Source organism: Microbulbifer aggregans (assembly GCF_020524005.1).
Taxonomy (GTDB): Bacteria; Pseudomonadota; Gammaproteobacteria; order Pseudomonadales; family Cellvibrionaceae; genus Microbulbifer; species Microbulbifer aggregans_A.
Window position 1 is genome coordinate 173,015 of record NZ_JAIVKK010000006.1, and the last position, 57,671, is coordinate 230,685.

General features: G+C 53.0%; 35 protein-coding genes and 2 tRNA genes (2 of these 37 running past the window's edge). 9 read left to right on the forward strand and 28 right to left on the reverse strand.

The features are described 5' to 3' along the window. From dnaB to rpsF, 5 genes are all read right to left on the reverse strand, one after another. On the reverse strand, positions 1-1,348 hold the 5' portion of the coding sequence (dnaB, locus tag LC093_RS12915; RefSeq protein WP_226665357.1) for a replicative DNA helicase. Its footprint begins 95 nt before the window's first position; 1,348 of the gene's 1,443 nt are visible here — the first part of the coding sequence; its start codon is at positions 1,346-1,348; its stop codon lies beyond the left edge, outside the window. 140 nt (positions 1,349-1,488) lie between these two features. Continuing rightward, entirely contained in the window at positions 1,489-1,935 is a 447-nt protein-coding gene (gene rplI / locus LC093_RS12920; RefSeq protein WP_226665359.1) for a 50S ribosomal protein L9, read from the reverse strand. Between the two features lie 34 nt (positions 1,936-1,969). Beyond that, positions 1,970-2,809 carry a hypothetical protein gene (locus LC093_RS12925; RefSeq protein WP_226665361.1) on the reverse strand — a complete coding sequence of 280 codons (840 nt, stop codon included), beginning with the start codon at positions 2,807-2,809 and terminating at the stop codon, positions 1,970-1,972. Between the two features lie 41 nt (positions 2,810-2,850). Next, positions 2,851-3,081, reverse strand: a complete 231-nt coding sequence (gene rpsR / locus LC093_RS12930) for a 30S ribosomal protein S18 (protein ID WP_226665363.1) — start codon at positions 3,079-3,081, stop codon at positions 2,851-2,853. Positions 3,082-3,093: 12 nt separating this feature from the next. Next, a complete protein-coding gene (gene rpsF, locus LC093_RS12935; protein ID WP_226665364.1) occupies positions 3,094-3,546 on the reverse strand; it encodes a 30S ribosomal protein S6 in 453 nt (150 codons plus the stop codon). Between the two features lie 355 nt (positions 3,547-3,901). Here rpsF and LC093_RS12940 point away from each other — a divergent pair, with 355 nt between their 5' ends. Further along, complete coding sequence (locus LC093_RS12940) at positions 3,902-4,612, forward strand: 2OG-Fe(II) oxygenase family protein (protein ID WP_226665366.1); 711 nt, start codon at positions 3,902-3,904, stop codon at positions 4,610-4,612. 187 nt (positions 4,613-4,799) lie between these two features. Here LC093_RS12940 and rlmB read toward each other — a convergent pair whose 3' ends face one another. After that, entirely contained in the window at positions 4,800-5,555 is a 756-nt protein-coding gene (gene rlmB, locus LC093_RS12945) for a 23S rRNA (guanosine(2251)-2'-O)-methyltransferase RlmB (RefSeq protein WP_226665369.1), read from the reverse strand. Positions 5,556-5,558: 3 nt separating this feature from the next. Next, positions 5,559-8,441 carry a ribonuclease R gene (gene rnr / locus LC093_RS12950; RefSeq protein WP_226665370.1) on the reverse strand — a complete coding sequence of 961 codons (2,883 nt, stop codon included), beginning with the start codon at positions 8,439-8,441 and terminating at the stop codon, positions 5,559-5,561. A gap of 303 nt (positions 8,442-8,744) precedes the next feature. On the opposite strand from rnr, the gene LC093_RS12955 reads away from it, so the two are divergent. Then, positions 8,745-8,831 (forward strand) — tRNA-Leu (locus LC093_RS12955). Between the two features lie 136 nt (positions 8,832-8,967). Here LC093_RS12955 and ppc read toward each other — a convergent pair. Continuing rightward, positions 8,968-11,625 (reverse strand): phosphoenolpyruvate carboxylase, encoded by a 2,658-nt coding sequence (ppc, locus tag LC093_RS12960; protein WP_226665373.1) that lies wholly within the window; start codon positions 11,623-11,625, stop codon positions 8,968-8,970. Positions 11,626-11,803: 178 nt separating this feature from the next. Between ppc and LC093_RS12965 the strand changes: the two genes are divergently transcribed. Beyond that, positions 11,804-11,890 (forward strand) — tRNA-Leu (locus LC093_RS12965). Positions 11,891-12,000: 110 nt separating this feature from the next. Here LC093_RS12965 and LC093_RS12970 read toward each other — a convergent pair. The 3 genes from LC093_RS12970 to LC093_RS12980 form a co-directional block, all read right to left on the reverse strand. Next, complete coding sequence (locus LC093_RS12970) at positions 12,001-22,779, reverse strand: filamentous hemagglutinin N-terminal domain-containing protein (protein ID WP_226665376.1); 10,779 nt, start codon at positions 22,777-22,779, stop codon at positions 12,001-12,003. A 56-nt stretch (positions 22,780-22,835) separates the two neighbouring features. Then, positions 22,836-24,812: a ShlB/FhaC/HecB family hemolysin secretion/activation protein gene (locus LC093_RS12975; protein ID WP_226665378.1), complete on the reverse strand. Its 1,977-nt coding sequence runs from the start codon at positions 24,810-24,812 to the stop codon at positions 22,836-22,838. A 103-nt stretch (positions 24,813-24,915) separates the two neighbouring features. Next, the gene (locus LC093_RS12980) at positions 24,916-27,492 is read right to left on the reverse strand and encodes a protein kinase domain-containing protein (RefSeq protein WP_226665379.1); all 2,577 of its coding nucleotides are present in this window, start codon (positions 27,490-27,492) and stop codon (positions 24,916-24,918) included. A gap of 578 nt (positions 27,493-28,070) precedes the next feature. Between LC093_RS12980 and LC093_RS12985 the strand changes: the two genes are divergently transcribed. The 4 genes from LC093_RS12985 (at position 28,071) to LC093_RS13000 (ending at position 31,458) form a co-directional block, all read left to right on the forward strand. Continuing rightward, positions 28,071-28,559: an Hcp family type VI secretion system effector gene (locus LC093_RS12985; RefSeq protein WP_226665381.1), complete on the forward strand. Its 489-nt coding sequence runs from the start codon at positions 28,071-28,073 to the stop codon at positions 28,557-28,559. Positions 28,560-28,743: 184 nt separating this feature from the next. Further along, a complete protein-coding gene (locus tag LC093_RS12990; protein ID WP_226665382.1) occupies positions 28,744-30,570 on the forward strand; it encodes a type VI secretion system Vgr family protein in 1,827 nt (608 codons plus the stop codon). Positions 30,571-30,582: 12 nt separating this feature from the next. Then, entirely contained in the window at positions 30,583-31,161 is a 579-nt protein-coding gene (locus LC093_RS12995; protein ID WP_226665384.1) for a DUF6931 family protein, read from the forward strand. Between the two features lie 48 nt (positions 31,162-31,209). Then, positions 31,210-31,458 carry a PAAR domain-containing protein gene (locus LC093_RS13000; protein ID WP_226665586.1) on the forward strand — a complete coding sequence of 83 codons (249 nt, stop codon included), beginning with the start codon at positions 31,210-31,212 and terminating at the stop codon, positions 31,456-31,458. A 107-nt stretch (positions 31,459-31,565) separates the two neighbouring features. On the opposite strand, the gene tssH is transcribed toward LC093_RS13000, so the two are convergent. The 17 genes from tssH to LC093_RS13085 form a co-directional block, all read right to left on the reverse strand. Beyond that, positions 31,566-34,229: a type VI secretion system ATPase TssH gene (tssH, locus tag LC093_RS13005; protein WP_226665386.1), complete on the reverse strand. Its 2,664-nt coding sequence runs from the start codon at positions 34,227-34,229 to the stop codon at positions 31,566-31,568. A 47-nt stretch (positions 34,230-34,276) separates the two neighbouring features. Further along, on the reverse strand, positions 34,277-35,407 hold the full coding sequence (tssG, locus tag LC093_RS13010) for a type VI secretion system baseplate subunit TssG (protein ID WP_226665388.1): 1,131 nt from the start codon (positions 35,405-35,407) through the stop codon (positions 34,277-34,279). Further along, positions 35,371-37,200 (reverse strand): type VI secretion system baseplate subunit TssF, encoded by a 1,830-nt coding sequence (gene tssF, locus LC093_RS13015; RefSeq protein ID WP_226665390.1) that lies wholly within the window; start codon positions 37,198-37,200, stop codon positions 35,371-35,373. The genes tssG and tssF overlap by 37 nt, the downstream gene beginning before the upstream one ends. Then, complete coding sequence (gene tssE, locus LC093_RS13020; protein ID WP_226665392.1) at positions 37,200-37,673, reverse strand: type VI secretion system baseplate subunit TssE; 474 nt, start codon at positions 37,671-37,673, stop codon at positions 37,200-37,202. Before tssE ends, tssF begins: the two co-directional genes overlap by 1 nt. Positions 37,674-37,725: 52 nt before the next feature. Beyond that, on the reverse strand, positions 37,726-39,237 hold the full coding sequence (gene tssC, locus LC093_RS13025; protein WP_226665395.1) for a type VI secretion system contractile sheath large subunit: 1,512 nt from the start codon (positions 39,235-39,237) through the stop codon (positions 37,726-37,728). 95 nt (positions 39,238-39,332) lie between these two features. After that, complete coding sequence (tssC, locus tag LC093_RS13030; RefSeq protein ID WP_226665397.1) at positions 39,333-40,820, reverse strand: type VI secretion system contractile sheath large subunit; 1,488 nt, start codon at positions 40,818-40,820, stop codon at positions 39,333-39,335. Continuing rightward, positions 40,820-41,338: a type VI secretion system contractile sheath small subunit gene (gene tssB / locus LC093_RS13035; protein WP_226665399.1), complete on the reverse strand. Its 519-nt coding sequence runs from the start codon at positions 41,336-41,338 to the stop codon at positions 40,820-40,822. Before tssB ends, tssC (LC093_RS13030) begins: the two co-directional genes overlap by 1 nt. Positions 41,339-41,384: 46 nt before the next feature. After that, positions 41,385-42,665 (reverse strand): type VI secretion system protein TssA, encoded by a 1,281-nt coding sequence (gene tssA / locus LC093_RS13040; protein WP_226665401.1) that lies wholly within the window; start codon positions 42,663-42,665, stop codon positions 41,385-41,387. Positions 42,666-42,756: 91 nt separating this feature from the next. Continuing rightward, positions 42,757-43,587 (reverse strand): hypothetical protein, encoded by an 831-nt coding sequence (locus LC093_RS13045; RefSeq protein ID WP_226665403.1) that lies wholly within the window; start codon positions 43,585-43,587, stop codon positions 42,757-42,759. A gap of 395 nt (positions 43,588-43,982) precedes the next feature. Next, on the reverse strand, positions 43,983-44,645 hold the full coding sequence (gene tagF / locus LC093_RS13050; RefSeq protein ID WP_226665405.1) for a type VI secretion system-associated protein TagF: 663 nt from the start codon (positions 44,643-44,645) through the stop codon (positions 43,983-43,985). A 14-nt stretch (positions 44,646-44,659) separates the two neighbouring features. Further along, the gene (gene tssM, locus LC093_RS13055) at positions 44,660-48,199 is read right to left on the reverse strand and encodes a type VI secretion system membrane subunit TssM (protein WP_226665407.1); all 3,540 of its coding nucleotides are present in this window, start codon (positions 48,197-48,199) and stop codon (positions 44,660-44,662) included. 52 nt (positions 48,200-48,251) lie between these two features. After that, positions 48,252-49,106, reverse strand: coding sequence for a type IVB secretion system protein IcmH/DotU (icmH, locus tag LC093_RS13060; RefSeq protein WP_226665409.1), 855 nt, complete (start codon positions 49,104-49,106; stop codon positions 48,252-48,254). 2 nt (positions 49,107-49,108) lie between these two features. Then, entirely contained in the window at positions 49,109-50,446 is a 1,338-nt protein-coding gene (gene tssK / locus LC093_RS13065) for a type VI secretion system baseplate subunit TssK (RefSeq protein ID WP_226665410.1), read from the reverse strand. Between the two features lie 53 nt (positions 50,447-50,499). Next, on the reverse strand, positions 50,500-51,102 hold the full coding sequence (gene tssJ, locus LC093_RS13070; protein WP_226665413.1) for a type VI secretion system lipoprotein TssJ: 603 nt from the start codon (positions 51,100-51,102) through the stop codon (positions 50,500-50,502). Positions 51,103-51,186: 84 nt separating this feature from the next. After that, entirely contained in the window at positions 51,187-52,980 is a 1,794-nt protein-coding gene (gene tagH, locus LC093_RS13075) for a type VI secretion system-associated FHA domain protein TagH (protein ID WP_226665415.1), read from the reverse strand. Between the two features lie 102 nt (positions 52,981-53,082). Then, positions 53,083-54,582 carry a type VI secretion system contractile sheath domain-containing protein gene (locus LC093_RS13080; RefSeq protein WP_226665417.1) on the reverse strand — a complete coding sequence of 500 codons (1,500 nt, stop codon included), beginning with the start codon at positions 54,580-54,582 and terminating at the stop codon, positions 53,083-53,085. Continuing rightward, the gene (locus LC093_RS13085) at positions 54,579-55,334 is read right to left on the reverse strand and encodes a transposase (protein WP_226665419.1); all 756 of its coding nucleotides are present in this window, start codon (positions 55,332-55,334) and stop codon (positions 54,579-54,581) included. Before LC093_RS13085 ends, LC093_RS13080 begins: the two co-directional genes overlap by 4 nt. Before the next feature lie 208 nt (positions 55,335-55,542). Here LC093_RS13085 and LC093_RS13090 point away from each other — a divergent pair, with 208 nt between their 5' ends. Both LC093_RS13090 and LC093_RS13095 read left to right on the forward strand, forming a co-directional pair. Next, the gene (locus LC093_RS13090; protein ID WP_226665422.1) at positions 55,543-56,409 is read left to right on the forward strand and encodes a Stp1/IreP family PP2C-type Ser/Thr phosphatase; all 867 of its coding nucleotides are present in this window, start codon (positions 55,543-55,545) and stop codon (positions 56,407-56,409) included. 34 nt (positions 56,410-56,443) lie between these two features. Further along, positions 56,444-57,671, forward strand: the start of a protein-coding gene (locus tag LC093_RS13095; protein WP_226665424.1) for a DUF6531 domain-containing protein. The gene runs 1,928 nt beyond the window's last position; 1,228 of the gene's 3,156 nt are visible here — the first part of the coding sequence; its start codon is at positions 56,444-56,446; the stop codon falls past the right edge of the window.

Below are 57,671 nucleotides of genomic sequence, written 5' to 3' on the forward strand. Positions count from 1 at the left end.
GCTTGCCGATGATCAACTCTGCCATACCCTTGTCCGGGCTGTCTTCGTTGTAATACTCATCGCGATAAATAAACAGGATCACATCCGCGTCCTGCTCGATCGCACCGGACTCCCGCAGGTCCGAGTTCATCGGGCGCTTGTTGGGGCGCTGCTCCACGCCCCGGTTCAACTGCGACAGCGCGATGACCGGGCACTCGTATTCTTTCGCCAGCGCTTTCAGAGAGCGTGAAATCTCGGAAATTTCCTGGGTACGGCCTTCCGTACTGCCCTTCACCTGCATCAACTGCAGGTAGTCCACCATTACCATGGCCGGCAGTGCACGGCGCTCGGCCTCTTCCCGTGTCAGCTTGGGATCGGCATGCATCAGTTTATTGGTGTGGTCGCGTACGGTGCGTTTGACCCGCGCCCGCACCTCGCTGGGAGAGAGCCCCGGGGTGTCGTCGATATACATCCCCTTGCCTTTCATCTTCTGCACCGCACTGGAGAGCTTCGGCCAGTCGTCTTCCTGCAGTTTGCCGTTCCGGATACGGCCCTGATCGATACGACCAATAGACGACAGCATCCGCATGACGAGGCTGTCGGAAGGCATCTCCATACTGAAGATCAGGGTGGGCTTTTCCTGTGACAGCATGGCCGCTTCGATAAAGTTCAGAGCCAGTGCGGTCTTGCCCATGGAAGGACGAGCGGCGAGGATGATCAGCTCGCCGGGCTGCCAGCCGGATGTACGCTCATCCAGTTCCTGCAGGCCGGTACTGAGGCCAGTGATATCGCCCTCAGACTTGAACAGCTCGTCGATACGCTCGACGGTCTTCTTCAACAGGGCATCGACACCGACGAAGCCGCCCTCTTTGGCGCGCCCCTCGGCAATTTCTGCCACACGGCGCTCGGCCATCTGCAGCAGATCCAGCGAGCCCAGGCCGCCGGGATTAAAACTGGTACGGCTGATTTCACCCGCAGCCGCAATCAACTGGCGCAGCATGGAACGCTCGCGCACGATTTTGGCATAGGCAACGATATTCGCCGCCGACGGGGTATTTTCTGCCAGTTCAGCCAGGTAAGCCGGGCCGCCAATGTCCGCGAGCAATTCGCGACGGGCCAGCGCCTCGGCGAGCGTGACGATATCCAGCGGCTGCTCTTCGTTGGCAAGCTCCAGCATCACCGCAAAGATGGTGCGGTGCGCGGCAACAAAGAAATCGCCCTCGCTCAACTGCTCCGCCACCGCGTCCAGGCGGCTGGCGTCCAGCATCAGGCCGCCGAGAACCGACTGCTCCCCTTCCACAGAATGTGGCAAAGGCGAGCTGGTAGCAGCTTCCTGTAGATCGTCGTCAGGCACAGCGTAATCGTTCATGTCGCAAAGTTTACCGGGCTCAGAAACAAATCAGGCGCTGAATTCACTCAGGAATCCAGCGCCCGATTGTAGCGCGGCTCGTCCAGCAATGGGTACGAAAGACTCAGACTTGCCAGACAACCACTTGTTGCAGGCTGACCTTACTCGGCAGCAACTACAACTTTAACAGCGGCGATAACGTCGGCGTGCAGCTGCACGTCTACGTCGTACTCGCCTACTTCGCGCAGAGCGCCTTCCGGCAGCTTAACTTCAGCTTTGGCTACTTCAACGCCAGCAGCGGTGATCGCTTCAGCGATGTCACGCGTGCCGATGGAGCCGAACAGCTTGCCTTCGTCACCAGCGTTAGCGGTGATGGTAACAACCACTTCAGCCAGCTTCTCGGAGCGAGCAGTCGCTTCGGTCAGCTTGGCAGCAGCAGCCGCTTCCAGTTCAGCGCGCTTGGCTTCGAACTCAGCGATGTTCGCTGCGTTAGCCAGAATGGCCTTGCCAGTAGGCAGCAGGTAGTTGCGACCGAAGCCGGACTTAACGTCAACGCGGTCACCCACGTTGCCCAGTTTGCCTACTTTGTCGAGCAGAATAACTTCCATCTCGGAACCCTCAGTTTCAGTTCTTTTGCGGCGATCAGGCTTTATTGCCCGTCCGCGCGCGAATATCTATCCAGCTATCTATCAGTGCGAGGCCACACAGGAAGCCGGCCAGCGGCAGTGCCGCGATAACCAGCATCACATAGAGGGCGATCAAGGGACCGCGCCCCCAGCCTTTCCGGGCCACCATCCAGTGAATCAGGCCAATGCCTGCCACCAGCATGGGGAATGCGACAACCGCACCCCAGAACACAAAATGCTCGCTGACCAGGCAGAAGATCCACAGCACCATGCCAACAGCCGCAACGGGCAAAGGCATGCGCAGGTTGTGGATTTCCTGCTGTAAACCACCCGGGTTGTACAGCATGGCCTGCCACCAACGCCCCAGCACCAGGGCCAGCGTCGCCGTGATCACCGATACCCAACTCAGGTATCCAGTGGCCTGGGTCTCGCTGTTGAACACCTGGCGTAACTGCTCGGTGTCAGCACCGGCTGTGGCCTCACTTGCGGCCTCCAGCAGGCTGGTCAGTATCCCCCCGGAAATCTGCGAAGTGAGCAGGATTCCCAATGAGGTAGCAACCACCAGCGCAATCAGCGCCCAGCTCCAGGCCCGCGTGGCACGCAGTACCAATGCTCCGGCCAGCACCCCCACAAAGTGGGTGATGGCCAACCCGGACATCAGCGGTGACATATAGCCAGCGCCCGCGGCGGCGACCACCGGCAGCACCGCCCAGACCAAAACAAACAGGCCGTCGCTGCTGCCGCGGCGCAACCCCACCAGTGCAAGCACTGCGGGGCTGATCAACGGAATCCCCACCATGGTGAGGAGCACCGCCCGCACGCGCGACCGCATGGAAAATTCAGCGATAGCGCGCATTAGATAGCTTCTTCTCTTGTGAAGCGACTAAGCAACGGGGCTTAGGCTTCGTGGCTGTCCGTGTACGGCAGCAGCGCAATGTAACGCGCGCGCTTGACCGCAGTGGCCAGCTGACGCTGATACTTGGCTTTGGTGCCAGTAATACGGCTCGGTACGATTTTGCCAGTTTCAGAGATGTAGGCTTTCAGGGTATCGAGATCTTTGTAGTCGATACGCTTAACACCTTCAGCGGTGAAACGGCAGAACTTACGACGACGGAAAAAACGTGCCATCTGATAATCCCCTTACTCTTCGTCTTCGGTGTTATCGGAAGACGCGGCTTCTTGAGCGCCCTCGGAGGAGTCACTTTCGTCACGCTCAGAACGCTCACGACGCTCAGTACGCTCAGCGCGCGCAGCTTTGCGCTCGCGGGACTCTTTCTCGGCCTTCATGATCGGGCTTTCTTCAGTGATCGCTTCGTCTTCACGGATCACCAGGTTACGCAGCACCGCATCGTTGTACTTGAAGTTGGTGGTCAGTTCGGCCAGCGCTTCTTCAGTACACTCAACATTCATCAGAATGTAGTGAGCCTTGTGGATTTTGTTGATCGGGTAAGCCAGACGGCGGCGGCCCCAGTCTTCCAGACGGTGTACGCTGCCACCGCTTTCGTTGATGGTCGCAGTGTAACGCTCGACCATGCCGGCTACCTGCTCGCTCTGGTCCGGGTGAACCAGGAATACAATTTCGTAATGACGCATTTTTGCTCCTTACGGGTTGAACAGCCTCCCGGCTTGTCGTTAGTGACTGCCCGGTGAGGCAAGGAGTGCAACGGACGCAACAGATCTACTACAGACCTCGGGTCTATTGCGGGCGGCGTATTCTATGCCCCCTGCCAACTGGTTGCAAGTTGATCGATTGGCTGGCAAAGGCCCTGAAAGCGGACGTTCCGGTCACGGCGCACGCTGTCACGTGACCATTTTGAACACTCCAGTTTTACTCCCCCAGGATCCACTTCAGCACCACCAATTTCACTTCCGCCATTGAGGGGTTGCCCCAGCCCTTCGTCTAGTTATTCAAAGATGGCCAGACTCAAGATGTAGCAGGGGACAGACCATGGATCCGATGATTGTGCAGTTTGACGACGCGGTACCAGCGGATTACTGCAACCAGCTGATCCAGCGCTTCCAGGATTCGCCAGACAAAACCGCCGGGCAAATCGGCTCCGGTGTGGATAAGGCCAAGAAGGAAAGTTCCGACCTGTACCTGTCCTCATTCGATTCCTGGCGGGATGTGTGCCGCGACATTAACGGTACCGTCTACCAGGCGCTGACGTCGTATTGCCGCCGCTACCCGCACCTGCTCACCGGGGCGATATCCCCGAGCATTCGCGACGAGAGCGGCAACAGCATGCGCACTCTGGCCGCAGAGGATGTGGCAGATCTCGACGAGCAGCTGCTCAAGCAACTGGTAGCCGGCTTCTTCCGCTTCGACGGCATCAACATGCAGCACTACAGGCAAAGTAGTGGCGGATACCACCACTGGCACTCAGAGCACTACCCGCACCCGCGGGATCCGCAGCAGAAGTCTTTGCACCGGGTGCTTTTCTGGTTGCTGTACCTGAACGATGTGGAAGAAGGCGGGGAGACCGAGTTTTTCTACCAGGGCAGCAAGATAAAGCCGCGCCAGGGGCGCCTGCTGCTCTCGCCATGCAGCTTTACCCATACGCATCGGGGCAATGTGCCGGTATCGAACGACAAGTACATCCTTACGTCCTGGGTGATGTACCGACCGGCCAGCCAGCTTTACGGCAAACCGCCAGGCTGAAGCCTGGCGGCACACTCAAAATAAGAATGCAAAATAAAAACGAAGCAAAATAAAAACGAAAAAGAATAAGAACACACAAGAAGAAAAACTGACTGACACGGAACCAAGAAAAACAAACAGGATGGATCAAATCGGGGCGGCTTAGCCCCTTTTTTTTGCCCGCCGTTTCCTCACCCCGCCTCACCAGCTAACCGCCCCGCTGGCGCACAGCCTCAAACAGACATACGCCGGTCGCAACAGAGACATTCAAACTGCTGACCTCACCTGCCATCGGGATTTTGATCAGGTGGTCACAGTTTTCCCGGGTCAGCCGACGCAGACCGGGACCTTCCGCCCCCATCACCAGCGCCAGTGGCCCGGTCAGCTGGGCCTGGTAAATATTCTGCTCCGCCTCACCGGCAGCGCCATAAATCCACACACCGGCCTGCTGTAACATCTGCAGGGTGCGAGCAAGGTTCGTCACAGTGACAAACGGCAGCACTTCGGCCGCACCACATGCCACCTTTCTCGCCGTAGGCGTAAGCCCCGCAGCTTTATCCTTGGGCGCAATCACCGCGTGCACCCCGGCCGCCTCGGCGGAGCGCAGGCAGGCACCAAGGTTATGCGGATCGGTCACGCCGTCCAGCAGCAACAGAAACGGCGGCTCTCCACGATCGTCCAGTTGCTGCAGCAGCGACTTCAGAAACTGCTCGTCATACACTTTGGTGGCGGCGGCACAGATCGCCAGCACGCCCTGATGATTCCCTTCATCACCGATTTTTTCATCCAGCACCCGGCGATCAACAAAACGAATAACGATCTCGTTCTGCTCCGCCTGGCGAATGATTTTCTGCAGTTTCTGATCTTTGCGACCACGCAATAGCAGCAGCTCCTGAACCTGCTGCGGCGAGCTTTTCAGCAATGCCTGCACTGCGTGCAGGCCGTATACCAGTTCCTGTGCCACTTGCTACTTCTTCTTTCCGGGTTTCTTTTTGGCAAGCTTTTTGTTTGCCTTCTTCTGCGCCGCTTTTTTGCCGACAGCGGCCTTGGCCGCCTTGTGGGCTGCCTTGCGTGCAGCTACGGCCGGGCGTTTGCCCCCTTTGCGCGTCGGCGTACGTCTGGGGCCGCGCTTCTTGTGCGGCGCCTCGTCCGGGGAAGCTGCACCCTCATCGGCTTCAGTTACCGCTTCCCGCTCAACAGACGGCGGTACAACCTCGGCCTCACTACTCCCTACCTTGCGTTTGCGAATTGGCCGCGGCGATTCCTCGGAATCTGCGCCGACCGCTCCTGCCTTGCTTTTAATACCGCCCCAGGGACTGGCTTTTTCCGAGCCGGTACTGAAATCCGACTTACCGCGACGCTGGCGCTCATGCTGGAACTCCACGGCCATTTCCATGGCACGACCACTGACATTGGTGGCTTCAGCTCCGGTTTTTGACTTGGTTTTTTTCTGCACCGACAACTCCTGTGCATCCTCACCCTTGGCGTACTGCCCCTCAACTTTGCGCTGGGACTTATCCGCTTTCGGCTTGCGGTATTTTGGGTTTTTGTATGACGGGCGCGGGTGTAACTCCACAAAGGTAAAGTCCACCTTGCGCTCTTCCAGGTCGACCCGTGCAACCTGCACGGTAACCGAGTCACCAAGGTGATAGCGCGCCCCGCTGCGTTCACCGATCAGGCGCTGATGAGCCTGTTCGAAATGGTAAAAATCCTTGGGTAGCGCGGTGACGTGGATCAGCCCTTCCACATACAGGTCATCCAGTTCTACAAACAGGCCAAAACCGGTGACCGCGCTGATCACACCGCGATATACCTCACCCACATGATCCTGCAGGTATTCACACTTGAGCCAGCTGACCACATCGCGGGTAGCGTCATCCGCGCGCCGCTCGGTCATCGAGCAGTGCTCCCCCAGCTCCACCATGGCAGCGGTGCTGTAGGGCAGAATCTGCCCCCGTTCGATGGCGTGAGCACCGGGCGCCTGACGTACTTTTTCCGCCACTGGCGCAGGGTTCGCGCTACCATTCCTGATCAGCCAGCGCAGCCCGCGATGCAACAGCAGGTCCGGGTAGCGTCGAATCGGCGACGTGAAATGGGCGTAAGCGCGGTAATCGAGACCGAAATGGCCCCGATTTTCCGGCTGGTACACCGCCTGATTCATCGAGCGCAGCAGCATGGTCTGGATAATATGGAAATCCGGCCGCCCTTCTACCTGCTCCAGCAGAGCCTGATAATCACTGGGCTGCGGCTCACTGCCGCCCTCCAGCCTCAAGCCGAGCTCACCCAGATACGCGCGCAGGTTTTCCAGCCGCTCCTGCTTGGGCGTATCGTGCACCCGATACAGGGCGGGCAGCTCTGCCAATTCCATCAATTCCGCCGCGCAGACATTGGCGGCCAGCATGCACTCCTCGATCATCTTGTGCGCGTCATTGCGCACCACCGGCACGATACGCTCGATCTTGCGCGCCTCATCAAAAATGATGCGGGTTTCGGTGGTTTCGAAGTCGATAGCACCACGCCGGTCCCGCGCACCCCGCAAGGCCCGGTAAAGGTCGTGCAGGTTGTCCAGGTGTGGGGTCAGCGCTGCAAACTGCTTGCGCAGACCGCTGTCGCGGCTATCCCGCTCATCGACGATCTGCCCTACCTGGGTGTAGGTAAAGCGCGCGTGGCTACGCATCACCCCTTCGAGGAACTGGTAGCCGAGAATATTCCCGGACTCATCGATGCGCATCTCGCACACCATACACAGGCGATCCACGTCCGGGTTCAGCGAGCAGAGACCATTGGAGAGCTTCTCAGGCAACATCGGCACGACAAAATCGGGGAAATACACAGAGTTGCCACGCTGATGCGCTTCCACATCCAGCGCTGTACCCACCTCTACATAGTGGGAAACATCCGCAATGGCGACCAGCAGCTTCCAGGTGCCATTCGGCAACAGCTCGCAGAAAACCGCATCGTCAAAGTCCCGCGCATCTTCTCCATCGATCGTAACCAGCGGTAACTGGCGCAGGTCGATACGCGCCTTCTTATCCTCTTCCAATACCTCGTCGGCGATACCGGCCACCTGCGCCTGCACAGCAGCGGCCCAGGTGTGGGGAATGCCGTAATTGCGGATGGCAACGTCGATCTCCATCCCCGGCGCCAGATGGTCGCCAAGGATCTCGGCTACCTCGCCTTGGGGCAGGTTATTGCGGCCGGGCTGGGTAGTGATATTCACCACCACATACTGACCACTTTTGGCCTCACCGCACTTGCCCTCTGCCACCATCACATCGAGGGTCATACGGGGGTTGTCCGGACGCACAAAACAAACGCCATCCTCCCGGTACAGGCGCCCCGCCAGCTCGTGGGTATTGTGTTTGATGACCCGCACGATCGCGCCCTCACGCTTGCCGCGAAAACCGCCCGGGGTTTCGCGCACCAGCACTTCATCGCCATCGAAAACCTTGCGCATCTGGCGGTGGGACAGAAACAGATCGTCGCTGCCATCGCCGGGGGAGACGAAGCCAAAGCCATCCCGGTGACCGATCACATGACCGCGCACCAGGCTCATCTTGTCCAGCACACCGAAATCACCGGCGCGGTTACTCGCAATCTGGCCATCGCGGGACATGGCGATCAGGCGCCGGCGCACCCCCTCGCGACGATCTTCGTCGTCCAGGCTCAGCAGGTCTGCGACCGCCTCCCAGGACACCGGCCCCGACTGCTGCTCCAGCAGGTCGAGCAGGAACTCGCGGCTGGGAATGGGCTTTTCGTATTTTTCAGCCTCGCGATCGGCATGGGGATCGGCATGAACCCCGGCCTGGGAGGACGAATTTGGTTTGTCTTGATTCAAAACAGCTTCCATTGTTCTGCGATTAACCATGCTGTCTGCACGGCTCCGGAATACACCCGGCGCAGCGGGATGAGTGGGTGCAACCAGAATTGGCGAATGCCAGGGCTGCTAGCGCTGCCCGGAATGTTGCACATTGCCGGCATTATAAGCGATTTGCGCTCCAATTCCCGACCAGTTTTTACTGACTATCGTCGACCTCCAGCCAGCTGCCGCCGCAACCCCGCCGCACATGGCATAAAATTTCACAAAAAACCGTTGACACCCAAAATCCAACTCAATATAGTGCGCGTCCTCAACGGGGAACACCGTTGAATTGCCCAGGTGGCGGAATTGGTAGACGCGCTAGCTTCAGGTGCTAGTGGCCTTACGGTCGTGGAAGTTCAAGTCTTCTCCTGGGCACCATATTCGCAAAAAAGGCCGACTCGCAAGAGTCGGCCTTTTTTGTTTCCAGATACCACACCGGCCGCCAAACCACTCCCCCCGTAACAACCCGGCACCCGACCTCACTTACCGCAAAGCCGGACACCCAGTGGGCAAATCACCCGGTATTACGCATTCCCGCGGCAATCCCCGCAATGGTCACCATCAACGCACTTTCCAGCACCGGATCCTCCTCGCGATTGCGCAGGCGATCCATCAATTCCGCCTGCAGCAAATGCAGGGGGTCGGTATAAGGATCCCGCACACGGATCGACCAGCGCATCACCGGATTGTTATCCAGCAGACTTTCGCGCCCGGTCAGGTGACTCAGAGCATTGACCGTACGCGCCAGGCGGCTGCGCAGCTCAACACCGAGACGCTGCAGCTCCGGATCATCGGTCAGCCGCTCTTCATACCAGGACGCCACGCGGGTATCGGACTTCGCCAGTACCATCTCCAGCATATCCACCACCGTCTGAAAGAAGGGCCACTCCTCACTCATGGCACGCAGAGTCTCCGGAGCCCCCTCCATTCCCGTCTCCAGTGCCGCACCCGTGCCCAGCCAGGCTGGAAGCATCAGACGCATCTGGGTCCAGGCGAAGACCCACGGAATCGCCCGCAGGGTCTCAACCCCACCACCCGGCTTGCGGCGAGCCGGACGGCTCCCCAGCGCCAGGCGACTCAATTCGGTTTCCGGGGTTACCGTACGCAGGTAGGAAACCAGCGCCGGATCTTCAAACACAACTTCACGGTAAGCCTGCACCGAGGCCTCCGTCAGGCGATCCATCTGCTCACGCCACTCCGGGCGCGGCTCCGCCGGCGGCAACAGCGTCGCCTCCAGCGTGGCCGCCACATACTGCTCCAGGTTATAGGCCGCCACTGAAGGGCGCCCGTATTTGAAACGAATCATCTCACCCTGCTCGGTAACCCGGATGCGCCCGGCAACTGATCCCGGCGGCTGCGACAGCAATGCCATCCGCGTGGGCGAACCACCACGGGAAATAGAGCCGCCGCGACCGTGGAACAATGTGAGCGGGACACCATATTCGCGACAAATAGCCGTGAGCTGCTCCTGCGCGCGGAACTGCGCCCAGGCGGCACCAAGGAAGCCCGCGTCTTTCGCAGAGTCGGAATAGCCGATCATCACCTCCTGCCCACTGCGTACCCGCTCACGATAGAACGGCAACTCAAGCAGCGCACTCATGGTACCCGGCGCATTATCGAGGTCATCCAGCGTTTCAAACAGCGGCACTACGCGCATTGGCTGAGCCACGCCCGCAACCTTCTGCAGCAACATGACGGCAAGCACATCAGAAGGTCGCCGCGCCATGGAGATCACATAGGCGCCCAACCCCTCCTGCCCCTGCTCCGCGATGACCTTGCAGGTATCCAGCACTTCACGCACTTCGTCGGTACAGAATTCACTGCAATAGAAAGCACCATTGATAAGCGGGCGCCGACTCTCCAGCTCGGCCTGCAGGAACTTCTGCTTTACCGACTCCCCCCACTCCGCATAGCTACCGAGATCCAGGAAACGGGTAATTGCATCCACCGCTTCCATATGGCGCGTGGACTCCTGACGGATATCCAGGCGCAGCAGGGTAATCCCGAAACAGTTCAGCCGACGCATCGTGTCCTTCAGCTGACCGTCGGCGATAGCCGCAAGGCCAACTGCGCGCAAAGAGCGGTCGATCAGCGACAACTCTTCATACAACTGCGCACCACTGGTATAACCCTCACCCTCAGGCTCAAGACCATCGGTGACGCGCGCCTCCATTTGTGCACGGGTTGTTCGCAGGCGATCACGCACCTCGCGCAACAATAGGCGGTAAGGCTCACTACTGGGCCCGGTGCGCGCCAGCAATTCATCACTGGCCCGATGCATGGACAGGTCGGCAAGCAGGTTTTCCACATCGCGCAAGTAGAGATCTGCCGCCATCCAGCGCGCCAGCAGTAGCACTTCACGGGTAACCCTGGATGTGACGTTGGGGTTGCCGTCACGATCGCCACCCATCCACGACGCAAAGCGGATCGGCACCCAGTCCGCCGGCAACGGGCCCAGCCCGGCCAGCGCCAGCTCCGCCTCAATATCCCGCATCCCCCTGGGTACCGCCTGCCACAACGACTGCTCAATGGTGGCAAAGCCCCACTTGGCCTCATCCACCGGTGTTGGGCGCTCACGACGGATCTCATCCGTACTCCAGGCAGACAGAATTTGCTCGCGCAGCAGACGCCGCACATCTTCCTGCTCCTCGGGCGTGCGATCCGGGCGATCCAAGTCTGTCAGCAGGTTCGCGATCTGGTCGTATTTGCGAATGAGGGTGCGACGGGTAACTTCCGTCGGGTGGGCAGTGAGCACCAACTCTACGGAAAGGTCATTCAGCACTTCGCCAACAACGTCGGGAGAAACATCCGCTTTCTTCAACTCCGCCAACACCTGGCGCAGACCCCGATCCGTATCGGGGTCACCAGGGAAACGCTCATGACGACGACGCAGGCGCTCGCGGTGACGCTGTTCAGCAATGTTCGCCAGGTTGAGGAACTGACTGAACGCTCTCGCCACTTCCAATAAGGTGTTGTCGTCCAGCGGATCCAGCAGCTCCCGTAGTCTGGCTACCGGCATATCACCATGTCCACGGCTTTCTACCGCTGCCTGACGGATGGTCTCAACGGTATGGAACAGCGGCGTCCCCGCCTGTTCTTGCAGAACTTTGCCCAGTTCATCACCCAATAAGCGCACATCTTCCCGCAATGGGGCATTTTGATCCTGATCCACGGAATGCTTCTCCCTTTTGGAAATTTTGCCCATTTTACATATTTCGATCGAAAGTAAGATGTCTCACAATATATTTTTGTAACAAAACTACAAAAAACTTGTCTTTTGAGTCACAACGAACAATTGACACCCCAAAAAAAATCTCTATAGTGCGCACCTCAGCGGTGAACACCGCTATGCCCAGGTGGCGGAATTGGTAGACGCGCTAGCTTCAGGTGCTAGTGGCCTTACGGTCGTGGAAGTTCAAGTCTTCTCCTGGGCACCATATTCGCAAAAAAGGCCGACTCTCACGAGTCGGCCTTTTTTGTATCCGCTTCAGAGGCTTTGCTCACGGTCGTAGCACCAACCGCGAACAACAGCACTCTTCGCGCCCCCTTACTTGCCTCCGTTAGCCACCGCCGCGTCCTTACGACGCTTTTTCTCGCGCTCATCGAGAGGGACCAATTCCCCCGCGTGCAACTGCAGCTCGGGAGAGTTGAGCGCTTCCACGCTGAGACTGTAAGGACTTACCTCGGTGAAAATCGCCGGATCCAGCTGGGCGATATCATCCGCCGGGGATTGAACCGTGGACCGCAAACCCTGGGCCGATTGCGCGCCAGCAACGGATTCGAGACGATTACCAAATCCCTCAAATTCACCACCGCCAGTAACAAACGGATCGTAATAGCTGAGCGCATATAACTCGGCAGACCCTGTCACATACAGACCGAGTGGGATATCTGCGCTACCCACATCCCGCCAGGACCGCTCATCTGAACCCAGAGTAATATTGCCTGCGATAATGTGCTGATTATCCCGCCCCCGCCCACTGAATGCTGCAGCGGTCAGTACTCCAACACCCGCGCTCTGCAGTGACACACTACCGCCATCACCCGCATCAATTTGGCCAATCTCCAGATCCTCCTGTGCCACCACGGCAATATCGATGTTACCGCCGCTGCTGTGAACAGAAAGGCTGTCTACTTCCGTGTTGATATCCAGATCACCTGCCAGAGTCAGATCCGCATCCCGGGCTCCCAGGGTACCGGTTACCGTGGCCGTATTCTGGCTGTCGAGCACCACGTCGCCACTCGGGTCGTAACTGAGTGTCATGCCTGCAACAGCAAAGCTGACCGCAGCCCCCGTATCCGATACCGACAGTTCAAGTTGCTGGTTGGTAACCAGGTGCAACCCACCAGAGCTATCCTCCAAAGATTCAAACCCGGTAAATTGGTATTCACCCGCGAGGTTCACTGCGCTTTTGCCACCATTCACTCGCCAGGTCTGACCAGCCAAACTCATTTGCAGACGATCATCTCCACCGCCCCCGTTGAGCACAGCCGGCTGACTTCCTGATAGCACGGTTAACTCATCGTTGCCACTACCGAGGAACAGTTGATCCAGCAGCGTTCCTCGCAGCACAACGCTATCGTTACCGGCGCCGGTATCAAGAGATGCAAGTGTGCCACCTTCCAGGGTGAATGCGTCTGCGCCGCTACCGGCGACGATATTTTCAAAACCGGAGAAGTTCAGGGTCCCGTCCGCTCCAACCAAGCTGCCGCCGGCACTGCCCAGCGTCCAGCTCTGATCCGCATCAATACCATGTAGTGTGTCACTGCCGGCACCCGCAGTCAGTGTTTGCAGACCATCAAAAGTAACCCCGCCAACCTGAATGCTGTTTTGACCCAGTAGGAAATACTCCGTATCCAGGCTGGCGCCACTGTAAAGCCCGGTATTCTCAACCCGCTCCAGGTTTTCAAACAGCACACTGATGCTTTCCAGTTCAGCCATTGCAGTGCCGCTCTCCAGCGCGCTGCCAGAGACAACGGACGCCCACTCGGCCGCATCACCGCGAACAACATCTTCACCACCAGCACTATCCACTCTGGAAACACCGGTGAAATCAATTCCTGCAACAGCAACAGTACCGTCTTTCGCGAGGGCAAACTCTTCACCTGCCGCTGTAGCGGTGAGACTATCGGTTCCGCCATTGCCGGCGACCTTGCTGATGCCGGCGAACTGAATACCCGAGGCCGTCAGCCCCCCTGATGTACCAGTGAGCGCAAAATTCTCATCCGCGCTGGTGCCTGACAGATTCGCATTGTCCACAGTAACGCGATTGATCCCCGCAAATGTCACCCCATTGGCTTCGACTTGACCACTGCTGCCCACAAGCTGCCAATTCTTGGCGCCACTGACGACCTCATCGCCATTTTCACTACCGGCAGTCACCTCTGCGACATCTTTAAACAACAGCCCGAGCACAGAAACTTCCGCAGCATCAGTAGCCAATGAGAACGTCTCGGCGCCATTGTTGGCCGATGCGTCAACCCGCGCAGACGCGGTTGATACCTGTTCTATACCACTGAAATCCACACCCTGGGAAGTTGCGCTACCACTGCTATTCCCAAGCACCCATTCGGAACCGCTCACCGTGCTCACCGTATCAGCCCCGGAACCGGCAACAACAGAATTTACCGACTCGAGACGTATACCTTTGGCGTTCAGATCGCCAGCAGCCGACAGGGTAAATAGAGTATCCGCATTACTGCCACGCACAACGCCGCTGCCGCCTGTGGCAACTTCCATACCGGTAAATGCCATACCAGCGTGCTCTAGGGCCCCATTCGCAGCGCCAAGCTGCCAGTCACTCGATACCAGCCCCTGCACACTATCTTTACCCACGCCGGCAGAAACGGAACTCACTGCTTCGAAATCCATCTCAGCGAGAGTCAGTGCATTACTGCCGGTAACAATGAACTCGTCGTCACCACTCGTCGCGGTGAGCACACCCGTATTCGACACCGAAGTAACCCCGGTTACCGCTATGCCGCCACTGGTAACCGTTCCTGTGCCATTTACGGTAACACCATCCCAGGCCTCCAGCTGTGTAACCTGATCCTCGAACACCATGGACTCCACACCACTAAATGTGGAGAGCCCGGAGGCCACACTCCCATTACCGGTAACACGTGCCGAAGCCTGCCCGGTTACGGAAAGCCCGGCATTGGCCCCCGTATAAGCTTCTATACCCGAGAAGGTTATACCATCGTGAAATACCGAATGAGATGCATCCAGTGCATAGCCGAGGCCAGCGCGAGACACCACTGCATCACTCCCGCTACCTGCCCCACCGAAAACCTTGCTGACACCAGAGAATTCGATACCCAGCACCGAGAAGGCACCACTGCCGGACATACTGAAAGTCTCTGCCGAATCACTACCCACCACACTTTCGGCAGTTGCGCGATCGATTCCGGTGAAATCTATACCACCGGTATTAAATGCACCGCCAGTTCCACTTAGCGCTACCTCAGCGGTAGCGGTAACGCCATCATCCTGCCCGTTTGCATCAACCGCTGTGATTCCTGAGAACAGGGTTGTTCCGACTCTAACCGAGTTATCACCGGCTACTGAAAATTGGTGCCCACTGGTGTCGCCAATAATTTGTCCATTCTCACCAGAAACGGTCGCAATTTCACTGAAATCCACATCGGCATGTTCAAAGTCTCCGGAACTCCCGGACAACGTCCAGCTATCGTCAAACTGACTTACCAGCCGATCACTGCCGCCACCACCTTGCACTTCATTTACGCCGCTAAAGTCAAAATCGCCAACGCTTAATACACGGTTCTCACTTAGGTTAAATTCATCGTCATTCGCAGTACCGATGACCAATCCCGCTATCGCACGCTTGATACCTAGAATTTTCAAATCGCCGGCGAAAAGCTCACCGGAGATATCGCTCAAAGCTAGACCACCCGAGAATGCACTTGCATCCAGAGTATTTTCACCTTCCAGACCATCGACAAACGACATTCCGGAAAAAGACATATCTCCAAGTTTTACGCTTGAATCCGCACCCAGCACAAAATTATCGGCGCTCGCTGTACCATATACGCCAGCATTTGACACAAGAATATATTCGAAATTCAAAAATGTTAGACCACTACTTGTCGCAGTTAAACCATCGATTATGGTCCAGCTTTGTCCGTCTGCCCCCACAACAGTGTCGTCACCACTTTTACCATCAAACCCAAGAATATCAACCAGAGTCGTACTGCCGTAAGTCAAGGTTCCGTCGTCATTCACCACTACAATATCGTTATCTTTGTCTCTACCCGAAACCATTCCACCACTAAACCGGTCGATCCCGGAAAATCGAATTCCTGCAACTTCCGCATTTCCGCCATTTAAATCAGAGGCAGTAAAACCAGAAGCAAAAATTGCATCTTCGCCATCACCACCATTTACGCTCAATAGACTCCCGATTTCCATACCTGCAACGGAAATTAAATTCTCATCAATCACGGTGAAAGCATCGCTTCCAGACGAGCCAACTAAATTTTCAATATCCGCCGATTCAATATCACGAATCAACAAAGAAGCAGCCTGAAGCTCATTGTCAGATCCGGTTAATGCTATATCACCAAAGCCCAAAGCCGAGAGCTTATCACCTGAGCTATGACCACCAGCATTAAGGTGCGATAGATTTTCAAAAGTCATTCCGCTCACGGACACCCTCGGGCTACCACCTTGCCCGCTCGAGAGAACAAATACATCGTCACCTTCAGTGCCTTGAAGCCCCCCGTTCACTGCTTCAAGGCGATTAAACCCGGAAAAAGTGATATCGCTATTTTCTGCTCCGCCTGAACTATTTAACAGCCAGTCAACCCCACTTTGCCCTTCGGCAATATTCGCCGTACTACCCGCCTCGATATCCGACACGCCGGTAATCGTCATGGATTTAACATCGACAATTCCACTACCGATAACAACGAAATGATCCGCAGAAGTACTACCCGTCAATTTTGGGACCGTAACGGTGCTTAACCCGCTAAATGTCAGACCGGAAGCATCCAGGGATTTGTCTGTTCCGTTCAGGGTCAATCCTTCCGCATACCCGCTAGCATCTAGATTACCCTCCCCATTGGCAATCAGATCGCTTAGACCGGTAAAAACCGTAGAACCCAAAGTAACGCTATTGTCGGCCGCCAATTTATAGGTATCGCCGCCCTGATTATCCGTCAACGAGCCATTGGACGTAGCGAATGATTCAATCCCAGAAAACGTGATGCTGCTTCCACCATCAGAGTTAATGAACGCATCCGAGCTTCTTTCCCAGCTCGAACCGCCAGAAACTGAGTCAGCAGCTGTGCTTCCGCTTACAAGGCTAACCCCGGAAAAATCAATATTGTTTGCCGTGACTGAACTATCACTATTCAGAATAAAGTTACTACCGGCACTATTCGCGGCCAGAGTACCCGTAGTTACTTCGTCAATATTTGAGAACTGGACCCCGCCGGTGCTGAGGGCAAAATCAGCAGCGCCTAGAGTAGTGTTATCAGCCGCCGATGCATCCAGCTTGTCCGCACCATCCCCAGCATCAACAGCGGTTAGGGAAGAGAACGTCAGGCCGCCAGCCTTCACTTCGTTAGCACCAGACAATACAAACTCATCCGCACCTGACGTACCAATCAGTATGGCGCTGCCTGCGAGAACATTGAGTTCGCCGAAGAAATCGATATTGCCGTTGCTTGCGCCACCATCATTCAACAGTGTCCAGTTATTCAGTCCTATAACCGTATTATCAGCATCGCCTCGAGCCTGCTCTACGCCACCAAAGGTTGCACTATCCGTTGTGATTGTATTATTCGCGGAAACGGTTAATTCAAGATCAACAGCACTGAAATCCAGGTTGCTAGCCGTAACACTATCCATGTTGTTAAACACGATAGTGTCGGAACCCGACCCGACCTCAAGGCCATTTTCTTGATTGACGTATAGGAACTGATCACCAAGGTTTTGAGCGCTCAGACTGTCGTTCCCAGCAGCGCCCTCGACAGCGTTGACCCCAGAAAAAGTAATCTGATTTGCGCCAATCGAGTTATCGCTATTCAGTTCAAAGCTACTACCCCCGCTATTGGCGGTTAGCGTTTGGGTGGTTACTTCCTCGATATTCGAGAATTGGACCCCGCCGGTGCTGAGGGAAAAATCAGCAGCGCCCAGGGTAGTGTTAGCTGCCAATGCATCCAGCTTGTCCGCACCATCCCCAGCATCAACAGCGGTTAGGGAAGAGAACGTCAGGCCGCCAGCCTTCACTTCGTTAGCACCAGACAATACAAACTCATCCGCACCTGACGTACCAATCAGTATGGCGCTGCCTGCGAGAACATTGAGTTCGCCGAAGAAATCGATATTGCCGTTGCTTGCGCCACCATCATTCAACAGTGTCCAGTTATTCAGTCCTATAACCGTATTATCAGCATCGCCTCGAGCCTGCTCTACGCCACCAAAGGTTGCACTATCCGTTGTGATTGTATTATTCGCGGAAACGGTTAATTCAAGATCAACAGCACTGAAATCCAGGTTGCTAGCCGTAACACTATCCATGTTGTTAAACACGATAGTGTCGGAACCCGACCCGACCTCAAGGCCATTTTCTTGATTGACGTATAGGAACTGATCACCAAGGTTTTGAGCGCTCAGACTGTCGTTCCCAGCAGCGCCCTCGACAGCGTTGACCCCAGAAAAAGTAATCTGATTTGCGCCAATCGAGTTATCGCTATTCAGTTCAAAGCTACTACCCCCGCTATTGGCGGTTAGCGTTTGGGTGGTTACTTCCTCGATATTCGAGAATTGGACCCCGCCGGTGCTGAGGGAAAAATCAGCAGCGCCCAGGGTAGTGTTAGCTGCCAATGCATCCAGCTTGTCCGCACCATCCCCAGCATCAACAGCGGTCAGAGAAGAGAACGTCAGGCCACCAGCCTTCACTTCGTTAGCACCAGACAATACAAACTCATCCGCACCTGACGTACCAATCAGTATGGCGCTACCTGCGAGAACATTGAGTTCGCCGAAGAAATCGATATTGCTGTTACTTGCGCCACCATCATTCAACAGCGTCCAGTTATTCAGCCCTATAACCGTATTATCAGCATCACCACGCGCCTGCTCCACACCATCAAAATCAGCACTACCTGAAGTAATGGGATTTCTTGCTGTAATGGAATTGCTTGCAGTCACCTCGAGGTTGACATTTACCTGGGTGAAATCGAGGTTGCTCGCCGTGACGCTGTCCATTTCACTGAACACGATACCGCCACTGGCTTGGGTGCCAACCTCACGGCCGTTCGCAGTCAAAAGGTAAAGGAAATCATTGCCCAGGCTCAGGGCATTCAGGCTGTCGTTGCCGCTCGCACCGTTAACCTGGGCGACACTTGAGAAATCGATCCCATTGGCAGTGACCGAGTCATCGTTATTTAAAACAAAATTACTACCTGCGCTATGGGCAGTAAGCGCTCCAGTAGTGACTTCGTCAATGTTTGAGAACTCGACGCCGCCAGCATTGAGGACCAAAGCTTCGGCGCCCAGAGTGGCATCAGCGGTCGTTGATGCCTCCAGAGTGTCCACACCTTCGCCGGCGTCAACAAATTCCAGCGACGAGAACGTAAGACCACCGGCTTGAACCTGGTTGGTACCGGATAATACAAATTCATCCACGCCCGAGGTGCCGATCAGCGTAGCGCCGATGGCCTCAATATTGAGGGCGCCGAAGAAATCAATACTGCTGTTGCTTGCACCACCTCCACTAATTAGCGTCCAGTCGCCGGAATTGGAAGCCACTCTGCTGGTCGCGCCGCCATTCACACGACTTACATCAGTGAAGTCGATTGAATTTGCCGATAAAACGCCACCATCCAGAGAAAACTCACTACCGTTCGCGTGGGCATTGAGCTGTGATACAGAAACTTCCTCGATTCCGGAGAACGCTATGCCCGCAGCCCCAACCGTATTATTTTGTGATCCGAGTGTCACTCCTTCGGCATAACTAGAGGCCGACAAAACATCCGCGCCGCCTTGCTGACTACCACCTACAACAGAGCCGAGATCGGCAAACACCAAACCTCCAGCCCCCAAGCTACCGTCTTCGTTCAGTGTGAACGTGTCACTGCGATTTGTACCTTGCAGATTAGCGCCTGAAGCGGAAACCAGAAGGCTACCGGAAAAATTTATGCTGCTATTCGTAGCGCCGCCACCATTACCTAGAGACCAATCGCTTGTCGCCGTTACGACATCACCACTATCGCCTTCTACATTGTCGATTTCGGTAAATGAAACTGACGAGGCACCGCTACCTGACTGCAGTGCTTTGCTACCATTTATCGTCACGCTGGCATCAACAAGCGTCAGGTCAAGATTGCTTGCCACTACACTATCCATACCAACAAAGCGAATACCACCGGTACTTTCGGTGGCGAGCCCCCTGCCATCACTCGTCGTGAAAAACAGTGATGTGGCCAAGCTGGATGCATCGAGGTTATCGCTTCCGGTACCGCCGTTAACTACGGTCACACCAGAGAATTCCATCGATGCAGCTGAAATCGTGTTTCCATCATTCAGGGCGAAGCTAGTACCACTGCTCTGCGCGTTCAGAATGTCGTCGCCGCTACCACCATCGACTGAACTCAGCCCAGTGAACGCCAAACCTCCGGCTTCGAGCGTGTTAGCACCCAGTAGATTAAACGTATCTACACTTGCAGTACCGACCAGCGACCCACTTCCAGTCTCGATGCTTAAGCCACCAGAGAAAGCAATATCGCTATTCGAAGCGCCGCCGCCATTCGCCAGTATCCATTCGCTGCCGCTTGTCGCCGCGACAACATCGCCGACATTACCCTCGACATTATCAATACCGGTAAATGAAACTGACGAGGCACCGCTGCCTGACTGCAGGGCTTTGCTACCATTTATCGTCACGCTGGCATCAACAAGCGTCAGGTCAAGATTGCTCGCGACTACACTATCCATACCAACAAAGCGAATGCCACCGGTACTTTCGGTGGCGAGCCCCCTGCCATCACTCGTCGTGAAGAACAGTGATGTGGCCAGACTGGATGCATCGAGGTTATCGCTTCCTGTACCGCCGTTAACTACGGTCACACCAGAGAATTCCATCGATGCAGCTGAAATCGTGTTTCCATCATTCAGGGCGAAGCTAGTACCACTGCTCTGTGCATTAAGAATGTCGTCGCCGCTACCACCATCGACTGAACTCAGCCCAGTGAACGTCAAACCTCCGGCTTCGAGCGTGTTAGCACCCAGTAGATTAAATGTATCTACACTTGTGGTACCGACCAGCGACCCACTTCCAGTTTCGATATTCAGGCCACCGGAGAATGCGATATCGCTATTGGACGCTCCAGTACCAGACAACAGTGCCCAATCATTGCCACCGGTTACTCTATTTGTCGAATCACCCGATACCTGCGCAACGCCGTCGAAGCTGATGCTTGCGGAATTAGCGCTAACCGCTACCTGATTCGATCCAGCAATAGCAACTTCAGCACTAAGCGCCCCAACACTGAGAGTATCACTGGCCTCCATTGACATAGATTCAAAGCCAGACAGAGTAGCTACTTCACTACCCTGCGTATCTACGCTAATCGCGAGACCGTCACCCACAGAGTCAACCCGCAGGGTGGAGTTATCGGTGAATCCGGCCAAATCAATTTGGTCCGAGCCACTGCCGGCGGTGACCGAAATCGGGTTCGTAGCGGTCACCGCCCCAAGTTTACTGGTGGAGCCATTGCCACCATTGCCGACTGTCAGTGCGAAGTCGTCAACATTAATCGCGCCATCGTTGTGAAACCCGAGACTCGAGGTCGCCTCCAGCGCTCCCGACCCGCCATCTATGGTTACCGTGCCGGCACCTGTACTCGCCACCGAGATTGATGTGCTGGATTCAAGCTGCAATGTAGAATCCGCATTCCACTGCACGGCATCATTGACCACTATTGTGCCGGAGCTTGTATCCTGCTCATCGGCGGGAATACCGTGCGCCACCAGACTGACTGTCGCGTTATCTTCAAGTGCATTAGCAAGGTCAGACCCACCCAGACAGTTTTCAACACAATTACCGACTTCGATCCGATTAGATTCTAGTGTCCAACTGCCGCTCGCTGCACCGCTATCACTTCGGGTTACCACAACCGCTTCGCCATCTGCGGTGTCATCGGTATATTGGAATATCTCGCCCGCGGCGGTAATAACAGCACCACCGCTATTACCGGCACCCGCGCCCCTAGCGGAGATCGAACCGGAGAGACTGAGCTTGTTCGCGGCCTGGATCGTCACGGTCCCGCCGTTACCAAGTGCCTCTGCATCGGCAGAAATCTGCCCAGACTGAACGATATCGCCACCGCTAAGATCTACGGAACCAGCAATCGCGCCAGATGCATTCAGGCTTCCCGTATTCAATACGCCCGTTGTTACACTTCCGTCTGTCGAAGCACCTGATACGTTGCCGGTTAGACGAATAGTTCCGCCAACCTGCTCAATACCGGTTGCTTTAATATCACCACTATTATTCACAGCGTTGGCGAACAGATCTTCTGCAACCGAGGCCTCCAGAATTACAGAGGCCGCCTCTAAATTACCCGCATTGAATACTGCACCTTCTTCACCAAACGCCTCAGTTACGAATTCACTGGTAACTTCGACCCCAATAAGGCCACCCTTATCAAAGTGAAGAGCCGCGCTATTACCCGCCAGCATGCGAATTTCACCCAGTGCAGCCTCAATATTTCCGCCCTCTGCATTTCGGACACTTTGGCCAATCAGCGTTACATTTCCAGAGGTTGCGGTAATCTGCCCTGAATTTTCTATTAAGCCCGCCAGCCCACCTGCATCCGCTTCAAAGACAACGCCCTGGTCATTTCTGGTAGATATTTCGCCGGACAGCGTGGAGACAGTGAGCGCAGCAACATTGACTACGGAACCCGAAGAAAAAATCACGCCCTTCGGGTTTATTAGAACAACGTGGCCATTAGTAGAATTTATTTGGCCCGCTATATTACTGGCTTGACCACCGCCTATATCATTGATTACCAGACCTAATTCATCAGAGCTAAGGTCACCGAAGTAAAAGTTTGCACTTTCACCTTCGACAAGGTCGAACGACTCCCATTCAATCCTGGCGAAATCGTTCTCTATCGAAATGTTCGTTGCATCTCCATCTTTTGATACGTCTGCCGATCCAATAACCACCTGGTGATTCCCCGGACCCGCCTGCGCAACAGAGGCTATTGAAACAAACGAGCCAAAGCACGCCATATGCGCTAGCTTAATTGCTGCAGAAATTGGTTTTTTCCTGTAAGACATATTGGCTTTCATTTCGTTTTCGGCTCTGAATTGCTAGTCAAAATTCTGGTTTCGGTTACTTAATAAAATCAGTGCAAGAAATATGAGAAATCCGCATATAGCGCCGGAGCATCATATTCACGATCAAATTTTGGATCTGAATATTTCGACATCGTTGGCCATGCAGCAGATACCTGAGCGGACCAGCTGTCTTTCCAGTTGAGCTTTAAAAGGATTCCAGCCCCGGAAAGTGCACCCCAATCGTTGGTGGATGTAGCATCGTAGTATGTGGAAACTCCATAAGCAGCATCCGCGATCACGGCAAACTGGAGCAATTCACTCAAGCGGCTCCCAAACACTTTGGTATTAATTGCATCTGGCAATGCGGGATACCATTCCGCAGAGAGCAATGCAGCTTGATCCGAGGAAAAGTCTCTCACCTCAAAAGCTCGAACACCGTTCGCCCCTCCGAGAGAAAATTGTTCAAATGCGGGCAATTGCTGCTCACTGTATTGCCAACGGCTTTTTATAATGAGACGTGACTTATCTTCAGTGAACGGCATTGGTAAAAATAGAAGAGAACTGGTATCAACAGCTAACTTTTCAAACTCTTCATCTCGACCGTCAACACTCTGGTCTTGGTCAAGATTTTTTATATCCCCGTACTGGATCTTCACATTGACCATATTGAGCATGGGTATAGCGCCACTCGACAACTTATCGAAATACACCCCAACCTCGCCACCCACAACATGGTCACCGATCAAATCAGTGATCGCAGATAGATCTGTACTTTTACTGGTCGCGCTAATTGATCCGGTTATATTAAACTCCCTTGATCGCCTGAACTTATGATCCAGGGTCATTGCATAACTTTCGTTGACACCGCTGATATCAAGGTAGTTAATCGTGTCGTAGGGATCTTCCACATTCGCGATATCAAATTCATTGTAATCCGCAGAAATCTGGAGCCTTGTTCGAGGGCTAAATACCGGCAAACTGTATTTGAGTTGACCTAATTGAGATCCGACGGCCAGATCCGAGTTCGTATCACTAGCAGACTTCAAAAACCCAACCGTCAAAGAATCGCCGACTCCTGTTGGGTTAAACCAGTCGACGGCAGTGTATATCCTGCTGTCACCGGTAAAAATCGAACCGTGGTTATCCATGCGTGACACAAGTTGCCAACTGCTTTCGTCACGAACCTTCAAGTTTAACTTTGTCTCTCCGGGGTTATCTCCCGGACTGAAATAACCGGTAACGTTGGAGCTGGGCAAGTCATTGAGTAAATACAGGGATTCCTCGATATCCTCACGATTTACCAACTTTCCTTTTTGCCCATCAAAGGCAGATGCGAGCCGCTCGGCGCTGTATACCTGGTTATCATGTACTGCGACCTGACCAAGGATGCCCTCCTGGACGGTAAACGTAACAATTCCGTCTTTTACTTCCTGCGCGGGAATTTGAACTTGCGCGAGAAACAAACCCTTCTTCCGGTAAAAGCGCGTAAGTTGCGCAGCGATATCTTCAAGGTCCGCGTAGGTCAGACCACGCTGTGCATTTTGGCGCTCAATAACGTTAACCAGTTTCCTCAGCTGTTGCGGGCCAAGCTTGTCAGCGCTGAAGCGGGCGCCCATGCCATCCAGTAACAAGGCCAGTTCTTCCAGGTTTTTGACGGTATAGCCAGCGGCGAGCACCTTATCTTCCTGCATATATTTTGACCGCAGGGATTCTGCCAGCGCCTCTATCTCCTCGCGCTCTATGCCAAATTCTGGATACTCTTCCAGACGGTGAAACAGGATTTTTTTTACGGAAATTCGGGGGCCAAGTTCCCGACCGGAAACTTCCGGGATGTCCGCATCCAGGTTGGGGTCCCGAGCCTCTTTTGCGCGACGCTCAAACTCACCGTTTAATATATCGTCATCAACGGTTGGCAGATCCTGCTCGAAGGCCGCACGCACGCGGCTTCTAAAGTTCGAAGTGTCTTCCTGCGCTTCCACTACACTACTGGCAACCATTAGCCCGAGCATGGAAATCGACAACAGTCCCTTGTATTTAGAATCCACCTTTCCCCCTTCAGAAAGATTCGCAATCGATTGTCGAGCACATGCCGACAAACATAAGCCATGCAAAAAGCACGGCTTCAATTTCTAATTGAGTGTTGCGCGATTAGCGCGTAAGACTGCGCACCACCCGGAATCCGGTCACTTCATCAGCCGTGCCATCGTGCATGATCTTCGATGTGGTCAAGCAACGGCTCATGGCGTCGAGGTGGTTACCACCGGCAGCAATCAGATCGCCCTCTGATCCCAGCACCCACTCCTGCACATTGCCGACGGCATTGACAATGCCGTACTGGTTGGCAGCACCACTTGTGGAGGGCACGAGCTCCGCGCCCTTCTCAATACCGCCATAGTTGAGATAACAGTTTCGGTCAGCAATTTCCGCCTGACCGCCGGCACTCGCGGCGGCGAACCATTCGCGCTCAGAGGGAAGCCGGTAGGTACGACCAGTTTCTTCAGACAGCCAGTTCAGATATCCCTGCACCTGCTCGATATCAATTTTATTGACCGGCATATCATCCCGAGCTCGCCCAGTGTCATCACAGGCACCGGTCGCGAGGCAGTACTCACCGAATTCCCGGTTGCTGATTTCATACTTACCCACGGCTACTGGCCAGCCACCATCACCTTTAACAACCACCAGCTCCGGCCCTTTGTCACCGCCTTGCATAGGGTCGGCGCAGCTATAGCGCTCACCCCGGCCTCCAGAACCAGGGCTAAGGTGGCCGCAGTAGTCCAGCTCGAACTCGGTCAGTACACGCTGCTCCGGCAGCATCGCTCGCGCATCGGTCAGCAAAACATCCGTACGTTCAGGGCTGCGACCGGCAAGCTTGCCAAAACAGCCTACGAATTCATCGGCGAGAACAGGGCGTACCTTCTGAGCTTTTGTTTGATCAATGTCAGCCAAGCGCGACAGTGATGCGGCAACCTCACCTATGCGCATACCAAAGCTACAACTCAGTGCTTGCTCCATCTCATCGAGCTCAGCATCCAGCGCTTGCTGCTGCTTGAGCGCTTCGAGGCGACGCTGTTCCTGGAGTGCCTGTATCCGGATCCGCTCGGCCTCCCGCTCAGCGGCCCGCCGCTCGGCGTCCATCTTGCGCTGCAACTCTTCGCGCTCCTCCTGAAGCTGCTGGCGCACCTCATCCGCTCCTTCTACCTGCGCATTCCAGGAAGCCGCCCGCCCCAACATTTCATCGGCGGGTTCCAGATTGCCAAGGGTCAACTGACCAGTGGCAGCCGCCACAAAGAGGTCGGAGACGTTCTGACGAATCCGTTCCGGATAGGCGGTATCAGATGGGTTGAGTGATTCGTATTCGCTGAGCTCGATACGCACGTCCCTCTCCCAGGATGGCGTCAGGACACTCAGTGCTACCAGGCGATCAATGGCTTCGCGCTTGTCCGAGATTCGGCGCTCGATTAATTCCTTTTGGTGCTTGCGTTCAAGCTCCTCAGCAACACGCTTCTGCTCCGCAGCGTTCTGCTTCTCCAGATAGGAATACCCAACGCCCACACCAACGAGAACAGCAACAAACAAACTACCTAACGCCCACTTCCAGCCGCTATTGGTAAAGAACCGATGAACGAATCGCTCCACCGTAGGAGTTCGATCCTCCCGGTGAAATGCGAGCGCGGCCTCCAACGCCCGCCATTGGCGGCGACTGAGCGACTTGATGCGTTTGGGTTTTAGCTTTTTCTTGAAGGCCTTATCGGCAGGAAGCTTGTCAAAAGGGTGGCGACCGGCGAAGAGCTCATAGGCAACACAGCCCAGCGCATATACATCGTCGCTAGGTTGAGGTTCCCCACCCTCGAGCATTTCCAGACTGGCATAGGCCGGTGTCAGAGCGCCAAGTGTGCCCGCGTCAAAGATCGTTTGCTCGCCTGCCTTACTCGCTATACCGCCTTCGGATACGGCGCGCGCGATACCGAAGTCGATAACTTTGGCACCATTGCGGTTGGTGACGAAGATATTCCCCGGCTTGAAGTCAGAATGCACAATTCTATGGGAGTGGGCGTATATCAGTGCCTGTGCCACATCGCGAAAAATAGCTATCGCTTTCTCTTTGCCTACGCCGACCCCGGAGTTCTCCCTGAGGAGCTTATCCAGTGGAGATCCCTCAAGAAACTCCATGGTCATAAATACGCGATCGCCTTCCCGGTCAAAGTCGAAGACGGTAACAATATTGGGGTGAGCCAGAGTTTGCGATTTGCGCGCTTCGCGCTGCAAGGAGACAAATGCGTCGGGGTGCTTCTGGAAATCCTCATTGAGCAATTTGATTGCCACGTAAGGATTGCTGTCGTTGGCTTCGAGCTTGCGTCGGTCGAGCGCCTTAAACACGGCACCCATACCGCCAACACCTAACAGCTTGTCGAGCTCAAAGCGACCCTTGATCACCGTTTTGGTAACCGCGCCTTCGCGCTCGCCGGAGGGCTCGAAATGCACCGCTTCACGCGGCTTGGGCAAGGATGGCGTTGATGGCTTCGCAGGAGAAGAGTCCACGATTACCGTGGCGTCCGACGCCGCCATTGCAACGGGATTCGACTCCAATCCTGGGTTTCTTGCGATCGGCGGATGATCGTTAGCACCGGTATTTTCATTTCCGACAAAAACCGTTATATCAGAATCGGTACATGCCGATAGTGATTCGCCAGCCGTTTTGACTATTCGGGTCTTGTCGTTCACAACCATCTCCCTGGTGTAAATCTGCCGCGTTTCCGTTCACGAGCTATACGCCGCCTCCGCACCTTGAGGGCAGCCAACGTTAGAGAGCCATCTTTAAGCGTTAGACAGCCCCATGCAAGGGCGCGAAGTATAACGAACCGAAAAGTACGCAACAATTAAAGTCAGCACACAATACGCCGAATTTGGATTACATTCTCTTACATATACTTAAGAGACCCGCCAAACAAAACGGTCGTACCAAATCCAAAATAAAACGGTAGTACCACTTAGGCAGGAGAAACTCTTAAATTCGTACCAGAGTCAAATTATTGGTATTTAACAGATATAAAAAAACATTTATAAAATTCGTACCAGAGTAAAAATCTGCAGAACCCAAAAACCCTACCCCCTACTGATATCGATCAATTAATAGGTACCAGAGTCAAAAAAATACACAAATTTAATAGTTTTTTTTTACTCTTCGGTCTGATTAAATTCCTCCCGCTTGCCAATTTGGCAAAACCTGAACTACTGCTATTCGCGGTGGCAAAGGATTAACCACCAAGTTCGAAAGTCCATACCAATTTGAGGGATTTAAAATGGCTATTTACATGAACTTCAATAGCAAGGCACCTGCCGGTAACGTAACTGCAAAAGGTTACGAAGACTGGATCGAAGTAGAAAGCTTCAACTTCGGTGTTGGCCGTGGCATCACCATGGAAGCCGGCGCAATGGCAAACCGTGAAGCAACCCGCCCAAGCCTGAGCGAAATCACCCTGACCAAGCGTATCGACGCTGCATCCGGTGGCCTGTTCAAGTCTTCAGTCTCTGGCGACGAAGGCGTTAAAGTAGAAATCCATGTTGTTCAGACCGGTGCAAACGCGGTAGAAAAGTACGCTGTTTACTCTTTGGAAGATGCCATCATCTCTTCTTACAGCATCAGCGCTTCCGCTGGCGGCCCTCCCATGGAGTCTATCTCCCTCAGCTTTGCCAAGATTGAGGCCGACCTCAACCACGCGGACAAAACCAACAAGAACCCGAAAAACATGCGCGTTGGATACGATCTCACCACTGCGACTGTTCTGTAATTTTACTTTCGGTTTCGCAAAGGGCCGGAGGGCCACAGTCTACGGCTGTGGACCCCGGCCTTTTGGCGTTTAAAACACGCTATCGACAACCAATATTGATTTGGTTATCGATAGTAGAATTTGTATTTTCTGGCACCTACAAGGAATTGGGGCTGATATGTCTTCTCTTAATCAAGAAAAACGTATGATTCGTGTCACTACTCCAATTGGGAAAGACACTTTCATTGCCACAGCTTTTCATGGCGAAGAACATATATCGAAGCCTTTCCGGTTTCAGGCGTCATTGCTTTCGGACAACCATGACATATCGCAATCGGATATAGTCGGAAAAACCTTTACTGCGAGCATCCATCATGCAGGAAAAACTCGCCAAATTAATGGATTCGTAACCAATTTCTCCATGCTCGATGTTAATGCGGAAGGCATGCGAAAATATGAGGCGATTATCCAACCTGGACTATGGTTTTGTAACCTCTCAGGAACAAACCGTGTATTCGAGGACAAAACGGCTACCGAAATTATTAAAGAGGTTCTTTCTGAATACTCCCGCGTCGTACAATTTTCGGACAAGTCAACTCGATCAGTTATATCTAGAGAGTACTGTGTACAATTTGGCGAAACAGACTTTCAATTCATAGATCGCCTGCTTTCAGAGGAAGGGATCAGCTACTACTTTAAGCACACCGAAAATTCACATGAGCTTGTTTTTTGTGATTCCCCAAAGGGATTTTACAAGTGTACCAATGAAGAAATTGAGTACGATGGCGGTGGAAGCCTGCCAACAAAAAACTCTGTAAGTTCCTGGCGAAGAGATTTCAATTACCATGGTGGTGGCTTTGAATTCAAGGATTACAACGAATACACGGTCGGCAAAGACAACAAGCAGGTTGTAAAAACAAAAAACGACATAAATAACGCCTCAGATTATATTCAGAATATATATGGGCTAAATCACTTCCTCTCAAAAGGGGATAGTCAGCACGCGTTTAAGGACGACTACCATAAATCTCTGGCTGAGTGTGCAATTGAGGCCCAGGAATGCCGCTTTGACATTGCCCATGGGTCTAGCGATTGTCCGGAATTCAGTGCCGGCGGCCAATTTTCATTCGCCCACACGCTGAAATCCGAAAAAGGCGACTACCTACTCACATCGGTACGAATCGCTGCGACCGATAGTAATAGTGACGAAACCAGCTTCAGCAACAGCTTCCGCTGCATTCCCGACAAAGTAGTCCCGAGGCCGGACCCTTTTCTCGGCACTCGGCGAGACATTTCTCCGCAAATTGCCGAGGTTGTGGAAGTCTGCGCAACCCTTTCAGATAGCTCCAAGGACAAATTTACCCAGGTCAAAGTTAAATTCCCCTGGAATTCGGAGCAAAACAGTTGCTGGGTCCGAGTAATGCAATCATTTGCGGGAAAAAACTGGGGAGCCAACTTTGTTCCTCGCGTTGGACAGGAAGTCATTATCACTTATATCAATGGCGACCCCGATCGCCCTGTGGTAACAGGCGCGGTATATAACGGCTATAACCTTGGTCCAAATTTCAACGCAAGCCAAAGCGGGTGGAAAACCCAACTCGATGGCAGCAAATTCAATGAGCTTAAGTTTGACGACAAGAAAGACGCAGAAGAAATTTATATGGAAGCAGGCAAGGACCATAACTTTGTCGTGCACAATGATCAGACTGGAAAAATTGAGAACAACCAGTCTATTGAAGTAAAGCAGAACCGTGACATCCTGATCACTGACGGTAACGAAAGCACTAATATCAGCAAGGGCAACCACTCCCTGATGATTAAAAGCGGCACGCAGACTACCGATGCCAAGGGTGCCATAACGATTACGTCAAAGACGTCGATCGAGCTCAAAGTCGCCGGCAACAGTATCAAGATCACCAATTCCGGTATCACAATCAAAGGTACCATGTTGTCCTGTAAAGGCGATTCCATGGCGGAAATGAAGGCTGGTGGCATTTTGACGCTCAAGGGCGGCCTTACCAAGATTAATTGATGGAGCGAATCAATGACTGATCTGGTAAAAGTACGTGCAGCGACCGCTGAGGAGTTGCTCGCAAATATAGATTTAAGTGATGAAGCCTCCGAGTATATCGTCGCGGATACGGCGCCGGAAATTAGTATTGTTCGGTTAATGGATGCGGGACTTTACCCTGACGCAGTTAAATTACTTGCCCACGGACTACCGAAACGAGAATCCGTTTGGTGGTCTTGCCTCTGTACCCGGGATACACACAACCCACAAACCGATGAAAACAATACAAAGGCATTACTTGCGGCGGAAAGCTGGGTAAAAAATCCTACTGAAGAGCGGCGTCAGATCTGCAAGCGCCTGGGTGAGATAACCAAACACCAAACCCCCGCCAGCTGGGCCGCGACCGCCGCTAGTTGGTGCCACGGCAGCCTTGCTGGCCCCGGAGAACCTGCGATTGAGCCACCGGAACACCTGTACGCGCATGCTGTTTCAGGTAGTGTTACTCTTGCTGCCGTTCTATCAGACCCTGTCGACCCGACAAAGTCTTTCAAAAAATATCTTGCGCAGGGGCTGGATCTCGCCCGGGGCGGCAACGGACAGGCAGGGCAATAGACTATGGGGAAGCCGGCATCACGACTGACCGATATGCACGTGTGTCCAATGGTTACTGGCACAGTACCTCATGTCGGGGGACCGATAGTGAGCCCTGGAGGGCCCACTGTCATTATTGGCGGGATACCCTCAGCAACGGTAGGGAGCACCTGTACCTGCGTCGGTCCACCAGACACGATAGCGTCCGGAAGTACAACCGTATTGATCCAGGGTAAGCCAGCAGCGCGTATGGGGGATTCGACTGGCCACGGCGGTAAAATAGTGGTTGGCTGTCCTACCGTACTGGTTGGTGGGTAGCATTCAGGCTAAAGGTACATTAGCCGTTTAACTTGCTTTCTTGTTGGTCACTAATAAAAAGCCCTCCTGTCGGAGGGCTTTTTATTCCACGGCTTATTTGTCAGGTATCAACAGACTTGATAGTGAAAATCGCCGTCTTCTGTAGCACTAATTTGAATAGAGGATACTGCTTCACCTTTGGCCATTTTATCCAGGCATTCACTGGCGAGTGATGGGAGCAATGTTTTGTTCAGAATCGCTTCAATATTCCGGGCACCAGTATCCGACTCCTGGCACCGCGCGACAATATTAATCAATACGTCTTCGTCATAACTGAAAGCCGCTCCATAGTGGTCTTTAATCCTCTTTTCAACTCGCCGCATGTTGATCTTGCAAATTTCAACGAGGTTTTCATCGTCCAGCGGATAGTAGGCTATAACCGTCGCTCTCCCAAGAAAGGCAGGCTTAAACTTCTGCAAGAGGTGCGGGCGTATATTTTCCAGAAGCACATCTGGCTCTGGCTTCTCTTCTACCTGATTGAAGATTGCCCTGATGGCGTCCTCACCCGCATTCGACGTCATGATGATAACGGTATTCTTGAAATCGATATCCCGGCCTTCACCGTCTTTGATCGTGCCTTTATCAAACAGATTATAGAAAATATCCTGTACGCCAGGATGTGCTTTTTCCATTTCATCGAGCAAGATCACAGAGTACGGTTTGCGACGAGCGGCTTCGGTCAGCACGCCACCCTCACCATAACCCACATAGCCGGGAGGGGAACCGAGTAGCATGGATACTTTATGCTCTTCCTTGAATTCGGCCATGTTAATAGTGGTTATATTTTGCTCTCCACCGAATAGCTCATCAGCAAGCGCCAATGCTGTTTCGGTTTTCCCCACACCACTGGTCCCACAAAACATAAATACCCCCACCGGCTTTCTGGGATCAGTAAGTCCAGCTCGAGAGGTTCGTATCGCCTGAGCGATCGCCTCAGTGGCGTGCCCCTGGCCGATAACACGCTGATTGAGCCGGTCGGCGAGGCTCTGTACCGCCAGGATTTCGTCACCGACCATCTTGCCGACCGGGATGCCGGTCCAGTTAGCGATAACTTCGGCAATGGCCTGCTCGTCTACAGCTGGCTGCATCAGTGGCGTGTCGCCCTGAACATTCTCCAGCTGATCTTGCAAGGTGGAAAGCTGCTGCTTGAGATCGGCCATTTGCGAGGGGTCAACGCTCTCGTCCCCAGAGCTAATTCTGGCAAAATCTTCATCGATCTGACTACGCAATACCTTGATTTGCTCGATAATTTCAGCTTCTTGCCTTTGCTGATTACGCAGGTTTGAAAGACGCTCGTCGGCCGCTTGTTTTCTCACCCGGAGCTCTTCGATTTGCTCTTCGTATATCCCATTCGCGGCATTCTCGCGAGCCAGTTTATCCATAGTCCGCGAGGCATTCGCCACAATCCGCTCAACATTTTCGATGGCGCCCGGGGTCGCCGACTGGCTCAATGCCACACGTGCACAAGCCGTGTCCAACAGGCTCACTGACTTATCAGGCAATTGCCTTCCCGGAATGTACCGGTGAGAAAGCTTCACAGACGCAACGATCGCTTCGTCCAGGATCCGAACCTTATGGTGCGCCTCAAGGCTTTCAGCGATTCCACGCATCATGTCGATCGCCGCGATTTCATCCGGCTCATTGACTTTGACAACCTGGAACCGACGGGTAAGAGCAGGATCGCGCTCGAAGTACTTCTTATATTCTGCCCAGGTTGTGGCTGCTATGGTCCGCAATTCACCACGCGCCAGCGCAGGTTTCAATAAGTTCGCCGCATCCCCCTGCCCTTCCTTTCCACCTGCACCGATCATTGTATGTGCTTCGTCGATGAATAGGATGATCGGGGTCGCGGACGCTTTCACTTCTTCGATGACCGACTTGAGACGGTTCTCAAACTCGCCTTTAACACTCGCACCGGCCTGTAAAAGGCCCAGGTCGAGTGTCCTTACGCAAACATCGCGTAGTGGCGCCGGCACATCTCCGCTGACGATCCTCAAAGCAAAGCCTTCCACCACAGCGGTCTTTCCGACCCCGGCTTCGCCCGTCAGAATTGGGTTGTTTTGCCGGCGTCGTGTCAGGATATCAATACATTGACGAATCTCTTCGTCCCGCCCTAAAACAACATCAATTTCACCACTCCTGGCGCGCTCGGTAAGATTGACCGTGTACTTATCCAATGACGGTGTCTTACTGGCTTTGAGGTCTCCGGGTGCGGGCTGGGCTCCGGCTTGCGCCGGTGATCCTGTGTAACTCGACTCACCGGTCCGGCCATACATTGCCTTGGCAGTTTCGCGAATCGACTCAGGCGCTACATTCTTAAGTTCTGGACAGGACTCAAGCAATTGCCTGCGTGAAGACTCTTCCAGCAATAGCGCGGCAATCATATGACCGGAGGATACGGCCTGATGGCCGTAATCGATTGACGCCAACATCCAGCTATTTTTTGCGGCTTCCACAATGGTCGGCGACAACGCCGCAGGCCTGCTACTGCCAGACTTGAACTTGGAAATTGCGGCAGCGAGCTGTTTGGCTACATGAGAGAGATTCACCTCATGCTTTTCAAGCAAATGTAGTAGATCAGTATCTGACTTATCCAGAAGCTTTAACAGCCAGTGTTCAAGTTCAACGTTGTACTGGTTATGGGCCAGGCACAACCCTGCAGCCCCTTCCAGGGATTCCCGCATATGCGGGGTCATCGTCGCCACTAATCGCTTTAAATCAATATTTATCATTGGCAATATTCCTTATCTCGGTATTCCCTCATTCCCCTTTGACGGAATCAGGCGCTGGGAAGCGCCTCGTCAGGTGAATAGCTATCTGAACTCAATGTGATTGTCAGGCTTTCTTTATTTTGACTTTCCCTCAACATTTGCGAATTCCAACCTAGAAGCGCTTTTGTCTCGGCTTTCGAATTCAACTGTAAAGGCGCTACTTCGTCTGCCGGTATGGCCACCGAAATATCAAAGTCCAGCTCAACACCGGCGCTAAGCTGTATGAACGACTTCAACGCTTCAAGCTTCTCACTACCTGGAGAGATATCCATATATGCGCCATAGTCCGAAGGTGCAATAACAACGCGGAATTTGTTTTGAGCCTGGAAACAGTGTGTCCCCAATATCGAATTTATTCCGAGACAATTATTCACTCCGTTAGGATGTTCATGAGAGGGGAGCCTGGTAAGAACGTCTCCGGGCAGCTCATCCCAACGTCCGTGAAACTGCTCTATCTCCACAGCGAGACCAAAGTACTGTTGAATCATGCTTTTGAGCGCAGCGGCCGAACACTGCTGCCGCCCAAGATGCCCCGCCATGCCAATCAGTGCTTCATCGGGTACCGCCGTCCGATAGCGCATTTCGGTTGTGCCAAGGCCAGCTATCGCAGCAAGGGCATGGCTAAACAGATCCGGATCTCGCGTGTTCTGTCTGCGCGCTCTTTCATAATTAACCGGCAATTGATATTTATGCCAAGCCTGATAAAACATCGAAACATTTCGATGATTAAAGATATCGAGGAAATCTTTCAGTGCGCCGCTTTTGTTTTTTGCTTCCTTGTGGACAAGCTCCGTCAGGAAATAAGGCATCACGCCTTGGCTTCCGATCAGCCCGCCAAAACCAACTTCCATACTCCATTGATTATTACTAGCACTGTCAGCCTCGGCACCTTCATCGAACCTTGTAGAAATTTCGAGTACATCGGCGCCGACAAATGACAACGATGTTTGTGCGCGAAAGCGTACGACCTCCTGACTGGGAGGCGAATACCCGGCAACCGGCATGGCCGAAAATTTTCCTTCGGACCATGTAGCCGCATTTTCCAGTAATCGTACAGATTGAAAAAATTCGAACCTGTATGGTGCCTGCTTGAGGCGACCGATTACACCAGTGCTTTGTCGCCAGCGCGGGGAGGCCATCGCTTAAGTTCTCCATCCTGACCACTCAATTTCGCGATCAGCCTAGTAAAAGAGTTAATAGAGCAATACAACGCAAAGAATCGCTCAAGAACGCTCGCAAACATTAGCGGGCTTGTGCCAGAAAGCATCATTGAATCCAGCTCTATCGATATTTCCGTTCCACGACAGAGGACAACACTACTATCAATTTGAATAGGCGCTGTTATAGGTTTGGTCTCAACCTTTAGTATCGACTCGATCATATTTCTGGTACTTGGCGAATTCCTGAAATCGTATAAGCGCAGTATTTCCTTTAGTGCATCGCAACCACTCTCACCACCCAAGGAGAGATGGTTTAGGTTCAAGTGGGATATCAGGCGCCAATATGCCCTTTCCTTCCTCGGAGGACGAATCGTCGCGGTTGGTGAAACCAACGAAACGATACGCTGCGCCGGCGCATCGCCATCAACAATACTTAAATACGGCTGTAAATTACCTGTAGGAAGCTTTTTCGGTAAATTCCTGTTACAACAGGTCAACTTTATACTTAGCGTTTCATCGCTTGTTTTGAACGGGTTGAAATCCAGGTCAACCAGGCTGATATCAACTTCTGAGGCCTGCTCATTCCTGTGCTCCCCTTCAACAACGTCCCGCCGACGTGTAAACCAGAAAGCCGATTGTCGCGCCTGATGCTGACTGTGTTGCAATCCATAAAATGGTCGATACCTGGTCGCGTTTCCACTCGCGTCGCTCGCGCTCACGCTATCGACCGAATACACTTCCAGGCCCTCGCTACGCCGAACATCTGGCACAACCTGATAACTATATTCAGTATGTAAGAGCGGAACAGGATCAGCCGTGTAGGGGAACAAATTAACAATTGGCGTACAGTTTAGGGCAAACATACCTGCACCCATCTGCTTTTCCAACTCGTCATTGGACTCAGACAGGTAAAAATAAAGGTTCAGCGTGTCACCGTAGGTAGAATTTATTGCTCCACCAATATTAGTGATATCAATGAATTGAAACTTCTCCGGAAACGAAAAGTATTCTGTAAGTAGACGATAACCAATAAATGCGCTGTCAGGATAAGGAAAAATCCCTTCATCCGGGGCTAGTCCAACCTGTTGCAGAACATTAGTATCCACATGAATAGGGGTAGGATCGCCTTCTGAATTGGCTATGACAATTTTTATGCACTTGCTTAGAAGAAGATCATAAAGTGGATAAATATGGTTAGGGAGCCCTTTCAAGAAGAGCCTGAGTTTAGATAACCCCAGGTCAGAAAAGCGCAAATCTCCGCTTAGCGTCTTTAATGAGATCTTTAAAACAGCATTACTACCCAGAACCTCATTGCAACCTGGCGCAATGAATGGCCTTGACATCAAACTAGCGGATTCTATTGAAAATGGACAAATATCCACAGGATAAGAAGTTTGAAACCGGCATGACTGTCCCTGGAAGGTATCACTTTCCAACATTGTTTCTGCTTCTACGGAAACAATAGAGTCCAAATCGTCATCCGGCTCAAATTGAACAATCCCACAAGAAGGGATCGGGCGTAAATAATGTGGATACAACGTCTCTAACATCGCATCCGTCAGTTCCGGAAAGTCATCGTTCAATTTTTGTTGAACCCGCGCATTCATATAAGCCACGCCGGAAAGCAGCCGACCGACAAGCGGGTCATCCACCGTGTCTGCATCCAGTTGAAGCCTGGATGCGGCCGCAGGATGCATACGCGCAAAGTCGGCGGCTGTCTGTTGAACAAACGCCAGTTCACGCTCATATAGATCTATTAATTTTTCACTCATCACATTATCTCGGAAACATCAACCAATTGAGTGACGGGATTCAAAGCAGAATCGAACACAATCACTTCCTGTGAAGGATTCACATGCAGCACAGCTTCTACACGAAACCGGATACTCGGATCTTCGACATCCACATTTTTTTGAGTACTCACCTTAACGGATCGAATCCGAGGCTCATAATTAGTAATCGTTTTTTCTAATTCACGGCAAAATTTTTTACGACTATCCGCGGACGAAAAGTTAATGGTAGATAAATCCGGAAGACCAAAGTTGATATTCGATGTTTCAAGGTTTTCGTGTTCCGCAGGTGCCGACATACAGCGAAACCGGCTGTTGAAAAGAAACTCCAGATCTCGGCGTACACCCTCTCTAAGCTGACGCAGTACCTGATGAGGTTTTGTCATGTCCTGGTTACTCGCTGATGCCAGAAGCCGGTCCAGTACGGGCGCCAGTAAACGCTTTTCTTTTGTCATTATCAATGATTCCCCATGAACCGCTGCGAACTCGTATTAAATTGAGTTCCCGTCACGCAGGTGTACCTACCCCGATCTGTGCAAGCGCCGTGGTGAGTTTTAGCTCTGACACCAGATGATCGACTGTGTAGTGACTTTTCAGATGAATAACGCTCTGGTAGCTACCCGCCTTACCGGGTTCATCCATCACTTTCACCCTGGCCTCTCTAAGCGGATATCGGGCAAGCATTTCCCATGAAAGGTCATCACGTCCCGTTGTGTACCTGTCCAGCCAATGCTGTAACTGCCGCTCACAATCGGCCGCATTGATATACGCACCCACTTTGTCGCGAATCATGACTTTTATGTAATGGGCGAAACGCGATGCACATAATATCTGCTGCAACATCCCGCTGATACGCGCGTTAGCGGTTGCGGACTTGGATGTATATTTTTTTGTTTTTTGTAACGAAGGTACGCTATTAAAGGAAGCGTACGGCGTATCGTAACAATGACTTAAACAGGTGAAGCCGAGTTCACTCAATTCCCGCTCGGCAAAATCTGTTATCAGGATCGAAGTCGACATATGCACCATTTGCGCATGGGTGTCGACAGCATAGGGTACCACCGGCAATTGCGTGACCAGCCCGCCACCAATATGATCCCTCGCCACGCCCCGAATATGGGAAAACCATCCGACTTCGTCGAACTCCCGAAGTAGAACACATGCCATCGCAAAGACAGCATTGCCCCACAGGTAATGACTGCTATCGGCTTGCAAGACATCTTCCTGAAACCTAAGCCCACAGTAGTTGGAAAACTTTATGCTGTAAGGCTGACGCATCAGGATTTTCGGTAGCATAATGCCGATGAAGCGGCTGTCTTCAAGATCCCGTAGACCAGACCAACGGAGATACTGCTTCTGACGAAAGACCTCCAGGAAATCTATGGGCTTGGCCAGATCATCGAAACTGTCTACACCAAACAGTTGTGGAGTAGCGCTACAGATAAACGGGGCAAAAGCAGCCGCGGCCGTATGCGCCAATCCTTGTAAAGTGAATATGTCATCAAATGGGTGCCCATCAAACGGCCGATGCGACACGTAGTAGTCGCCAATCAGCAAGCCAAAAGGCTCGCCGCCAGGCGTACCGAATTCTTCGTTGTATATCAGGTGAAAGATGCCCGATTGGTCATAATCTGGGGCACGCTCAATGTCTTTACTGATGTCTTTCCAGCTTGCATCAAGAAGTTTTATTTTTATGTTGTCGCTACTGGGTGAGTTATTAACCAGCATCGCAACACCGCGCCAGCTGGCCTCCAAACTCTGGAACTTTGGCTGATGTATTATGTTATTGATCTGCTCGCAGATCAGTTCATCCAGCTCGAGGATTAGGCGGTTAAGCAGACTAATAACGGAGAAGCGCTGAGGATGTGGACAGGGACAGACTTCCAGCAGCCAATATTCGAAGGCATAGAGATCGTCAGGTTCGTCTAGAAACTTCCTTAACGAATTTTTTTCGCTCGCCAACAGCTGCGGCCGAAGCATCCGATCATTTTCAAATCCGGCTTGAAAGTCAGCACCCAAAACTAGCTCTCCCGGAGCAGGAACCTGATGTATAGATAAAGGAAATGTTGTCTGGGGTAAAGCTGGCCCCGACAATCATCGGGGCCAGCCTTAACTCACCCCGCCGTTGGGATATTCGCAACCATACGCATAGAGGTAGTTAATTCCTCCATTTGCAGCCATGGTTTCAGGTAGGCCACTGCACTGTAGCAACCAGGTTGACCAGGAATTTCTTTTACTTCGACCCGAGCCTCTGCCAGCGGATACTTTGCTTTCATTTCAGCACTCGCATCCGGATTAGAGTTCGTGTACTGGGAGATCCACTTGTTCAACCAGCGCTCACAATCACTCGCTTCCATAAACGAGCCAACTTTGTCGCGTGCCATTACTTTCAAGTAATGGGCGATACGCGAAGTGGCCATCAGGTATGGTAAACGTGCCGAAATAGCGGCGTTTGCCGTAGCATCCGGGTTGTCATACATCTTGGCCTTCTGAGCACTCTGTGAACCAAAGAACACCGAGTAGTCCGTATTTTTGTAGTGACAGAGTGGCAGGAAGCCCTGGGAGCTTAGCTCTGCTTCGCGGCGATCGGTGATACCGATTTCAGTCGGACACTTCTGGTCCAGGTCGCCATCGTCGCTCTTGAACAGATGCGTAGGCAATCCTTCAACCTTACCACCACCTTCGGCGCCACGAATCGCGGTGCACCAGGAGTTCTCGGCGAACGCCTGTGTCATGGTAGTACCCATTACATAGGAAGCGTTCATCCAGCAATACTGATCATGCTCAGCCGGCTTGGACATCCCGGACTCATCCACTTCAAATTCTTCGAAGTTGAACGACTCAACCGGCTTCGTATTTGCGCCATAGGGAGTACGTGCGAGGGTACGTGGCATCACGAGTGTGACGAAGCGGGAATCATCGCTATCCCGGAAACTGCGCCATTTGATGTATTCACCCGACTCGAAGATTCCGCCAAGATCCCGAGGCTTGGATAGCTCGGTAAAGTCATTGAAACCGAACATCCCCGCACCGGCTGCGGAGACAAATGGACAGAAGCCGGCCGCAGCGACATTGGACATTTTGCTTAGGAGTTCGATATCTTCCGGGTGGTTGGTGAACTCGAAGTCGCCAATCATGCAGCCAAAAGGTTCACCACCTGCTGTACCAAATTCTTCTTCGTAGATTTTCTTGAAGGTCTGGCTCTGGTCAAATTCAACCGCTTTGTCCAAGTCACGAAACAGCTCGCGCTTGCTGATATTCATCATACGAATTTTCAGCGTTGAACCAGTCTCACTATTCATTACCAGATGATTCAGACCGCGCCAGGAGCCTTCCAGCTTCTGGAATTTTTCGTCATGCAAGATTGCGGAGAGCTGCTTCGACATAGCAGCGTCAATGGCCTGTACCGCCTTGTTGATGGTCTGGGTCAGGTTTCTGTCCCAGGTCACGGTACCCTGCAAAACCTGTTGAGTCAGGTTCGCAATAAGATCCTGCGCCTCGTCCGGCTGGGTCTGTTTGGTCGCAGAGATTGCCTGCTCGAGTAAGCTGACCGACTGCTCTTCCGCTTCTACTTCTGCGACATTTTCGACTTCGGTGCTCATTACGCGTCTTCTCCCTTGTCCTCACCGAGACCCAGTTGGTCTGACAGCGCACTGACGTTTTCTGTGCTTTTCAGGATATCTTCCAGAACCTTTTCAAGATCTTCGGAACGGTCCGCCTTGCTCAAGAGATCCCGAAGTTTACTGCGCGCTTCCAGCAGCTGCTTTAACGGCTCAACTTGATCAACAATTTGTTCTGGAGAAAAGTCATCCATATGATTGAAATCGAGGTTGACGGCCATCTTGCTACCGTCACCAGCCAAGGTATTGGCTACCTGAAGCTCCAATTTCGGATTAACTTTCGACAGTACGTCATTGAAATTATCGCGATCGATCTGAACAAACTTGCGTTCCTTCAGCGACTTGCGATTTTCCATATTGTCACCGGAATAATCGCCCATCACGCCGGTAACAAATGGCAATTCCTTTTTAACTTCTGCACCGTTTGTCTCAACGTCATAGGTAATGTGAACGCGGGGCTTGCGTACACGCTTCAGTTTATTGTGAATACTTTCGGGCATTTTGGGTCTCCTTTCCTCAGGTCGGAAATACTATTGTTCGCCAGTTCTACCAGCTTGGTTCAGTTTCGACTTTTTTTTCTGCTTGATCCCAACGATTTTCTTGGGATTCTGCACCACCAGTACTGCTACTTTCATTTTCATCCCCACCCGCGGCCGGGGGCTTCACAGATGGCGGCGCGACATATCGTTGGTTATCGGTACCATCCAGTTTTACACCGGTCAACTGAGAGTAGATTGATCTGGATTGATCATCAGGAAGCAGCTCTGTCATCAATTCAGCCACGGTCATTCTTCCCCAGCCAACCAGTCGCTCCAAGCCGGGAGCCAAAGGTGTATGTGGTTCGTATGTTCGGAAATACTTCGCCGCTTTTTCGAGAAGTCTTAACGCATCTTCACGGGATGTAATTGCCCCTGTGGGAACGACCGTGTAACTTTGTGCTGCGGAAGTTGCACCGTCACCAGTGACATTTGCAACTTCATCTTGTTCTGAAGTCGTCTCTACCGTGACACTTTCAGCCAATGACTCCAGCTTCTCTTTGTAAATAAAACGCGCGGTACGCAATACCTCATCGATCAGCCCACTGATACTGGACGAAGGCGGGGCATCCTGACCACATTTTTCACGTAATGTGTTGTTAATCTCTCTGTAATATTGGGATGACTCTTCCAGAGTTTCAATTAACCCGGATGCCCATGACACGTCCGCGGAGTTCACGCAGGATTCAACCTGGGACATTCCATAACCCAGAGTCTCTACCCGAGCTGCCCTTGCGTCGTCGTCAGCAATTTTTTCGGCATCCCGCGCTTGCTGGTACTGGAAAAACGAAAAACCTCCAAAATCGCCTTCGGGCGTGATTTCCGCATTGCGGATCGGCATAAGAAGGGTTCCATCGGCACCGTCACCATTGAGACCAGCAAGCGGTGCCACCTTAGTTTCCATGCCATCTTCATCTGGCTCGGGATAGAGGCCATCCCAGTGCTCTGAAACAAGACGACTAATGAGTTCAAACCCATCTCGCAAGCCGGCAACACCGTGGAGCCGAATAAGTGCTTCGGTATACCAGCTGGCGACTTCCAGGTCCTTGCTTTTTTCGGTGAGAATTTTTTCCGCACTTTTAGCTACATTTCGCCAGGGCGCCAAGAGATCGCTATCGTTATCATCGAACATCGCAGATCGCTCAGCTGCCCTCGCGCTGTTCCTTGCGTCTTTGATGGTGTAGTAATCCGACGTCGGCGAGCGGTCGCTGCGAATGTCTTCACCCTGAGGGCTATCACCCGGTATGGCCAATGCCATTGCATCAACGTCGATTATGTTAGCGAAAGCCATCGATATTCCTTTTCTATACTTCCTGTCGCCTGATAACAGCTATAGGTTAAACCGAGCCCATCACAACACCGTTCTCAGGCTCGTAATCTTCTTATGTTTCCACGTCTTCAGCTTGAAGATTGTGAGCGGAAGCCACTGGGCTCTTCTCACCCGGAGACTTATCCACTGATAAGCCAGACACAATTCCTAAAAATACATCCCTTAAGGCCTGGAAATCCTTGCGTTCACACCAAAGAAACAACGTATAAATACATCCGCCTGAATTTACACAAGCGATAAGATAATGAACGGCCACCCCACCGACTTCAGCCGTAACTTCTCCATATTCACCCGCAGCATCCCCTCTTCCCACTGATTTTGCTGGTGCAGCGATATCTGCCTTCGGAACTCTTTCGGCACATTGCGCGAGCTGCGCGCTGCAGTAGTCCGACAGGTCTGTGTTAGGACTGATTTCGGTTAATTTTTGCCTGAGCACGACCAAAAACTGATTCGAATTGAGGTCTCCGGCCTGTAGCACGGCGCCGCTATTCAGATCTTCCAAAGCTGACCAACCAGCGGGAACTACCGCGGAGCAACCCATCCCAGTCACTACAATCTCTTCGGGGCCATCTACATTTTCTTCACACACATGCTCTTTGGCATTACTGCTCGACGTCGCAGGCGCATCCGTCCAACCCAACGTTTCAACGATCACATCCCGGCCACTTATTAGCTCGGCATGCCAGCCTGACTCCCACAATTTAAGCAACAGTCTTTCACCGCTGGAACGATCCTCGACTTTTTTAATCACGGACCTTCCACTTATCAGCAGACGGTTAATCTGGGTGAAATTCAGCTTAAACCGTTCAGATAACTGCTTTATGCCTTCCCGACGATCAATACCGTCGCGAGCACAGCCAGTAAACACGACCTGAAAAGCCATCTTTCAACTTCCCTGTTTATGAACCTGGCACTTACCATTGAGGCTTTCCATGTGCCGTAAGTAGTTATTCGCTCGCCACGAGCTTCCTTGATTGAATCCGATCAATCACACCGCGGACTTCTATACCGTTTCGACGTTTTGGTACGCCTCTGGTAATACTTTCACCTACCGGATTTAAACTGAAAACCGATTGTCCCGCCAAAAATGGCACAACCGTACCGTTTTACTGTCTTTTAATCTGCTTATTCTATCGGAATAAAATTCCGATTGAACACAGAACCAAATCGCAAATATGGATATAACTGAAAACATATTGGTACGGTAATACCAACTACAAAATTTATCCTTTTACATTTCCCGCTATGTGCCTTCCGCACTATTTACTGCAAAAACCTCTACCAATGCAATTTTGGCGCTCCCAACATAGAGCAATACACCGTAGGGTCTGGCAAGCCGGGACTGAGCAATGTAGTCGGTGCGAGATGTTGCGAACCGGCACACCACCACAAGCTGTAACTGGAATATTTTTCACGATAGAAGCTATCCAGCATCGCCGGATAATTATCCACTATGGTACCCGTGGCGGTTGAGGTAATGAGGCCATTCTCCAATTCTGCGACAGAACCTTGTGCGTGCACTACAGGCGTCTCCGGGAATCGCTCCAATACTTGATCCACCATAAGTCCACTTTGAAGCCCCTCCACCGCCAACTCAGAAAGACTTTTGTACCACGGCGCTGCGGCGACCTGGATTTCAAATGGCGTAGTGCCATGGGGTAAGGGAACGGCCATCGTTATCGGAAAATAGCGCCCGACACTATCGACACTCGGGACGAGAATGCCAGCCCAAATTTGTCCATTGAGCACCCCTGGTGAAAGTGCAAACCTCCAGATTGGACTGGTAAGGTAGTATTCCAGCCATCGCTCGCCGACCAATTCCCGCGAGCCGTGTACGGCCCGCTGTAGCCAGTCATCCCACGCATTTACAAAGCTTGAGGGCAAGTCTCGCTGGATAAAGTCACCATGTGCCGGCAACTTGCCGAAAATCCCTTTTGTCACTGATCGAGCTCCACTTACAACGTCTCTGGACAGCGGTAGCCGTTCAGTAAACTCTGGTCAAACGGGTTGTTCACACCACTGGCCGCGAGGCGGAATTGAGCCTGGCGGCCAGCCTCATGAAACGTGACCAGAAACTCCGAACTGTTACTACTCTTCTCAATCCTGGAATCTTGCAGTAAACGGTACCAAGCCCAATCTCCTTCGAAGTGCTTGCGATGAACTGTTTCATTCAGGTCTTCGAAAATAATTCTCGCGCGATTACTTTCGCCGCCCTGCCAACTGAACTTGGTACTCGTTCGAGGTCCGTGAGAATATTGAGTTCTCATCTCGCCAAGCTCGAGGGCAAATAAGCGCACCCCGGAGTCCAGCTTCGTCGGCTCCACACGGAAGCTATAGCCTGCCTGCTCCCCCGCGGCAAAAAGTGTCTTGCGTATTCGGTCCGCACGCCGCATTTGTGAAAGTGCACCGCTCGATATGCCGAGGCTCTTCCCCTCCAGGGATTTGACACGCCAGCTTCGGGTGTCTACGAAAGGCTTCAAGTACTGCTGAATGAATTGTTGCTCGATACCCCCAGCCTTGAAGAATTTGTTGAATTCCATCACCGGCGCTTCCTGGCTGGAAGAACTACGTAAAGGAAAGCGTCCGGCTAAACTCCGGGTGTATGGGCTGTAAACCTGCTCTTTCCAAACTCGGTTTACATGGCGCTTGGCTTTTGCCATGACCAACCCCCAGGCACTGTCAGCGATTTCATTCAACCACTGTTCGAACGGTGCCGGTGCATTCGCAGCCTTTATCCGCAATTGCTTGATTGCGTCGCCACCGCCACTAAAGCGAGTTTTCGCTTTATTAAATGCGACCTCGTCGGAATCAACTCCACTATCAATTTCAGAGAGATATTCCTGTAGCTGGCCTATTGCACTCAGGTATTCCTGAACGCGAGCAGGCCGCCCTTTTTCACTTTGCGTAAGGCGCTGTAACTCCTCAAAGCGTAAATCAACACTAGTTGGCTGGAACTTGTCGGCCAATACACTGGCCGCACCGCTTGCAGCTGCGGAGCCCAGATTACGCGTAGTGCTGGAAACGGGTAGGCGCACTCCTGACGCATCCACTGGTACCTCCGGCCTGGGTGTCAGCCGGGTGTTATCGGCAGTGATTTCGGCTAGCGCCAGGAGTGGCGAATATACGGGGTCTGAGAGTTTTGACAGCACATCCAGCGCTTCCCCGGTTGAGCGGAAAGCACCAATGGAAAAGCTGCTGATAAACTGCTGCCAACGCTGTTGGTATTCACTCAGGTAGATACGTTTTACTTCCTGCCCAAGTCGATCCCGATCTTCTTCGTTGAAGTCCTCACCACTCAGTTCACCACCATAGATCCAGCGCTCTTCAGCGAGCTGATCCAGTAGCGGGGAATCCGCCCCAAACTCCATCTCTTTATAACCGGCCTTGGTAAACAGATACGGAACGCTGAACCTTGAGTCACCCGCCGATATACCGAATAACTGCTCAGTGTCACCGCCAATTTCTCCGTAGAGATCCACATTGGTTACCCCCAGCTCACTGCGTTGCATTTGCGTATAGAGCCGCTGTGGAACAGGTATACGACGCAATTGCTGGCGTGCAGTCGCGACGGCACGCTCATTGGGGTGCAAATCGGCCGGTAGGGGCTGATTCAGTAATCGCTCCAGATGCTCCAGCAACTGAGCCTGCTTTGCGGCTTCACCGGAGAGTTCCTTCGACCAGATGTCAGTGAAAAATGCCTTGATAACCGCAAAATCCCGCTTTTCCGGATTAAAAAACATCAAGTAGGTTTTCAGTGTTTCGGTCAGTTGGGGATCTTCACTACTCAGCTTTACCAAGTTGCGTTCAATAGACCGCAACAGGGCGGGCAACAGAATGGCCGTCAACTGCTGTTGATACAGTTCATCGGAAGCAGCATCTACCCGCTCGTCGTACAAGCCCAGGTTACTCAGCCAAGGATGCTCCTCTTTCTGGTATACCTTTGAGGCATCGTAAAGCGGATTCAATAAATCCAGGCTTTCGACCGGTGTAGGCCGCTTGGCTTTCAGCGCCACCTTATTCGTGGTGAATACATCAACCTTGTCTTTTACTTCCCCCATATACAATTTGTTCTGGGTCACGCTGCCAGTCCACAGCGATAAGGCACCGACGATAACAATAAGTGAGGTGGCATATACCCCACCCCGCAGCCAGCGTGTTGCTGATTCGATCCTGCGATTCACCCCGACAAGTTCTGCCTCAGGAAACACGACGTCTTTGAGCAGGCGATGCAAGAAATAGCTTTTACCCACACCCTGGAATTTCTTTGCCACGTCTCGCTCGAGGCCAAAGTCAGCACTGACCGAAGCCATCATTCGGTCGATTGGGCTCCCTTCCTGGGTGCCGCTAGTAAAGTAGATACCGCGCATCATTGGCACGATGTCGTAACGGTTCGGACTAAACGCCTGCTTTATAAAATCATTTAATACTGGCTTCAGACTCTCCATTCGCGCTGGAAAGCCTTGCAGTAGCGCGCGCTTTTCTACATTGCGCTCTTGATGCACACGCCAAAGTACACGCTGATTGAGGCGTTCAATCAGCGCCTCGAACTCCCCGGTAAATTTATCCAGCGGTGCCCCAAGCGCAGCGCTTGATTCTTCCGGAAAACTAACGCCCCAAACCTGCTCCCGCTCGGCCTGTGAGAGGTTGTCAAAAAACTCACTGAATCCGGCTACCAGATCGCACTTGGTGAAGGTTAGATATATAGGGAAACGGATACCCAGTTGCTGTTGCAGCTCGTTGATACGTGAGCGGATAGTTTTCGCCTGGTGGACGCGCTGCTCAGCAGTCTGCACCATCAGGTCCTGCAGGCTGATCGCAACGAGCACACCATTGATTGGCCGACGACGGCGGTATCGCTGCAGTAAACTCAGGAATGCTTTCCAGGCACTGTTGTCGTAGACGCGATGGCTGTCCTGGGTCGTATAGCGGCCGGCGGTGTCGATCAGTACCGCATCATTGGTAAACCACCAGTCACAGTTCCGGGTTCCACCCACCCCCCCGAGCGCTTCCTTGCCATGGCTTTGGGCCAGAGGGAACTCCAGGCCCGAGTTTACCAAGGCGGTGGTTTTACCAGACCCGGGTGGACCGATAATGATGTACCACGGCAACTGATATAACGATAATTTTCCCTTGTGCGACTTGAAGCGTGCCTTACGCAAGATTTGCATCGCATCGCGAAAGCGATCCGAGAGCGCATTAAGTTCTTCTCGGCTGCGCTCTTCATCCGGGTCCGCGTCAGCTTCCTGAGTTGCCTCAATATTTTCAATGAGCGCCTTGTTTTGGCGTCTCTCCACCAGCCATTGACTCAGGTTCCACACTAGCCAAACGGAAAACAGGAATACGATGATCGTAACCCGAATGCCCGTGGCCAATGTGGCGTTATCACTGCCAAACTTCACATAGTCCGCACCAAACCAAATCAACAGCGACAGCGCTGTGATGCCGATCAGGCCGACCACCCATTTATTGGTAAAAAAATCCTGCAATCTTTTCATGCAATGCTCCACATCCCGCCACCTGGTTGGGCGGGATATTCAAATCCTGCGTTCAGCGCTGCTGCCCGATACTGGTTGGGCCATCGCTGGTCAATGCGTTGATCTCCACGGCGATTGGCGTGGCGCTTTGATATAGCCACCAGCGATACCCAGAAAAGCTCACGGCCAGGAATCCGAGTACAACGCTCGCGATTACCCACATAGGAATGTAGTGGATCAATCTATTGCGGCGGTTGACACAACCCTCCCAATGCGGGGAAAGATCGCGTTCCATTTGCGGGCGGTGGCTCTCAATCGTGCGATAGAGATTGTCCCTGATCTGCTCAAGCTGCTCATGGCCCCGCGGAACCAGCCGATACTTCCCCTGGAAGCCAAGACTCAGGCAAAGGTAAAAAAGCTCCAGTAAATCGATATGCGCTCCCGGTGTATCCAGCGTTCGCTGAAGGATCAGAAAACACTTCTCACCGCCGAACGTTTCTTTGTGGAACAGGCTTAACAACGAATGCTGACTCCAGCCACTCGAAGCTCCCCAAGGTGTAGACAGCACCACCTCATCCACCACTGTGCATATAAGGTACCGTGCGGTAAGGACAGTTTCTGGCTGCAGCGACAAGCGCTTTGCGTCGCGCTCGAACGTTTGGATCTCCCGGGTCAGGCGCTTGTGCAGGTCCGGTACATTGGCGTGGTTAAGCGTCGTACGCAGCTTGATCGCCGCGCCAAGTAATTTGGATGCGGCGGCAATCAGGGGATTTAGGCTATTGCGAATATTGATATCCACCGCAGGCTCGCCGGCATGAAAAGCCGGGGCAGCAGTCGCCGCCGGCGTCGCGGCTCCGGGTGTGGGTACCATTACGGTGCGATCCCCGGCGGTCGGGCCGGCCGGGGGCCTGTAGGCATCATTGCTCATGATCAGTTATTCCTTATCGCCCAGAGTTCCATCGTCAGTCCGGGGAATTCCGCCCCCAGGTGTACAGCAAAGCCACCAGAACGCTGCATCGCCTGCCACAACTCACCGGTTCTCTCCAGCTCGAAGTAGGTAAACCCTGCATGGTAAGGAATCTGTCGTGGTGCGACGGGCAGCGGGCGTACAGACAGACCCGGCAACTGGGCGGAAATCAATTCGCGAATCGCTTCGACCGGCGCTACTTTCGCTTGCCCCGGGAATCGGCTACGCAATAGGTCTCCCGGCATATCCGCTTTCGCCGCCATAATAAAACTCGCCGTCTTCACCAGCGAAGGATCGGTGACAGGTGCAACGTAGATGCCGAACTTGCGCTGGACCAACTCCATCGGGATAGCTGTCTGCTCGAGCACAGTGGACAGGGACTGTCGCAAAGCTGAGAAAAGGCCGATATAGCACTGCTGTAGGTTGTCGTGCATATATTGCGGAATTTCGGGAGGACGCTTGTCTGCGGAAGTGAAGGTAGATAGCTCACCAGCCAACTGAAGCAGCTCCAGGAACAGCGCGTGCGGATGCAGACGCGGCTCTGCAGTGATTTGCTTTAGCAGTGGCTCAAAACGGTTGATAACCTGCAATAATAGATAGTCTGCGATTTCAGCCGAACCACTGCGGCCGCTATCGCTCAACCTGTGCCCTAACGCGGTACCGCGGTGACCAAGCAGCCCTTTAACCTCTTCAATATAGGCTTTCAGTACCGAAGAACTTTCAGCGTTTAGCAGTGGCGGTATGTAGTCGGTATCCAGTTCAACCGGCTTCTCCGGCTGCCGCTCTCGAATACGGGTAATGCCAATGGCTGCGTAACCGCTGAGGTCCTCGCTACCTAATTTCAGACAGGTTCTCAGTTTTCCGACCTGAATACGGGCTGCTTCACCGGAGGTCGCCGCACTGTTACGCGCATCGAAATTGAATGTCTGATAGCGCGCCTGCGGAAAATCTTCCTGATCCCGAACCGATTCCTGGCTTCCAGGGCGCTTCATCGGTATACACAGGTAAACGACTTCATCGCGGGTATTTACCGGTACATCCAGTACATCCGGTAAATTTTCATTTTCCGGCGCCAACACGGGCGTACCATCTGGAAAAATGGCACTGATGCGAGATAGCGAGATCTTGCCCATTGCGAGTGGCTCGCTATCAATCGCCACCTCGATAGCTCCCCATGTATAGGGCCCTAACGATCGAGTGCGCGCCTCTACCAACTGCTCCAGGTATCGATCCTGCTGCTGGAAATGCTGGGGGCGAAGGAACATTCCCTCGCTCCAGATAACCTTATTGTTCGCCGACATATACAGTCCTTGTTGCGGCGCCAGGCACAAGCCTCGCGATAGAAATTTTTAAATTACAAACTTTTCCCAGATTCCTGGAGCTGACGCAGCCGCTCATATTCCGCTGCTGATATCGTTACGGTCTTCTTCTTTTTACCATCGTTGCTGCGCGTAGCCGTAGCCCGACGCTGAATATCGAGCGACTCAGTAGAAGCCATTTTTGTCCCCATCAGGGTAATGGCGTACTCGTTTTTCTTGTGGTCGGTTATCGGCAGCAACATCAGACCATCGGCATCCTGGTAACGCACGAACTCCGCAAGCAGCCCGATATACTTCACATCCGGAGTCAGATGCAGTTGCTCGATACGCTGTTCGCCCGGGGCAAACTCCTTGAGAATCACGGTATCGATAAGATCTTTACCCAAGCGTGATTCAGCACTTTCGTAGAGGTTAAGAAACTCCTCGCGGGAAAACTGACGGTCGTCGGCCAACATGAAAACTCGCAATACCACGGGCGATGCACGCCCATCGCTGTCGGGGTTCACGTTGTTCTCAATATCGACGGACAGTACGACACTGGTATCCAGATTCAATGTTCGACGAGTCGTCTGGCATGCCCCGATGACAACCGCAAGTGCGACGACAATGGTGACTTTAAATATTGCTTTGATGTTCACAATGGACTCCGTTTATTGTTTTGCGCCTTCCCCGCGACGCTGATCTGTACTTTCCCTACCACTCAAAAACAGTCAACTCTTCGACTATCGTTTGGCGATATTCCTGGCATTTTTCAATTCGGAAAGCTGGCATTCGTAAGTGCTTGCAAACTCCTCACCGAACAGTTGCCGGTAGCAGGTATCCGGATCGCTTACCATCTGCCGATACATGGCTACAAATCCATCCCAGTTTTTTGCTCCGCGACTGGCAAAAACGCCGCCTTCACTGCGGCCGCGACGCTCAATATTTTCCGGACTGAAGAACTTGAGCATGGCGTTATAACCCGCCCGCATACCTGCCAATACCGCCACCTGATGATCAGAAAGATCATCGAAACTATCCTGCACTGCTTGAGCTGGTGGCATAAATGCGCCATTGCCAGAGAACATTGCCCCCAGGGCATCCTTCGCAGTGGCACTGAATTTCAATGGGTTATTGGCTTCGGTTTGAATCATGGTGCGCTGAACGCGCAATTCATTTTTGATACTGGTCCGCGCACGCAACAGATCAATCAGGCGTGCAACGGTTTCCTCAACTATCTCAGCCGTCTGCTGGTCCAGATTCTGAAGCTGGGCCTGCGTCAGATTGAGTCCCAGGCGACCGGCCAAAGCACTAGAACCGGCCGGGACTGACGGGGCCGCACTCTGACCGTGCTGTTGTGGTTGTTGCAGTTGTTGCGGTTGTTGCGGTTGTTGCGGTTGTTGCGGTTGTTGCGGTTGTGCAGCTTCCGTCTGCACTGGCAGCGGCGCAAACTGCTGTGAAGCCTGAGCAAAAGCCGGCTCAGTACTTATTGGTGTTTGTGGCGGGCTGCTTTCAAAGCCCTGTGCGCCACCCTCAAATCCAGGCGTACTATTTTCAAAGCCCGATGCAGTACTTTCGAATCCGGGAGCGCCCTGAACCTGCTCCCCCGCCATAACAGACAAGGATCCAGCAAAGGGGTTGTCGGCCGCCAGGGGCTGGGGAGAATTGCTTGAAGGGACCCGCGCTACCAAATCCTCCGCAACCGGAACATGAGATGGTGGCTGTGGTACCGTCGGGACCATACCGGTTTGGACCGGCGGAGGTGATACAGGCTGCTCCGGCGCCATTGGAGAAACCTGCATGGCATGGCTGTGCGCGGGCGCGTGGTCCTGTTCGCTACCATCCTTCCACCAGGCGTCGTCATCACCCCATTGCGACGCCCCCGTATTCTGGGAGGTAGCACCCGTGAAGCCGGCCAGTGGATCCGCCGGCTGGGCAAACTGTTCAGCCGCACCAAGCGCTTGCAACGGGTCGGTGGCTAATTCCTGGCCGAGAAAACTGTCATTCTGGCTCGCAGACTGGCTACCCACGAGATAGCCCCACTCGCCACTATTGCCGGTATTGGCACTGCCGGGTTCCAACCAGCTATCCAACTCCCGCGCTTCCTGCTGGCTTTGCATCTTGGCAGCGGCAGATGAACTGAAGGTTGTGCGATCCGCGCTGTCGAGAAAATCCGCGTCACCCAGCCCCTTTGGCAAATGGCTTTCGGCTTGAGGGCGACGCACGGACACCTGCAATTGGTAGTCACCCAGGGAAATCACATCACCCTCATTGAGTGCCACGCGGTTCCCTTTCCCCAGCGGCTCGGCAGACTGGTTTACATAGGTTCCGTTGGTACTCTGGTCAACCAGGTAGTACTGGTCTTGTGCAAATACAATTTCCCCATGCCGCGAAGAGACAACCCGCTCCGGATCAGGCAACACCCAGTCGCTACTCTCAGCGCGACCAAAGCTGCCGCCAGCGGGCCCGAACAGCTTGGTATGTTTCAGCATATTGGCGCCTTTGGGATCGGCGACCACGGTGAGCATTAAATCCATGTCTCTCGACTCGTGCCTTTATTCATCGTTATAAAGTGCCGGATCACTCCAGGCTGCGTTTATCCAATTCCGGCTCAAAACCTGGGTGCGTGCATTCTCATATCACCAGGGTCCACGCAGTGCGGTGCCAGCGATGGACTGTAACTTCGGCAGGTAGATCTCATCGCGCCCCTGCACCGAACGCAATGTACTGATGCCCACTGCCTGGAAGCAGGCCGCCGCCCTATCGTTCAGTAAGGCTTCCGCACAAGGCGTCATCCACTTTCCTTGCGGCAAGTTGCGCACATGCAAGGGGAAGTCATGGAACTGTGCAGTTGCAACGGGCACCGGCCTTCCGGTTTCAATGAATGCGCTACAAATAGAGAGCCCCAGCAAATAGGCACTATTGCCCCACAGGTAGTACTGGTGCCCCAAATCCGGGGTCAACTCTTCAAATGCAAAGGCATCCGTTCTCGCTGTCTCCGCGCCAAATGGCAACCGCAGCATGAAACGGGGCGCAGCCAGTGCGACATGCTCACATGCACTGTATCCACATACGGCCGTCCAGCCCTCAGAAAATGCTTCAGACAGCGGAGAGTACCAGTCGTCCGGATCCAGCGAACCGGCAAGGCTCGAACATCCGGCCAACCGGTTGTCACCACCCAGTACCACAGCACTGCCGGCGGCTTCTGCAATCGTCGCCAGGTCAATCAGTAAATGCAGGTCCTGCTCTTCATCGGTGACGTAGAAATCCCCGATTACGAGATTAAACGGGCCGTTTCCCGCAACAGCCTCCCGCGCCACCAGGCATTTAAATAACTCGGAGTTCTCTAAATCCCCCTCCGCCTGGGCAAAATCTTTCAGGATTTCCTGCTTGCTGATATCGACGAGATGCAGCTCAAGTGCCGGGTGGTCATCCAATCTACGCAATAACAATTGCAGGCTTCGCCAGCTCGCTTCCAGCTGACGGAAGTCGCTGTGGTGCATAATTTTGCGCATGGCTTCTGACGCGGCCTGCGTAACCGCCTCTAGATACATGGCCTGATCTGCATCGGCTTTCTGCTGTATATACGGCGCAACGATATCCTTGATCAGGCGATCAATTTGCCCGGCCGGGCTGGATTGATATTGATCCTGGTATACCGCCCCGGTCAGTACTGCATCCAACATTGATTGCGCCGCCGATACCTCACTAGAGGCATGCTCAGTACGTGCAAACTCCGGACACCACTGCTGAATTTCACTAGCAGCTGCGGAGAATTCGGCCGGTGTAAGAAGCCGCTTTTCCAACTCTATGAACTGTTTGAACAGAGGTACTTTTTGATACAGGTAGTCCGGATGCAGATCATCAAACTCCAGTAACCACAAGATATCCTCCATCACTGGTAACTTGAGACCAACCTGAAGGCGTTCAAACAATGCCGAGAAGTTGTCCTTGCTTACGCGGTAAGCCGGGCGTGCACCAATGGAATTCGGGTCGCAAATCCCGCGGCTCTCTCGACCACTGAAATCCCCAAGGATCGCCACCTTTAAATTGGTACGCCTGTTTTGATTTTGACTGGATTCGCTTTGCTCCAGTGCTCCGAAGCGTGTGGCTAAAGTATCCATCGTCGGCCTTGTCATCCGTTACTCTCCACTTCCGCAGCTTTTTCTTCCGGAACGTCAGACGCCACCGGTTTATTCTCGCCACTCGTTTTTCTTGGTCGCCCACGCTTCAGTGGCCGCACGCGCTGGTTGGCAATCTGCTCGATCTTGTCTTTAAAGACATCTCCGCCCAGAACCTGGCCCAACTTGATTGTCTCGGCAATGTATTCGAGCAAGCGACGGTCAAACCGATAGCGAAACAGTTTCCTATACGCTTCCGCGCGCACCCTGGGTGTATCCCCAAGCTCCCGGTACAAGCGGTGATCAGTAATTACATCGCTGTCTTCCACGCTTGCATGGTGATTAAAACTGGACCAGGGGTAATCAGCCAGAGATTCCGCCAACCCCAGGTAAAGAGGCCGGAGCTCAACGTAGCGATAGCAGGTAAGTAAGTAGGCATCTGAATCGATCAGGCTCGATTTATAGCGACCCGCCCAAAGCGTTCCCGAGCGCTTGTAGCGGTGATTCACATATTGCACATACCGCCTCCCAAGGGATTGCATCATGGAAGAAATGCCATTGGGAACCCGAGGGGTGGCGATGATCTGTACCATATTTGGTAAAAGTACATAGGCATGTACATCCACCCGATACTGGTCCGCCGCACTGCGCAGACTGATCAGGTAAAACTGATAGTCTTCCTCATCAAAAAAGCACGGCAGGTTATTGTGACCCACCTGTACAATATGTTGCGGAATATCTATGAGATTGAGTCTCGGAAGACGGGGCATCTTGCCAATAAATCCTTTTTAATTTGTACAGCCGTACCAGCTACACATCCATTACTGGGAAAGGGTTGGCATTATTGCAAATGAAACAAAAAAAATTCAAACGTTCGGCGTTAGCAAGTTAACATTACTGGAACGAACACACATAAATTTGATTGCGAGCACAAACGGACTCTCGCAACAGTAATAGATTCATGGAGTTGTGACTGACATGGAGCCCATCAGGCTGGCAGTCAACGGCCGCACTGACATCGGTCAAGTGCGCGAAGAGAACGAAGACAGCATTCATTGCCATTGCGACCAGGAACAACCGTTTGCCTACGTTGTTATCGCTGATGGTATGGGCGGATACAGCGGTGGCGCGGCGGCAAGCCGTATCGCGGCAGATAGCGTGAAGGCCCACCTCGACGAGCTACTCGATATCACCTTCCTATCGTGTTCCCCCAACCAACAGCAATTGATGTTGCATGCCACTCTTGTCGAGGCAATTGGTACGGCGAATCGCAGAATCCTCGACGCCAAGCAGGCCAGCCCACAGCTCTCACAAATGGGGACCACGCTGGTCGCTGCAGTTATTTGGCAGGATTTCCTGATTGTTGCCCATATAGGTGATTCCCGCGCGTATCTGTGGAACAACTATGGTTTGCAACCTCTTACTCGCGACCACAGCGTGGTACAGGAAATGATAGATTCCGGGCAACTCAGCCCGGAACAGGCACAAGAGTCCCAAATACGAAACCGTATAACCCGTGCACTAGGTATTGCGGAACCCGTTGAAGCCACAATCAACAGCTGGACACTGAAAGAAAGTGCGCTGTTATTACTGTGTAGCGATGGACTTACGGAATATCTCAACGACCACACAATCGAACGGGTTCTGGCCACCCATAGGCCGGCCCTGGAGAGCGTGTATTACTTTATCGACGATGCCAATAAGTGCGGGGGAAGAGACAATATCAGTGCCGGAATCATCGAGTACTGTAGCCGTCCGGAAGCCGTCGTGGAGTTTTCTGGTGAAAGCATCACCGTAAACCCATCGCAGGAAGAAGACATAACGCTTCGGAAGCTACAGCGTTGACAGGCCCTCAACTACTGCTCAATGAGTTAACGACATGACACCGGAACGTCTGGTCGATTTCATTCCCAAATCACTCGCGGCCCTACAACCGCCGCCGATACCTACACGTCCCGGCGACGCGCAGCAGCTTTGTGAATGGATCAACAGCCTGGACAACAAAAATGGTTCGGCCGTACCAGTTGCGATAGCTAACCCTATCTGGCCAAGACCGCCCCAGATACAGGCCAACCATTACACCCTCGCCGAAGCACCCCGACAGCCTCAAATGCTGCTGCCACAAAATAGCCCGATACGTTACTGCAACTACGCCGGGCACAACCGCAGTGGCGATCCTGTACCGCCGCTATCAGACTGCGAACAAGTAGCAGGGCACGTGATCGCGGCAAATGGTGAGCTTGCATTTTCCAGAACAGACTTCACGCTCCCGGGACCCTTTACTTTTCATTGGCAACGCTTTTATCGCCAAAACCTGGACAGTAAAAGTGGTCTCGGCCATCGGTGGAACCACAGTCTATGCGAAACGCTGCAGTTACCCGAGACTGGCGGCGCTCTTGAACAGAAAATTTTCCTGCATACCCCCGATGGTCGCGTTGTAACGTTTGATGTGCCTGCCATCGGCCACAGCTGTTTTAATCGGCGCGAGCGCTTGCTGCTATCAAGGCAAAGCCTGCATAGCTTCCGCATTAGCGCTTTCGATAGCCCGGACAAGATATTTCGTGCGGACGGGACTGGACACACCGCTCCCCTGAGTGAAATCCGCGATAGTTTTGGCAATACGCTCACAGTGGATTACCGGGATGGAAAGCCCCACAAAATTGTGACGTCCTGGGGGCGAACGCTGGAATTTGTTTACGAAAACGAAAATCTGATTCGGGTCAATAATGCCCAAACACCACAATCAGTACCGGCGCTGTGTCACTACGCGTATGACGACGAAGAAAACTTGAGCCATATCATCGCTGGTTCCAGTCGCGAAGATTATCAATATCTGGATGGCGAACTCATTGCCCTGACTGGCCAACCAGAAGGTGACATTAAGTTTTCATATGACAAGGCCGGCCGCTGCCATCGGTTAAAGGTAAATGGCGCAGGCTATAGTATTCGCCGGCAACAGGGGCGCAACCGCTGCACCTTGTCGTGTGATTTTCTACACAACAAGCAATGGCAATTCGATATGTATGGCCACCTTGTTCGCGAGAAACAACAAGACCGCGAACAGTCTTGGCTGTACGACCACTATGGCAACCTTTGTCAGCACGTAT

Coding starts and splice junctions, on each gene's coding strand:
- tssC (WP_226665397.1), bottom strand. CDS start 40,820: ATGAGCACCGAAGTCGAAAATGTCGCAGAAGTAGAAGCGGAAGAGCAG.
- tssH (WP_226665386.1), bottom strand. CDS start 34,229: ATGATAAATATTGATTTAAAGCGATTAGTGGCGACGATGACCCCGCAT.
- tssK (WP_226665410.1), bottom strand. CDS start 50,446: ATGTCGGCGAACAATAAGGTTATCTGGAGCGAGGGAATGTTCCTTCGC.
- LC093_RS12940 (WP_226665366.1), top strand. CDS start 3,902: ATGGATCCGATGATTGTGCAGTTTGACGACGCGGTACCAGCGGATTAC.
- rpsF (WP_226665364.1), bottom strand. CDS start 3,546: ATGCGTCATTACGAAATTGTATTCCTGGTTCACCCGGACCAGAGCGAG.
- LC093_RS12925 (WP_226665361.1), bottom strand. CDS start 2,809: ATGCGCGCTATCGCTGAATTTTCCATGCGGTCGCGCGTGCGGGCGGTG.
- rnr (WP_226665370.1), bottom strand. CDS start 8,441: ATGGAAGCTGTTTTGAATCAAGACAAACCAAATTCGTCCTCCCAGGCC.
- tssM (WP_226665407.1), bottom strand. CDS start 48,199: ATGAAAAGATTGCAGGATTTTTTTACCAATAAATGGGTGGTCGGCCTG.
- icmH (WP_226665409.1), bottom strand. CDS start 49,106: ATGAGCAATGATGCCTACAGGCCCCCGGCCGGCCCGACCGCCGGGGAT.
- LC093_RS12970 (WP_226665376.1), bottom strand. CDS start 22,779: ATGAAAGCCAATATGTCTTACAGGAAAAAACCAATTTCTGCAGCAATT.
- tssA (WP_226665401.1), bottom strand. CDS start 42,665: ATGGCTTTCGCTAACATAATCGACGTTGATGCAATGGCATTGGCCATA.
- LC093_RS12990 (WP_226665382.1), top strand. CDS start 28,744: ATGATTCGTGTCACTACTCCAATTGGGAAAGACACTTTCATTGCCACA.
- LC093_RS12985 (WP_226665381.1), top strand. CDS start 28,071: ATGGCTATTTACATGAACTTCAATAGCAAGGCACCTGCCGGTAACGTA.
- LC093_RS13090 (WP_226665422.1), top strand. CDS start 55,543: ATGGAGCCCATCAGGCTGGCAGTCAACGGCCGCACTGACATCGGTCAA.
- LC093_RS12995 (WP_226665384.1), top strand. CDS start 30,583: ATGACTGATCTGGTAAAAGTACGTGCAGCGACCGCTGAGGAGTTGCTC.
- LC093_RS13000 (WP_226665586.1), top strand. CDS start 31,210: ATGGTTACTGGCACAGTACCTCATGTCGGGGGACCGATAGTGAGCCCT.
- rpsR (WP_226665363.1), bottom strand. CDS start 3,081: ATGGCACGTTTTTTCCGTCGTCGTAAGTTCTGCCGTTTCACCGCTGAA.
- tssB (WP_226665399.1), bottom strand. CDS start 41,338: ATGCCCGAAAGTATTCACAATAAACTGAAGCGTGTACGCAAGCCCCGC.
- rplI (WP_226665359.1), bottom strand. CDS start 1,935: ATGGAAGTTATTCTGCTCGACAAAGTAGGCAAACTGGGCAACGTGGGT.
- tssG (WP_226665388.1), bottom strand. CDS start 35,407: ATGGCCTCCCCGCGCTGGCGACAAAGCACTGGTGTAATCGGTCGCCTC.
- LC093_RS13085 (WP_226665419.1), bottom strand. CDS start 55,334: ATGCCCCGTCTTCCGAGACTCAATCTCATAGATATTCCGCAACATATT.
- tagH (WP_226665415.1), bottom strand. CDS start 52,980: ATGGATTTAATGCTCACCGTGGTCGCCGATCCCAAAGGCGCCAATATG.
- LC093_RS13045 (WP_226665403.1), bottom strand. CDS start 43,587: ATGGCTTTTCAGGTCGTGTTTACTGGCTGTGCTCGCGACGGTATTGAT.
- LC093_RS13080 (WP_226665417.1), bottom strand. CDS start 54,582: ATGACAAGGCCGACGATGGATACTTTAGCCACACGCTTCGGAGCACTG.
- tssE (WP_226665392.1), bottom strand. CDS start 37,673: ATGACAAAAGAAAAGCGTTTACTGGCGCCCGTACTGGACCGGCTTCTG.
- tssF (WP_226665390.1), bottom strand. CDS start 37,200: ATGAGTGAAAAATTAATAGATCTATATGAGCGTGAACTGGCGTTTGTT.